The 57671-nt window shown below is 46.5% G+C and carries 57 protein-coding genes and 2 tRNA genes (1 of these 59 cut by a window edge); 33 read left to right on the top strand and 26 right to left on the bottom strand.

The window, feature by feature from the left end; genetic code table 11:
• From DSZ37_RS09085 to DSZ37_RS09060, 6 genes are all read right to left on the bottom strand, one after another.
• Nucleotides 1–229 carry the start of a M15 family metallopeptidase gene (locus DSZ37_RS09085; protein ID WP_109726585.1) on the bottom strand. 830 nt of this gene lie to the left of the window's left edge, so only the first 229 of its 1059 coding nucleotides appear in the window; it begins with the start codon at nt 227–229; its stop codon lies off the left edge, out of view.
• Between the two features lie 279 nt (nt 230–508).
• Complete coding sequence (locus DSZ37_RS09080) at nt 509–1303, bottom strand: helix-turn-helix transcriptional regulator (RefSeq protein WP_109726584.1); 795 nt, start codon at nt 1301–1303, stop codon at nt 509–511.
• A gap of 155 nt (nt 1304–1458) precedes the next feature.
• Nucleotides 1459–2826 carry a thioether cross-link-forming SCIFF peptide maturase gene (gene scfB, locus DSZ37_RS09075; RefSeq protein WP_109726583.1) on the bottom strand — a complete coding sequence of 456 codons (1368 nt, stop codon included), beginning with the start codon at nt 2824–2826 and terminating at the stop codon, nt 1459–1461.
• Between the two features lie 75 nt (nt 2827–2901).
• Entirely contained in the window at nt 2902–3039 is a 138-nt protein-coding gene (gene scfA / locus DSZ37_RS09070) for a six-cysteine ranthipeptide SCIFF (protein WP_019679123.1), read from the bottom strand.
• A gap of 112 nt (nt 3040–3151) precedes the next feature.
• The gene (locus DSZ37_RS09065; protein WP_109726582.1) at nt 3152–4099 is read right to left on the bottom strand and encodes a dockerin type I domain-containing protein; all 948 of its coding nucleotides are present in this window, start codon (nt 4097–4099) and stop codon (nt 3152–3154) included.
• Nucleotides 4100–4112: 13 nt separating this feature from the next.
• On the bottom strand, nt 4113–6038 hold the full coding sequence (locus tag DSZ37_RS09060) for an ABC-F family ATP-binding cassette domain-containing protein (RefSeq protein WP_109726581.1): 1926 nt from the start codon (nt 6036–6038) through the stop codon (nt 4113–4115).
• 622 nt (nt 6039–6660) lie between these two features.
• On the opposite strand from DSZ37_RS09060, the gene DSZ37_RS09055 reads away from it, so the two are divergent.
• From DSZ37_RS09055 to DSZ37_RS08985, 15 genes are all read left to right on the top strand, one after another.
• Nucleotides 6661–8895: a substrate-binding domain-containing protein gene (locus tag DSZ37_RS09055; RefSeq protein ID WP_109726580.1), complete on the top strand. Its 2235-nt coding sequence runs from the start codon at nt 6661–6663 to the stop codon at nt 8893–8895.
• On the top strand, nt 8885–9232 hold the full coding sequence (locus tag DSZ37_RS09050) for a TerY-C metal binding domain-containing protein (RefSeq protein WP_109726579.1): 348 nt from the start codon (nt 8885–8887) through the stop codon (nt 9230–9232). Before DSZ37_RS09055 ends, DSZ37_RS09050 begins: the two co-directional genes overlap by 11 nt.
• Nucleotides 9210–9899: an SIMPL domain-containing protein gene (locus DSZ37_RS09045; protein ID WP_109726578.1), complete on the top strand. Its 690-nt coding sequence runs from the start codon at nt 9210–9212 to the stop codon at nt 9897–9899. Before DSZ37_RS09050 ends, DSZ37_RS09045 begins: the two co-directional genes overlap by 23 nt.
• A gap of 16 nt (nt 9900–9915) precedes the next feature.
• A complete protein-coding gene (locus tag DSZ37_RS09040; RefSeq protein ID WP_109726577.1) occupies nt 9916–11022 on the top strand; it encodes a cation diffusion facilitator family transporter in 1107 nt (368 codons plus the stop codon).
• Nucleotides 11023–11283: 261 nt separating this feature from the next.
• Complete coding sequence (locus tag DSZ37_RS09035) at nt 11284–11967, top strand: hypothetical protein (protein ID WP_109726576.1); 684 nt, start codon at nt 11284–11286, stop codon at nt 11965–11967.
• A 212-nt stretch (nt 11968–12179) separates the two neighbouring features.
• Entirely contained in the window at nt 12180–12554 is a 375-nt protein-coding gene (locus tag DSZ37_RS09030) for a type IIL restriction-modification enzyme MmeI (RefSeq protein WP_109726575.1), read from the top strand.
• An 18-nt stretch (nt 12555–12572) separates the two neighbouring features.
• Nucleotides 12573–13076: a type IIL restriction-modification enzyme MmeI gene (locus tag DSZ37_RS09025; RefSeq protein WP_109726574.1), complete on the top strand. Its 504-nt coding sequence runs from the start codon at nt 12573–12575 to the stop codon at nt 13074–13076.
• Nucleotides 13077–13118: 42 nt separating this feature from the next.
• A complete protein-coding gene (locus DSZ37_RS09020) occupies nt 13119–13829 on the top strand; it encodes a DNA methyltransferase (protein ID WP_109726573.1) in 711 nt (236 codons plus the stop codon).
• A 327-nt stretch (nt 13830–14156) separates the two neighbouring features.
• The gene (locus DSZ37_RS09015; RefSeq protein ID WP_278298506.1) at nt 14157–14966 is read left to right on the top strand and encodes a phosphate ABC transporter substrate-binding protein; all 810 of its coding nucleotides are present in this window, start codon (nt 14157–14159) and stop codon (nt 14964–14966) included.
• A gap of 9 nt (nt 14967–14975) precedes the next feature.
• Nucleotides 14976–15839 carry a phosphate ABC transporter permease subunit PstC gene (gene pstC, locus DSZ37_RS09010; protein WP_109726571.1) on the top strand — a complete coding sequence of 288 codons (864 nt, stop codon included), beginning with the start codon at nt 14976–14978 and terminating at the stop codon, nt 15837–15839.
• Nucleotides 15840–15843: 4 nt separating this feature from the next.
• Nucleotides 15844–16710, top strand: coding sequence for a phosphate ABC transporter permease PstA (gene pstA / locus DSZ37_RS09005; protein ID WP_109726570.1), 867 nt, complete (start codon nt 15844–15846; stop codon nt 16708–16710).
• Entirely contained in the window at nt 16707–17468 is a 762-nt protein-coding gene (gene pstB / locus DSZ37_RS09000) for a phosphate ABC transporter ATP-binding protein PstB (RefSeq protein WP_109726569.1), read from the top strand. Before pstA ends, pstB begins: the two co-directional genes overlap by 4 nt.
• 1 nt (nt 17469) lies before the next feature.
• Entirely contained in the window at nt 17470–18114 is a 645-nt protein-coding gene (gene phoU, locus DSZ37_RS08995; RefSeq protein ID WP_109726568.1) for a phosphate signaling complex protein PhoU, read from the top strand.
• A complete protein-coding gene (locus DSZ37_RS08990; RefSeq protein ID WP_109726567.1) occupies nt 18101–18799 on the top strand; it encodes a response regulator transcription factor in 699 nt (232 codons plus the stop codon). Before phoU ends, DSZ37_RS08990 begins: the two co-directional genes overlap by 14 nt.
• The gene (locus DSZ37_RS08985; RefSeq protein WP_242978604.1) at nt 18796–20460 is read left to right on the top strand and encodes a sensor histidine kinase; all 1665 of its coding nucleotides are present in this window, start codon (nt 18796–18798) and stop codon (nt 20458–20460) included. The genes DSZ37_RS08990 and DSZ37_RS08985 overlap by 4 nt, the downstream gene beginning before the upstream one ends.
• Before the next feature lie 44 nt (nt 20461–20504).
• Here the strand turns inward: DSZ37_RS08985 and DSZ37_RS08980 are convergent, their stop codons facing one another.
• From DSZ37_RS08980 to DSZ37_RS08965, 4 genes are all read right to left on the bottom strand, one after another.
• Nucleotides 20505–22259 (bottom strand): Na/Pi cotransporter family protein, encoded by a 1755-nt coding sequence (locus DSZ37_RS08980; protein ID WP_109726565.1) that lies wholly within the window; start codon nt 22257–22259, stop codon nt 20505–20507.
• Between the two features lie 9 nt (nt 22260–22268).
• Nucleotides 22269–23573: a sensor histidine kinase gene (locus DSZ37_RS08975; protein WP_109726564.1), complete on the bottom strand. Its 1305-nt coding sequence runs from the start codon at nt 23571–23573 to the stop codon at nt 22269–22271.
• A 1-nt stretch (nt 23574) separates the two neighbouring features.
• Entirely contained in the window at nt 23575–24240 is a 666-nt protein-coding gene (locus tag DSZ37_RS08970; RefSeq protein ID WP_181380285.1) for a response regulator transcription factor, read from the bottom strand.
• 122 nt (nt 24241–24362) lie between these two features.
• Nucleotides 24363–24575 carry a hypothetical protein gene (locus tag DSZ37_RS08965; protein WP_109726563.1) on the bottom strand — a complete coding sequence of 71 codons (213 nt, stop codon included), beginning with the start codon at nt 24573–24575 and terminating at the stop codon, nt 24363–24365.
• A gap of 255 nt (nt 24576–24830) precedes the next feature.
• Here DSZ37_RS08965 and DSZ37_RS08960 point away from each other — a divergent pair, with 255 nt between their 5' ends.
• The 11 genes from DSZ37_RS08960 to DSZ37_RS08910 all read left to right on the top strand — a co-directional run bounded on the left by DSZ37_RS08960 (nt 24831) and on the right by DSZ37_RS08910 (nt 35242).
• Entirely contained in the window at nt 24831–26456 is a 1626-nt protein-coding gene (locus tag DSZ37_RS08960; RefSeq protein ID WP_242978603.1) for an alkaline phosphatase, read from the top strand.
• Between the two features lie 80 nt (nt 26457–26536).
• Complete coding sequence (locus DSZ37_RS08955) at nt 26537–27694, top strand: YibE/F family protein (protein ID WP_109726562.1); 1158 nt, start codon at nt 26537–26539, stop codon at nt 27692–27694.
• Nucleotides 27678–28001 carry a phosphate signaling complex PhoU family protein gene (locus tag DSZ37_RS08950; protein ID WP_109726561.1) on the top strand — a complete coding sequence of 108 codons (324 nt, stop codon included), beginning with the start codon at nt 27678–27680 and terminating at the stop codon, nt 27999–28001. The genes DSZ37_RS08955 and DSZ37_RS08950 overlap by 17 nt, the downstream gene beginning before the upstream one ends.
• Complete coding sequence (locus tag DSZ37_RS08945) at nt 27995–28480, top strand: AbiH family protein (RefSeq protein ID WP_109726560.1); 486 nt, start codon at nt 27995–27997, stop codon at nt 28478–28480. Before DSZ37_RS08950 ends, DSZ37_RS08945 begins: the two co-directional genes overlap by 7 nt.
• A 179-nt stretch (nt 28481–28659) precedes the next feature.
• Nucleotides 28660–29325: a sigma factor-like helix-turn-helix DNA-binding protein gene (locus DSZ37_RS08940; protein WP_109726559.1), complete on the top strand. Its 666-nt coding sequence runs from the start codon at nt 28660–28662 to the stop codon at nt 29323–29325.
• A gap of 364 nt (nt 29326–29689) precedes the next feature.
• Nucleotides 29690–30733, top strand: a complete 1044-nt coding sequence (locus DSZ37_RS08935; RefSeq protein WP_109726558.1) for an AAA family ATPase — start codon at nt 29690–29692, stop codon at nt 30731–30733.
• A gap of 403 nt (nt 30734–31136) precedes the next feature.
• Nucleotides 31137–31448, top strand: coding sequence for a plasmid mobilization protein (locus tag DSZ37_RS08925; protein ID WP_109726556.1), 312 nt, complete (start codon nt 31137–31139; stop codon nt 31446–31448).
• On the top strand, nt 31445–32782 hold the full coding sequence (locus DSZ37_RS08920; RefSeq protein WP_242978602.1) for a relaxase/mobilization nuclease domain-containing protein: 1338 nt from the start codon (nt 31445–31447) through the stop codon (nt 32780–32782). Before DSZ37_RS08925 ends, DSZ37_RS08920 begins: the two co-directional genes overlap by 4 nt.
• A gap of 106 nt (nt 32783–32888) precedes the next feature.
• Nucleotides 32889–33167 carry a DUF6809 family protein gene (locus DSZ37_RS08915; RefSeq protein ID WP_109726554.1) on the top strand — a complete coding sequence of 93 codons (279 nt, stop codon included), beginning with the start codon at nt 32889–32891 and terminating at the stop codon, nt 33165–33167.
• Between the two features lie 130 nt (nt 33168–33297).
• Nucleotides 33298–33474, top strand: coding sequence for a hypothetical protein (locus tag DSZ37_RS17705; RefSeq protein ID WP_181380284.1), 177 nt, complete (start codon nt 33298–33300; stop codon nt 33472–33474).
• Nucleotides 33475–33580: 106 nt separating this feature from the next.
• A complete protein-coding gene (locus DSZ37_RS08910; protein WP_109726553.1) occupies nt 33581–35242 on the top strand; it encodes a recombinase family protein in 1662 nt (553 codons plus the stop codon).
• Nucleotides 35243–35342: 100 nt separating this feature from the next.
• Here the strand turns inward: DSZ37_RS08910 and DSZ37_RS08905 are convergent, their stop codons facing one another.
• Nucleotides 35343–37706 (bottom strand): glycoside hydrolase family 9 protein, encoded by a 2364-nt coding sequence (locus DSZ37_RS08905; RefSeq protein ID WP_109726552.1) that lies wholly within the window; start codon nt 37704–37706, stop codon nt 35343–35345.
• 173 nt (nt 37707–37879) lie between these two features.
• Between DSZ37_RS08905 and DSZ37_RS08900 the strand changes: the two genes are divergently transcribed.
• The gene (locus DSZ37_RS08900) at nt 37880–39340 is read left to right on the top strand and encodes a sugar transferase (RefSeq protein ID WP_109726551.1); all 1461 of its coding nucleotides are present in this window, start codon (nt 37880–37882) and stop codon (nt 39338–39340) included.
• Nucleotides 39341–39625: 285 nt separating this feature from the next.
• A complete protein-coding gene (locus DSZ37_RS08895; RefSeq protein WP_109726550.1) occupies nt 39626–40330 on the top strand; it encodes a hypothetical protein in 705 nt (234 codons plus the stop codon).
• A 141-nt stretch (nt 40331–40471) separates the two neighbouring features.
• On the opposite strand, the gene DSZ37_RS08890 is transcribed toward DSZ37_RS08895, so the two are convergent.
• From DSZ37_RS08890 to DSZ37_RS08860, 9 genes are all read right to left on the bottom strand, one after another.
• Nucleotides 40472–43813 (bottom strand): glycoside hydrolase family 97 catalytic domain-containing protein, encoded by a 3342-nt coding sequence (locus DSZ37_RS08890; protein ID WP_109726549.1) that lies wholly within the window; start codon nt 43811–43813, stop codon nt 40472–40474.
• An 852-nt stretch (nt 43814–44665) separates the two neighbouring features.
• Complete coding sequence (locus DSZ37_RS08885) at nt 44666–45301, bottom strand: hypothetical protein (protein ID WP_109726548.1); 636 nt, start codon at nt 45299–45301, stop codon at nt 44666–44668.
• 6 nt (nt 45302–45307) lie between these two features.
• Nucleotides 45308–45631, bottom strand: a complete 324-nt coding sequence (locus DSZ37_RS08880) for a hypothetical protein (protein WP_109726547.1) — start codon at nt 45629–45631, stop codon at nt 45308–45310.
• Complete coding sequence (locus tag DSZ37_RS08875; RefSeq protein ID WP_109726546.1) at nt 45618–45980, bottom strand: hypothetical protein; 363 nt, start codon at nt 45978–45980, stop codon at nt 45618–45620. The genes DSZ37_RS08880 and DSZ37_RS08875 overlap by 14 nt, the downstream gene beginning before the upstream one ends.
• Nucleotides 45977–46162, bottom strand: a complete 186-nt coding sequence (locus DSZ37_RS17500; RefSeq protein ID WP_146198173.1) for a hypothetical protein — start codon at nt 46160–46162, stop codon at nt 45977–45979. The genes DSZ37_RS08875 and DSZ37_RS17500 overlap by 4 nt, the downstream gene beginning before the upstream one ends.
• 184 nt (nt 46163–46346) lie before the next feature.
• Nucleotides 46347–46697 carry a DUF6291 domain-containing protein gene (locus tag DSZ37_RS08870; protein ID WP_109726545.1) on the bottom strand — a complete coding sequence of 117 codons (351 nt, stop codon included), beginning with the start codon at nt 46695–46697 and terminating at the stop codon, nt 46347–46349.
• On the bottom strand, nt 46697–46990 hold the full coding sequence (locus tag DSZ37_RS08865; protein WP_109726544.1) for a hypothetical protein: 294 nt from the start codon (nt 46988–46990) through the stop codon (nt 46697–46699). The genes DSZ37_RS08870 and DSZ37_RS08865 overlap by 1 nt, the downstream gene beginning before the upstream one ends.
• A 12-nt stretch (nt 46991–47002) precedes the next feature.
• Nucleotides 47003–47239: a hypothetical protein gene (locus DSZ37_RS17495; protein WP_146198172.1), complete on the bottom strand. Its 237-nt coding sequence runs from the start codon at nt 47237–47239 to the stop codon at nt 47003–47005.
• Nucleotides 47240–47362: 123 nt separating this feature from the next.
• Nucleotides 47363–47548, bottom strand: a complete 186-nt coding sequence (locus DSZ37_RS08860; RefSeq protein WP_109726543.1) for a hypothetical protein — start codon at nt 47546–47548, stop codon at nt 47363–47365.
• Between the two features lie 189 nt (nt 47549–47737).
• Between DSZ37_RS08860 and DSZ37_RS08855 the strand changes: the two genes are divergently transcribed.
• Nucleotides 47738–48430, top strand: coding sequence for a helix-turn-helix domain-containing protein (locus DSZ37_RS08855; RefSeq protein WP_109726542.1), 693 nt, complete (start codon nt 47738–47740; stop codon nt 48428–48430).
• Nucleotides 48423–49682 carry a tyrosine-type recombinase/integrase gene (locus tag DSZ37_RS08850; RefSeq protein ID WP_181380283.1) on the top strand — a complete coding sequence of 420 codons (1260 nt, stop codon included), beginning with the start codon at nt 48423–48425 and terminating at the stop codon, nt 49680–49682. Before DSZ37_RS08855 ends, DSZ37_RS08850 begins: the two co-directional genes overlap by 8 nt.
• Before the next feature lie 137 nt (nt 49683–49819).
• On the opposite strand, the gene DSZ37_RS08845 is transcribed toward DSZ37_RS08850, so the two are convergent.
• Nucleotides 49820–49895 (bottom strand) — tRNA-Thr (locus DSZ37_RS08845).
• A 152-nt stretch (nt 49896–50047) separates the two neighbouring features.
• Between DSZ37_RS08845 and DSZ37_RS08840 the strand changes: the two genes are divergently transcribed.
• A tRNA-Leu gene (locus DSZ37_RS08840) sits at nt 50048–50132 on the top strand.
• A gap of 164 nt (nt 50133–50296) precedes the next feature.
• A complete protein-coding gene (locus tag DSZ37_RS08835) occupies nt 50297–52213 on the top strand; it encodes a fructose-1,6-bisphosphatase (RefSeq protein WP_109726540.1) in 1917 nt (638 codons plus the stop codon).
• 161 nt (nt 52214–52374) lie between these two features.
• Here the strand turns inward: DSZ37_RS08835 and DSZ37_RS08830 are convergent, their stop codons facing one another.
• The 4 genes from DSZ37_RS08830 to DSZ37_RS08815 all read right to left on the bottom strand — a co-directional run bounded on the left by DSZ37_RS08830 (nt 52375) and on the right by DSZ37_RS08815 (nt 54595).
• Nucleotides 52375–52677 (bottom strand): DUF1292 domain-containing protein, encoded by a 303-nt coding sequence (locus tag DSZ37_RS08830; protein ID WP_109726539.1) that lies wholly within the window; start codon nt 52675–52677, stop codon nt 52375–52377.
• 63 nt (nt 52678–52740) lie between these two features.
• Nucleotides 52741–54075, bottom strand: a complete 1335-nt coding sequence (locus tag DSZ37_RS08825) for an aminotransferase class V-fold PLP-dependent enzyme (protein ID WP_109726538.1) — start codon at nt 54073–54075, stop codon at nt 52741–52743.
• 9 nt (nt 54076–54084) lie between these two features.
• Complete coding sequence (locus tag DSZ37_RS08820) at nt 54085–54435, bottom strand: sigma-70 family RNA polymerase sigma factor (RefSeq protein WP_242978601.1); 351 nt, start codon at nt 54433–54435, stop codon at nt 54085–54087.
• The gene (locus DSZ37_RS08815) at nt 54383–54595 is read right to left on the bottom strand and encodes a hypothetical protein (protein WP_109726536.1); all 213 of its coding nucleotides are present in this window, start codon (nt 54593–54595) and stop codon (nt 54383–54385) included. The genes DSZ37_RS08820 and DSZ37_RS08815 overlap by 53 nt, the downstream gene beginning before the upstream one ends.
• A gap of 311 nt (nt 54596–54906) precedes the next feature.
• Between DSZ37_RS08815 and DSZ37_RS08810 the strand changes: the two genes are divergently transcribed.
• Nucleotides 54907–55689 carry a hypothetical protein gene (locus tag DSZ37_RS08810; protein WP_109726535.1) on the top strand — a complete coding sequence of 261 codons (783 nt, stop codon included), beginning with the start codon at nt 54907–54909 and terminating at the stop codon, nt 55687–55689.
• A gap of 212 nt (nt 55690–55901) precedes the next feature.
• Here the strand turns inward: DSZ37_RS08810 and DSZ37_RS08805 are convergent, their stop codons facing one another.
• The gene (locus DSZ37_RS08805) at nt 55902–57440 is read right to left on the bottom strand and encodes a sodium/proline symporter (RefSeq protein ID WP_109726534.1); all 1539 of its coding nucleotides are present in this window, start codon (nt 57438–57440) and stop codon (nt 55902–55904) included.
• Between the last annotated feature and the right edge of the window lie 231 nt (nt 57441–57671).

The raw sequence follows: 57671 nt of genomic DNA, 5'->3' as shown, positions 1-57671 counted from the left end.
GGTTATCCACGATAGAGGACTGCTGCGTATTGTCAGTAATGGTTGTCTGTGCCTGTTTAGCGGAGGTTTTTTCATTGCCCTTCTTGGAACAGCTCTTACAGCAAGAGCCAAGCACAACGATGAGGACAACAAGGACCAGTACCACCGCAACGAGTCTGTCGTATCTGACCTTATAGCGTTTTGATACACGTTCTCTCTTGCGGTTTCTGCGTTTATCTCCGTTAGCCATAAAACGAAATCGCTCCTTAAAGAATATTCGGTTAAATCGTAACAGTCAGCTGTTGAGAAAGAGGGTCAACAGCGGACCGTCTGCATATACACGCCGCGAAAAGCCGCGGGATCTCTCCAAAAATTGCTCCCCAAGCGTATCCATATATCATAAATTGCTCATACACTGTATTATATCACAAATTTTTGGACTTGTAAAGAGTTTTTTTGATTTTTTGCACTAATAATTTCATATTATTTGCGCATAGTGTACTAAGGAAATCCAAATGTCCACAAAAAACTACTTATCTTCCGTGGACAAAGCACGTCTTCTGAACTCCGACGGAGTGCAGTTTTTATGCTTTTTGAACTGTCTCATGAAGTAGGACTCGCTGTCGTAGCCGCACTCCACTGCTATCTCATACACGGACTTGTCCGTATTTTTCAGCAGCTCAGCCGCTCTGAGGAGCCTGCTCTCGATGACGTCCTGAAGACAGGTAACGCCGAAAGCTGCGGTCCATAGCCTGTGGAAGTATGTCCTGCTTATACGCATCTCCTCGCACATCTCGTCGATGGACCAGCTGTTCATGGGGGCGTCATAAATAGCCTGTCTCAGCTTCCGAAGCTCCACATAACGGGGTATCTTCTCCACGGGCGAGGCAGGTGCGTTATCGTAGGTCTCGCTGAGGGCGATGAAGATGATACGCATGGAAAGCTCCATGAATTCGCTGATATGCTTGCCCCTGTGCATGGACTGGGACTGCATTGAACGCAGGGCGCCCGAAATGACGAGGTCGTCCGCCAGCTCTATGGGAGTATCCTGAGGAAAGTTCATAGAGGAGATATACTGCCTGTCGGCGGCAGATGTCCTGAAGCTGACCATATCGTAGCGAATGGGCTTGCCCTTCACAGGTCGGAAGCTCTGCTTGTAGCCGCTTGTCAGCAGTGCAGCGGAAACACCATCTGTGCGGAGCTGCTGCCCGTTCTCCTCATACATTATGGGAGTCCTGAGCAGCAGGAACACGGGGTCCGCGCCCAGCTCTCCGCCGAAAGCGGTATCACGGCGGCAATTCAGCTGTATACGGTTGATCTTCACAAGCGCTCCCCCTTCCTGTTACAGTAACTATATGTACTATTGTAACATAAACTGAACAAAAATGCAAGCCTTGTAGGGAACGCTGCCTCGCCATAATTATGCATTATGCATTATGAATTATGCATTAAAAAAGGGGCATTGCCCCTTTTTCAGTCTTATTCGGCAGTTTCAGCCATTTTAACAGCCTTCATCATGATAGCGCACTCAAGGCGCTTCTTTTCCAGCTGACATGAGATCTTGTGAGCAGTTCTGATATCGCCCATATACTGGTAGTTATTGGCGTTGCAGCCGCCGCTGCAATAGAACTTTGCCCAGCACTCGCGGCAGTCGGGCTTTGAGTAAACGTGAGCCCTTGCGAAGTCTGCCTTCATCTCCTGATCGAAGGTGCCCTCGTCGATGTTGCCCATCTTGTACTCGTCTATGCCTACGAACTGGTGACATGGGAAGATGTCTCCGTCGGGAGTAATGGCTACATAGTCATTTCCGCAGCCGCAGCCCCTGAGGCGCTTGATAGCGCAGGGACCCTGATCCAGATCAAGCATGAAGTGGAAGAAGTTGAACTTCTTGCCCTTCTTCTCGTTTTCAAGAAGCTGGAGCGCCAGTTTCTCATACTCTGCAAATACCGCAGGCAGGTCCTTCTCGGTAAGTGCGTAAACATCGTCATCACCCACAACGGGCTCAACGGATATCTGGTCGAAGCCTGCTTCATTGAGTGCAAAAACATCCTTTGAGAAGTCAAGGTTCTTGTTGGTGAATGTACCTCTTACATAGTACTCCTTGTCACCTCTGCCCTCCACCAGCTTCTTATACTTGGGAAGGATGATATCATAGCAGCCCTGACCGTTGGGAAGCACACGGAAGTAATCGTTTACCTCCTTGCGTCCGTCAATGGAGAGAACAACGTTTGACATCTCGCGGTTGATGAAGTCAATCTTCTCGTCGTCAAGGAGCAGACCGTTTGTGGTGATAGTGAAGCGGAACTTCTTGTTGTATTCCTTTTCGCGGCTCCTTGCGTACTCAACTACCTTCTTTACCACACCGAAGTTCATAAGGGGCTCGCCGCCGAAGAAATCAAGCTCCAGATTGGGACGATCGCCCGAATTTTCCAGCAGGAAGTCGATAGCGTGCTTGCCTGTCTCAAATGACATGAGCTTTCTGCCCTTGCCGAAGTCGCCTGTGGACGCAAAGCAGTACTTGCATCTGAGCTGGCAGTCATGGGCGATATTAAGGCACATAGCCTTTACAGGGGAGGCTACGGAATACTTTGCATACTTCTCGTAATCGTCCTCTGAGAAGAGTATCTTATCGTTATACAGCTCCACTATCTCGGCATAGCAGTCGCGGATATCCTCCTCGGGATAAGCCTTGGAGAGCTTGTCCACCACATTCTGAGGACATTCAGCCTCAAAAGGCGGCTCCACATTGTCGAGAAGGTCGTATGTGAGCTCGTCCACGATATGAACGCCGCCGCTGTTCACATCGAGAACTATGTTCAGTCCGTTAAGCTTGTACTTATGTATCATTATTCATACCCTCAATTCAAAAAATATGAGGCAGCATTTTCATACTGCCTCCACCGTTTTTTCAGTGTTAAGAGCTTATCTCTCGCACTTCTGGTTAGCAACTGTGCAAGAGGTCTTGCAAGCAGACTGACATGAAGCCTGGCACTTGCCGCAGCCGCCCTTCTGAGCAGATTCCTTGAGATTAGCCTTATTGATAGTCTTGATATGTTTCATTTTTTTACCCTCCATAGGAATGTACGGCACTCTGCCGCATAGTACTTTCTGATATTATATCATATTTTCAGCTTCAATGCAATAGTTATTTCAAATAATTCAGATTTTTACCTTATTCAGCATGAAGGCTGTCAAATACAAAGTTGTAGATATCGACGTAGGTACCGTCCGTGTAGTGGAGACCGTCAAAGGTCGAGAAGCCGTTCCACATGAGGAACGTGTACGAGTCGAGGAAGGTTATCCTGCTGTCGAGACCTGCGCTCAGGTCGCTGTTGAACTGCTCTATCCTGCTGTTGAGGTACTGATAGTTGCCGTCGCAGGGATTAACTGCCATGACGATGACCTTGTTGTTATCAAGGAACTCGTCGGGCATACTGTTATAGAGGTTGAGGTAAGCCCTGCTGTCAAGGTCGTTTACGCCGAGGTTAATGATGACCGTCTTATCGCGTATCTGATAGATAGACTCGGCATTGCTCCTGAAGAAGCTTATGGTAGCTCCCACCTTGCCGATATAGTCTATATCTATTCCTCTTGCCATACCAACGGTACGGGAGTCGCCCACCCAGAACCACTCGGCATACTCGCTGTCGATACGGGGGATAGTGTACTCAAAGTTTCCGAATTCAAGGGGAGGTATCTCCTCGGTGCTGCCCGAAGTCTCTCCGCCGTTCTGTTCGTTTGTTCTCTCAGCCTTCTCCTCCTCGGTCTCACGCTGCTTGAAGCCGTTCTTCTCGAGGAAGTCGGTCATTATACCGCCGTCATCGGCTGATGAAGCCCATGCATAATACGAAAGTATCAGGGAAGCGTCCACAGCGTCAACGTTGTTGTCGCCGTTAAGGTCGGCTGCCGAAGTCTGATACGAATAGAGGGGCGAATCCTGCCCCGCAGAGGTACACGCATATGCAGCAAGCACGGCAGAGGCGTCCGCGGCGTCCACCACACCGTCACCGTCTATGTCGCCTATCATGAACAGCGAAGCCTCACCGTAAGCGGTGAAAGCTGCTGAGGACATGGCGACAGCCGCAGCTGCGGCAAAGCTCATAAGCGTTTTCATCTTCATAAATTACTCCTTTTCACTGGTCAAGCTCAATAAGAAGCTCGAAATCCTCATCGATCCTCTGTTTAAGCTCTTCGATCTCGGCGCATTTGCTGTTCATCAGCTCATAGTCGCTGTAGACCTCCTCCCTGCCGATCTCCTCGGTAAGAGAGTCTATCTGCGCCTGCAGGTCGTCGATTTCCTTTTCAAGGCGTCTCATTTCGTTTTTTCTTGCAGCATCAGCACTTCTCTGCTGCTTGCTGCGATAATTCTTAGCAGATTTTTCCTTGGCAGCTTCCGCAGCCTTCTGCTGTTTTTCGGCTTCTATCGTCCTTCTCTCGGCAGCCTGCTCCTCGCGGAGGACGTCGAGATATTTTTCAAAGCCGTAATTATGGAGTCTGTAGGTTCCGTCAGTGAGCTCTATAAGCCTGTCGGCTATTTTACTGAGCAGATAGCGGTCATGGCTCACAAAAATGACCGTACCCGTATATTCAGCCAGAGCCTCCTCGATAGCCTCCTTAGAGCTGAGGTCGAGGTGGTTGGTAGGCTCGTCAAGAATGAGGACGTTGCCGTGCTCCTGCATCATGATGGCGAAGCAGAGCTTGGCACGCTCGCCGCCGCTGATGACTCCCGTCTCCTTAAAGACGTTCTCGCCGATGAGGCGCACCTGCGCCAGAAGATTTCGCACCTCCAGATCGGACATTGAGGGATAGCGGCTGTGGAGCTCCTCCATAACGGTAAGCTCCTTGTTGAGGTTGGTGCTCTCCTGCTCGAAGTAGGAGATCTTGATATTGCTGTTCCAGCGGACCAGTCCCTTATGAGGGAGCTGTTCCTGTATGATACGCAGCAGGGTGGATTTGCCGATGCCGTTGTCACCGATGACGCCTATCTTCTCACCTCTGCGGACCTCGAAGTCAATGTTGTCCACAAGGGTCTTTCTGGCGCTGCCCTCACCCACGGAGATGTCCACGCCCTTGACTTTGAGGACGTCGATAGGGGGCTCGACTGCGTATGTGAAGCGTATCTTCGCATTTTTTGTCTCATGGACGGGGCGCTCTATGCGCTCCATTTTCTCGAGCTGCTTTCTGCGGCTCTGAGCCATTTTTGTAGTGGAAGCACGGACGAGGTTCTTTGCCACATAGTCCTCAAGCTGGGCTATCTGCTTCTGCTGGAGCTCATACTCCTTCTCGCGCCGCGCGTCGTTTTCCTCTCTCTGGCGGACGAAGGCGGTGTAGTTGCCCTTGTACCGTGTCAGCACTCCCCTCTCTATCTCGCAGATAGATGTGCAGAGCCTGTCGAGGAAGTATCTGTCATGTGAGACTATGAGGACGGCGCCCCTGTAGGAGCGGAGGTAGTCCTCAAGCCACATGATGGTCTTGAAGTCAAGGTGGTTGGTAGGCTCGTCCAGAATGAGGAGATTTGGCTCCTCAAGGAGCAGCCTTGCAATGGAAAGGCGTGTCTTTTCGCCGCCGCTGAATCCCGAGACAGTGCGTTCCAGCTCCTCACCCGAGAAGCCCATACCGTTGAGCACCATTCTTATCTTAACGTCGGTATTGTAGCCGTCGTTGGCTTCTATCCATGAGGACAGCTGCTGGTACTCGTCTGCGGAGGAATCATCGCCGCTCTCTATCTCCAGCTCTATTTCTCTGAGGCGTTCTATCGCCCTGTGAACGGGCTCAAAGACGCTTCGCATCTCCTCGATGACGGTATTTTCGGTATTGAGTCCGCCCATCTGTTCAAGGTAGCCCACGGTAGTCTTTGCAGCCATGGAGATGACGCCGTCCTTTTCGGTGAAGCGGTCGGGCTCCACGGAGCCTGTGAGTATCTTCAGCAGCGTAGACTTTCCGCAGCCGTTCCTGCCGACAAGACCTATTTTGTCGTTCTCGTCGATGGACAGCGAAACATTGCATAGCACCTGATTGCCGTTATAGAATTTATTTACATTAGTTAAGCTTGCAAGCATATCGAATTTCCTTTGTCTGCCACTATGCACAAAAAGAAGAATGATTATTTGTGCAGGCTGCAGTTATATAACTTTATCATACCATGTTACGAGAAAAAAGTCAACTGTCACGGTAAATATAAATGAAAGTCGGTTTTTGTCCGATTTTATACATAATATATCAAGAAAAGGCTGTTTTTCGCAGTTTTTACAAGAAAAATGAAAAAAACCTCCCGCTGGGGAGGTCTTTTCCGAGGGATAATGAATAAAAAATAAGAGAGAGAACTGAATATGCTGTCCTGCACTATATTGGGCTCCGTGAGCCGCGGCCGTAACGACAAGGTGAGCGCCTATTCTCACATTGTCCGAGGGCAGCCGATCCCCTGAAAGGCATAATCGGATGGGGTACGGACAGCTGCTCATGCCGTCCGAAAGGTTTCGCTTACGCCTTACGATATATATTATACACCTTTGATGAACAAAAACAATGAAAAATACTATCTTTTTGAGGAGACTTTTTGAAATTATCACAACAAATATATAAAATCATCTTGCAATCCCATTATATATATGATACAATAGTACATAGATAGGGCGGCAGAACCCATCTGCCGTACAAGCTGATACAGAAAGGAGAGATAAAATGAGCCGCAGGATACTTATGGGTGTTATAGTCGCCGACTGCCATATAGATTTCCAGTGTGAGATCCTCAGAGGCATAATCACACAGGCTTACAAGGGCAACTGCGACGTTGCAGTTATCTCGCCGCTGCATAACTTCTCCATCAATTCCGTCCACAAGGACGCGGAAAAGACCATATTCGACCTGATATTCTCCGAGAATATCGACGGTATCATATACGACAGAAACTCCTTCCACAACGAGGAGGTCTGCAAATATATAGACGGGCTCTGCAAGCGCTCGGAAAAGCCCGTAATGCTGCTGGACCACAATGACCACAAGAGCTTCGAGACCACCTCGGTTGACGATCTGGAAGCCTTCGAGACCATAACCGACCACCTGATAAATGTTCACGGCTACCGAAAGATATACTGTCTGACGGGACCGAAAAACACATTCAGCGGTGAGGAAAGGCTTCAGGGCTACAGGAACTCAATGAAGCGCCACGGCATAGATATAGGTAAGGACTGGTGCGAGTACGGCGACTTCTGGACAGAGGCTCCCAAAAAATTCGCTAAGCGCATACTCAGCGGTGAGCTCAGCCGTCCCGAAGCCATAGTCTGCGGAAACGACGTCATGGCTATCACCCTTTCAAAAATATTCATCGACGCAGGGCTGCGGGTCCCCGAGGATATAGCCATAACGGGCTATGACGCCTCCATAGAGGGCTATCAGTCCAGCCCCTCCATAACCAGCTACAGCCGCCCCAACTTCCAGCTGGGCGCAGAGGCTGTACGCAGGCTCTACCGCATAATCACGGGAAAGATATGCAGCAAGGTGCCCAACGAGAACGGCGAGCTCCGTCTCGGAGAGAGCTGCGGCTGCGACGAGAACCCGAGCCTGCGAAGGAGCATACTGCGAAATCTCAGCATAAACAGCCGTTTCGAGTCACAGCTCCTCTACGGCGATATGCTTTTCGACATCACCAATGCCGACAATATCCACACCTTTGCCGACAGGCTCGACAACTACACCTACCTGCTCCACAAGATGAGAAGGCTGAGGATATGCCTTACGCGGAGCTACATAGACGCTACTGTGGACAAGAACGCCGAGGAGCTCAGCTTCCGCGAGGGCGACGAGATGAAGGTCATTCTTGCAAAGTCCGCCATCTGGCGCGAGGCTGAGACCCACGACTACTTCTCCTCGTCAAAGCTGCTCCCCGATTACAGTGAGGAGCGCAGCTACCCCTCCGCATTCTTCATCTCTCCCCTTCATTATAATAACAACTTCTTCGGATACTGCGCCGTCTCATTCGGAAAGGAGCCCCGCTCCTTCAGCTCGCTGTATCTGAAGTGGATAAACTACGTCAATGTTGCCCTTGAACAGGTCCGTATAAAGGCTATAATGAACCGCACCATCCTCAACACCAGCAAGGCTCTCCTCTACGACCACATAACGGGTCTTATCAACAGAAGCGGTATCGAGCAGGAGTTTGCGGCGAAATTCAGAGGAAAAACAGGCAGCGTGGAGTGCGTTACCTTCGAGCTCCACGGTCTGAAAAAAGCCTATTACCAGAGCGGCGAGGAAAAATCCAACAGCATCATGGCTGCCTTTGCCAAGAAGCTCCGCTCCTGCATAAGCAGCAGCGAGATATGCGGCGCATGGGCTTCACAGACCCTTTGCGTCATAACTCCCGGGGAGGGACGGGCAGAGACCATATGCAGTGACCTCTGCGGCAGGATAAAGGAGACTCAGTTCAGCAGCGGCGAGGAGAACTGCAACATCGACTTCTCCGCAGGCAAATGCAGTCTTGTACTGAGCCCTGCGGCAGACCTGTCAGATGCAATGTACAAAGCCACCATGAACAAGGTGTTCTCGTATACCATTTCCGAGCCCACATCAAATCCTCAGTTCGAGAAGCTCTGCCTGCTCCGCAACAGGATAATGAAGAACCCCGAGCTCCCGTGGAATATCAGCGAGATAGCCGAGAGCCTGTATCTGAGCAAGAGCTACCTCCAGAAGATATACAAGTCATACTTTGGAAAGAGCATAATCGAGGAAATGATAGAGTTCCGCATAGGCAACGCCAAGACCCTGCTGTCCCAGACGGATATGACCGTCACAGAGATATCAAGGGAGTGCGGATACTCCTCATACAACTATTTCGTGCGCCAGTTCCGCACCAGCGAGGGCTGCTCGCCGTCGGAATACCGCGATGAACAGAAAAGGAAGGCTGAAAACGATGAAAGCTGAAGTTATACTTATGAAATGCCCCGAGGTCAACCGCATATACGGTGTCAGAGTCGAGGAGCGCTATGACGACTGGTTCAGGACATGGGCATTCCCCATCGACGAGCGCCGCGCCTCACACGAGGGCTTCGACAGGAACGAGATAAAGGGAAACCTTGACTATACCGACGATTACAACGGCTGTCCCTACTGCAAGTCCAAGAGGATAGTGCAGTGCGGACGCTGCGGCAGACTGAGCTGCTGGAACAACGAGGAGCGCATCACCTGCGGCTGGTGCGGTCTTTCGGGCGATGTCACCACCACCGAGGACAAGCTAAATGTCAGAGGCGGAGAATACTGATAACAAGGAGTTTTGCACCATGGCTGCTGTCACCGTAACAGGCAAAGGAAACATATCGGTAAAGCCCGACCTTATCGACCTCGGGCTCAATATCCTGACAAAGGACAAGGACTGCGGAAACGCAATGGATAAGGCAGGCTCCGCCCTTGAGGAGCTGCGCTCCATACTTGTGAGCTGCGGCTTTGAAGGGGACGACCTGAAGACCTCGGACTTCAGTGTAAGGACCGAGTACGAGACAGTTCCCGACGAAAACGGCAATTACCGCAATGTGTTCAAGGGCTACTGCTGTACTCATGCCCTCCATGTCAGCTTTCCGATGGACACTCAGCGCCTTGCAGATGTGCTGGGACGCATATCCTCATCGGAGGCTGCTCCCGAAATATCCGTGAGATTTACCGTCAGCGACCCCGAGTCCGCCCGTGAGGAGCTCATAAACCTTTCCGCCGCAGATGCGCGAAAGAAGGCGGAGCTGCTCTGCAAAGCCTCGGGAGCTTCCCTCGGAAAGCTTCTGCGGATAAGCTATGACAGACACGATGTTAACACATACTCCCAGACAGGCTACGGCATGGACGTAAACTGTCTCCGCGCCTCGGCAAAAGCCGTGAGCATAGCCCCCGACGACATAAAGCTCACGGACAGCGCGGAATTTGAATGGGAAATAAACTGAAAGGAATCATATTTCATTGAACAGAGACAAGGTCATAATCAGGACCAGCATCATCGGTATACTGGCAAATATATTCCTCGCGTCATTCAAGGCTGTGGTGGGGATACTCAGCTCCTCAATCGCCATCGTACTTGACGCAGTAAACAACCTGAGCGACGCACTGTCGTCGGTCATAACCATTATCGGCACCAAGCTTGCGGGCAAACGCCCCGACAAGAACCACCCCTACGGCTACGGCAGGATAGAGAACCTCAGCGCCACTCTCATCGCGGTCATTGTTCTCTACGCAGGTGTCACCTCCCTTGTGGAGTCCATAAAGAAGATGATCCACCCGTCAGTCCCCGATTATTCCGCGGCAGCTATTGTCATAGTGGCAACGGCTGTCCTTGTGAAGATACTGCTGGGACTCTTTGTAAAAAAGAAGGGCGAGAGCGTAAACTCCGACTCGCTTATCTCCTCGGGCAAGGACGCCCTGCTGGACTCGGTCATCTCTGCCTCTACCCTTGTGGCGGCGGCAGTCTACCTTATATTCAACATCAGAACAGAGGCATGGCTGGGTGCTGTCATCTCGCTGGTCATCATAAAATCAGGACTTGAGATGCTGGGCGACTCACTGTCCAACATCATCGGCAAGCGCATAAGCAGCGAGCTCTCCAAAGAGATAAAGCAGACCGTCACCTCGTTTCCCGAGGTGCAGGGCGCATATGACCTGCTGCTCCACAGCTACGGTCCCGACCTTATGATAGGCTCAGTTCATATAGAGGTCCCCGACACCATGCCCGTTGCGGAGCTCGACAAGCTGGAGCACCGCATCACCGAAAAGGTCCTCGCCGAGCACAGCGTTATCCTTACGGGAATAAGCGTCTATGCAGTCAACACTCAGAGCGACCGCGCCGCGCAGATTTACGGCGATATCCGCAGGAACGTCATGTCTCACGAGTATCTGCTCCAGATACACGGCTTCTATCTCGATGAGGAGCACAAGACCATACACTTCGATATCATCATCGACTTTGCAGCTCCCGACGCAAATGAGCTTTATAGGCACATCCTTACGGAAACTCAGGAGGCTTACCCCGATTACACCGTAAGCATAACCCTTGACACAGATGTCAGCGACTGAACACAGCTCCCTTCGGGGAGCTTTTTCCTTGCCTCAGCTATGGTAAAATCATATACTATCATATTGTTTTTATATACCTCAGGTATACAAAACGAATATTGATATCCACAATCAACAAAGGGTACAATAAAATGAGCGGCAACTTCTACACTGCCGCCCGTTTATCACACATAATAATCACATAATTTTCACATAGCGGTATATAATAATTATATAGAGCGGTCGACTTCTCTAAAATACTTTACAAAGGATATATTAACAATGAAAAAGACATTCAAAAAGATCGCAGCAACCCTTTCAGCAGCAGTTATGTGCGCTATTCCTATGGCAAGCGCTCTTTCTGCAAACGCAGCAGCAGGCCCCAACGCACGTTGCACAATGAGAAAAATATACTGGATAGACAGCACAGCTTACGTTAAGAAGATCAATGTTGGCTTCACAAACGTAAGAGAAGGCTGCTCACCCGCAACCATCACTGCTATCGCTGCAGGCACACCCAGCTTCGGCGGCAGCGCAGGCGACGTTTACTACAACTGCGGCGGCACACTCACCGCAAACGGCAGCAACTATATTAAGGGCGCCGCTGTATCATTCTCCGTATTATGCAACAGCCCCTCTTGCTATGAGGAGGGCAGAAACGTATACTGCTATGCATACAAGGCAGGCGGAGTACAGTCATACAACTCTGTACACACTGTTCCCGCTTTCCTCGTTGGTGATATAAACAAGGACGGATATGTAAACGGTTCAGATTCAGGAATTCTCAACACAGGTCTTTGCCAGAACGCATTTACCAATGTAAGTTACGACGGCGTAGTAACTATCAATTCTAATAACTACTATTACTACACCTTCGACATCGACGATAACGGCGTTGTTAACGCAAACGACCTTACTATGCTCAGAAAGTACGAGAGCAGCTCAACATACAAGTTTGAGAGATAACTCCCGAAGCAGAATATTTTTTATAACATCGACTAAAAAGGCTCCCCGATGTGCGCTGCTCTTAGCGGAACAAATGACAAACCAAACTGAATAGGACACAAGCTGATACTTACAATAATGTAGGTATCAGCTTATTTTTATATAAATCCGTTGATTTATTCATCCGAATATGGTGAAATGTACTTAAAGAATCGAGCATTGGAGGTACCAACATGACCGATAAGGAACAGAAAAAGGCTGCAAAAGAGTTCGCAGCGTATTGGAAAGACAAAGGTTCGGAGAAAAGTGATACTCAGACTTATTGGAATCAGCTCTTGACTGACGTGTTCGGTGCTGAGAAACTCACTGGTCTTGTGAAATATGAAAAAACTGTCACTGTGGACGGCAATCAACAGTACATTGATGCATATATCCGTCACGATAATGTTACTATAATCGTTGAGCAGAAATCCCTTGGGAAAGATTATACAGAAAAGCTGCACCAGTCAGGTGATATAATGCTAACTCCATATGAGCAGGCTAAGCGTTATGATGATAATCTCAACAAAAAAGAGCAGGCTGATTACATTATCACCTGTAATTTTTAAGAGTTTAATATATACGATATGAACGACAAGAACGCAGCACCTGTTCAAATCATGCTAAGCGATCTACCGAAAGAGTTTCACCTCATGAAGTTCCTTGTCGGCAGTAAGTCTGAGCGTATAAAGAAAGAGGAACAGTTGTCTTATGATGCTGGTCAGATTGTCGGTAAAATGCGTGATGCATTGAAGAAACAGTACGTTGACGACGAGGGAGATGTTAACCTTAACAAATTATGCGTCCGCCTTGTATTCTGTTTCTATGCTGAAGACGCAGAGGTTTTCAAACGCAGACAGTTCCGTGACTATCTAAAAGATATTCCTGTGAATAAGTGGCATAGGGAGTTAAAAGACCTGTTCCGTGTGCTGAATACCTCTCCTGACGAACGCAATCCGTATGATGACGCAAAGCTGAACGACTTTCCATATGTAAACGGAGGACTGTTTGGCGGTAATGATATTATTATTCCGAATTTCACTGAAGAGATCGCTGACATTATTCTCAACTCTGCTTGCGAGTTCGATTGAAGCGAAATAAGCCCGACTATTTTCGGAGCTGTGTTCGAGTCAATGATGAATCCTGAAACAAGACGTGCAGGAGGTTTGCATTATACATCGATAGAGAACATTCACAAGGTCATAGATCCGCTTTTCCTTGATGAACTAACAAATGAGCTAAACGATATTTTAAAGACAGCATATAAGAAAACAAGAAACGAAAAGCTGTTTGCATTTAAGGCTAAACTTGCTTCGTTCAAGTTCCTTGATCCCGCGTGTGGAAGCGGAAATTTCCTTACGGAGTCATATTGTGCTCTCCGTGATCTTGAAAACAGAGCCATATCCAATCTCGTAGAGGAGGGACAGTCCTTCCTTGGGGATATGATAGATGTCAGCCTTGACCAGTTCTACGAGATCGAGATAAATGACTTCGCCGTTGCTGTTGCCAAAACTGCTCTGTGGATAGCTGAAATACAGAAGAAGAAGGAGACAGAAGAGATAATAGGAAAACCTCTGAAGACTCTTCCTCTCAATGATTATGAGCACATTCGTGAAGGAAATGCTCTGCGTGTTGACTGGGAGAGCATTGTGCCGAAGGATACGCTGTCTTATATCATGGGCAACCCTCCATTTATTGGTAGTGCAAGGTTATCTGATGAGCAGAAAGATGATAGAGATTTCATTTTTGAAGGTAAAGGTGGAGAGCTTGACTATGTTGCTTGTTGGTATAAGAAAGCCGTTGACTTTATAGGCTGTCGAGATATAATGTCAAAGAGCCACTAAGTAACCCCACGCAATAGGCAGAATCAAATTCGATTACAACATATCAATTCATTAAAGAGAGCAGCGTTTTATTCAGGAACGTTGCTCTTTTTGAATTATTTGCAAATTTGAATATTTTACTTGGAATTAACATAGAGGTGATTGCAGATTTAATATGAGCATCATTATAATATAATGTTACTGTTTCAGGCTTAAACTGCACATTTACACTCCTTCCGAAAAAAATGCTTGCTTTACCTACAATTAACATAGAAAAGGTATCGGAATTTACATTGAAAATGTTATACTTATATCACCGAAAGGAAATATTCAACAGGAGTGATTATTGTGAGTAAGAAAAAGGTTTTAGCAAGTGTATTGGTGTTGCTGATGGCAATGAATGCAACCGGATGCGGAAAGAAAAAAGATCAGACAGTCTCGACAGACGGCTCAACATCAATGGAAAAGGTCATTGGTTATCTAAGTGAAGCTTATATGGAAGAAAACAGCGACACAAAGGTAACTTACAATCCGACAGGTTCTGGTGCCGGCATCAAAGCAGTACAGGAAGGACGCTGTGATATCGGACTTTCCAGCCGTGATCTGAAAGATGATGAAACGGCAGAACTGAATGCGGAAGTTGTAGCGATAGACGGTATCGCAGTTATCGTCAACAACTCGAATCCCGTAGAAGACCTTGATGTTGCTGAGATTGCAAAGATCTATACCGGCGAGTTTACAAACTGGAATGAGCTTGGTGGTTCCGATTCTCCTATTATCTGCATCGGACGAGAAGCGGCTTCAGGAACAAGAGACGGTTTTGAATCCGTTACCGGTACTGCCGATAACTGCAAATATGCACAAGAGCTGACATCTACGGGTGATGTGATCCAGACGGTATCTTCTAACCCGAATGCTATCGGCTATGCTTCTCTCGCATCTGTCGGTGATTCGGTCAAAACCGTTTCCGTAGACGGAGTATTACCTACTGAGGATACCGTTCTCAATGGCAGTTATAGCATTCAGCGTAATTTCGTTCTTGTAACTAAAAAGGATAAGGAACTTTCTGAATCAGCAAAGGATTTCTATGATTTTTGTATGAGTGATAAAGCTGCTGATTATATCCGTAAAGCAGGAGCAGTTCCTGCAAAGAAATGAGAGAGCGGCATGAAAAAAAATAAGATAGTGGACATTGCAATGAGATGGCTGTTTACAGTCTGCGGATTTCTTTCGATCATATTTGTAATAGTTATCACTGCATTTCTTGTAAGTTCAGGAGTGCCTGCCATCGGAGAGATCGGTATTAGGGAATTTCTGTTCGGTACAACATGGGCATCGACCGCTAAAAATCCCGAATACGGTATCCTGCCATTTATATTATCATCGGTATACGGAACATTCGGGGCAATACTGATCGGCGTTCCCTTTGGCGTATTGTGTGCAGTGTTCCTTGCAAAATCGTCAAGCAGAAAAGCTTCGTCTGTATTTTCTTCGGTCATTGAGCTGATGTCGGGTATACCTTCGGTCGTTTACGGACTTGTAGGAATGATCGTGATCGTACCTAACGTAAGAGAATTATTTGGTCTTCCGGACGGCGCAAATCTTTTTTCAGCGATCATCGTGCTTGCGATCATGATACTGCCCTCGGTCATCTCCATATCGCAGACGGCGATACAAGCAGTTCCGCATGAATATGAAGAAGCATCTCTTGCACTTGGTGCTACAAAGATCGAAACGATCTTCAAAGTGACGCTGCCAGCAGCAAAAAGCGGTATCCTCGCATCTATTGTACTTGGCATCGGCAGAGCATTGGGTGAAGCAATGGCGGTCATGATGGTTGCAGGAAATGTTGCGAATATGCCGTCGCTGTTCAAAAGCGTGCGTTTCCTTACAACAGCAGTCGCAAGTGAAATGTCGTATTCTTCGGGGTTACAGCGTCAGGCACTGTTCTCAATCGCACTTGTTCTGTTCATATTCATTCTGCTGATAAATATCATACTGAACTATGTGGTCAAGAGGGAAAGGAAGTGAGGTCATGCGTGAAAAAATATCTGCAAAGCGAAGGATCATAAATGCTATCCTGAATTCGCTTGTATTTTCTGCTGCTCTCATCATTTTCGTTCTCGTTATCCTTATGGCGGGCTACATACTGTTTAGAGGGCTTCCTCATATCACAGGAGAATTTCTCACAACAAAGCCAAATATGATAAGAGAAACAGTCGGCATATTGCCAAATATCCTTAATACGATTTATATCATCATCATAACAATTATGATCGTTCTTCCGCTTGGTGTAGGCGGCGCTGTCTATTTACAGGAATACGCTTCCAACAAGAAAGCTGTGAAAGTCATTGAGCTTGCAACAGAAACGCTTGCAGGCATACCGTCTATCATCTACGGACTCGTAGGTATGCTGATCTTTGTGCAGTTCTTCACATTGGGTACGAGCCTGATCGCAGGTGCGCTGACGCTTGTTATCATGACATTACCGACCGTGATACGCACAACACAGGAAAGTCTGAAAACCGTACCTCAGAGCTACAGAGAAGGTGCATTTGCTCTCGGTGCGGGAAAATGGTATACGATACGTACCGTTGTCCTTCCTTCGGCGGTTGACGGTATCATAACAGGCTGTATACTTGCGATCGGAAGGATCACAGGCGAAAGCGCAGCATTGCTGTTCACGGCAGGAATGGCAAATGAATTGCTGTCACCGCTCGATGCGGTACAGTCCGATAACGCAGGCTCAACGCTTACGGTTTCATTGTATATGTATGCAAAGGAACGAGGAGATTTTGAAACAGCTTTTGCTGTTGCGGCAGTCCTGCTGTTTATTTCCGTAATCATAAATGTATCCGTAAAAATAGCAAAGAATAAATTTAAGAGAGGAGAGGAAAAATGAGCAATGACGGAATAAAACTTGAAGCTCATGACCTGAACCTTTGGTATGGTGAAAACCATGCGCTGAAAGGTATCAATATATCCCTGCCCGATAAGATGATTACCGCATTGATTGGACCTTCAGGGTGCGGTAAATCCACATTTCTTCGTTCCCTCAACCGAATGAACGATCTTGTGGAAGGCTGCCGTATCGAAGGTGTGATAACGCTGGGCGGTACGGATATTTACAAGGATATGGACGTTAGTATCCTTCGCAAGCGGGTGGGAATGGTTTTTCAGAAGCCCAATCCTTTTCCGATGAGTATTTATGATAATATCGCTTACGGTCCGAGGATACACGGAATAAAGTCCAGAGTCAGGCTTGATGAGATAGTAGAAGATTCACTGAAAAAAGCTGCTCTTTGGGAGGAATGTAAGGACAGGCTCAAAAAATCGGCGCTTGGTATGAGTGGCGGGCAGCAGCAGAGACTTTGTATTGCGAGAGCCCTTGCAGTTGAACCGGATATCCTTCTTATGGACGAACCCACATCGGCACTTGACCCCATTTCCACATCAAGGATAGAAGATCTTGCGGTCGAACTCAGAAAAAAATACACGATCATCATGGTCACACATAATATGCAGCAAGCAGCAAGAATATCCGATAAGACAGCCTTTTTCCTTATGGGTGAGATTGTGGAATTCAATGAGACCGATAGAGTGTTTTCAAGTCCCGATGATAAAAGGACAGAGGATTACATTTCAGGAAGGTTTGGTTAATATGCGTGAAAAATTTGAAACAGAGCTTGTAAAGCTGAATAATGCTCTTGTAGAAATGGGCGCTTTATGTGAAGATGCCATAAGCTGTGCTGTCAAGTATCTTCTGGACAGAGATGAACAGATGAAAGAAAACTCGGTCATGGCAGAGAAGCTGATAGACAATAAGGAACGTGAAATTGAATCCATGTGTATGAGATTGCTCATTCATCAGCAGCCTGTCGCTACGGATTTCCGTATGGTAACATCAGCGCTGAAAATGATAACCGATTTGGAGCGTATCGGAGATCAGGCATCTGATATTGTTGAGATCGCCGATTATGTAACAGCAGATATGACATTCAGGACAGATATAAAAGAAATGGCAGAGAATACGGTAAGAATGGTGACAAACAGCATTGATTCATTTGTGAAGAAGGATATTTCAATTGCAGATTCGGTCATCAGGATGGACGACACCGTTGACGCTCTTTTCGATAAAGTGAAATCTGAGATCATGAGTATCGTCAGTGCCGAAAGCAATAACGCCGAATGTCTTCTCGATCTTCTCATGATCGCAAAGTATTTTGAAAGGATAGGCGATCATTCCGAGAATATAGCCAAATGGGTGATCTTTGCGGTAACAGGAAAGCATAATGAACGATACTGATGAGGCTAAAAAGATGGATAAAATATATATAGTAGAAGATGATGACAATATAAGAAAGCTTGTCTGCTATGCCCTAAAAAAAGAAGGCTACTCTGTTAAGGATTTCTCACGTCCGAGTGAATTCCGCAAGGCTTTACCAACTGAACAGCCCGATCTTATTCTTTTAGACATCATGCTGCCCGAGGAAGACGGTCTGTCAATTCTGAAAAGTTTGCGGAAAACAAATGAAATGCTCCCCATAATCATGCTGACTGCGAAAGACAGTGAGTATGACAAAGTCACTGGACTTGATATGGGAGCAGATGATTACATTTCAAAACCGTTCGGTATGACTGAACTTATATCAAGAATTAAAGCTGTACTGAGAAGAACCCGACAAATGAATTCTCAAGACAAAGAAGAATTCAATATAGGCTGTTTATCGGTCAACATAAAAAAACATACTGTTTTTGTTGACGGCAGTGAGGTCACGCTTTCCTTCAAGGAGTTTTCCATACTTTCCATTCTGTTAAGTGCCAATGGAAATGTAGTCAGCCGTGAAGAATTATTTGCAAAGGTATGGCAGGATTACTACGGTGAATCCAGAACTCTTGATGTGCATATCCGAAATCTCAGGGCAAAGCTCGGAGAGGCGGGACAGTATATCCAGACCGTAAAAAATGTTGGATATAAAATTGGGGGGTGACAATATTGGTTAAAAAGATATTTCGCTCAAATATTCTAACTGCCATGATAGTATTACTGACCTGTCTTATTATTATATTAGGGATATTACAGGAAGTGTTTACCGCACAGCTTGAGAAACAATTGAAGATGGAGGCATCTTTTGTTGCTGCTGCGGTAGAAAAAGAAGGAATAGGTTATTTTGAAAAACTAACAAAGGACAACGATCGTGTTTCATTGATATCAGCCGACGGAACAGTACTTGCAGATACTCAGGCTGACATAAATGAACTTGAAAATCATGCTGACAGAGAGGAAATAAAAGAAGCAGCCGAATCAGGAACCGGACACAGCGTAAGATATTCTGCTACCATGACCGAAAAAACCGTTTATTACGCTCAGAAGCTTGAAAACGGTGATATTATCAGAGTGTCAACCGAACAATATACGCTTTTAACCATACTGCTGTTAATGAGTCAACCGATAGCTATATTGATAATTGTTACAGTAGTCCTGTCATTAGTGCTGGCGTTAAGAGTTTCAAAAAGAATTGTTGATCCGATAAACAAACTTGATCTTGATAATCCACAGGACAACGATACCTACGAAGAATTGACTCCACTTCTGAGGAGAATATCATATCAGAAAAAAACTATCGAGCAACAGTTGAAAGAAACTCAGCAGAAACAGGAAGAGTTCAGAATCATTACAGATAATATGAGCGAAGGCTTTATAGTTATCAACGAGCAGCTAAAAATACTGACATATAATCAGTCTGCACTCAAACTTCTCGGTGCTGAAGTTGAAACACCCGATAATATATTGAAATTAAGCCGAAGCGAAGTCTTTCGGGAAGCAATCCACAAATCTCTTGAAGGTGAACATTCTCAGGCTGAAATGGCATCCGGAGATCGTTGTTACAGTATTATTTCAAATCCTGTATATGATGCTGACGGCAATATTATTGGTGCAATAATCATCATAATTGATATTACTGAAATCAGCAAACGTGAGCAGTTAAGGCGTGAATTCACATCAAATGTCTCACATGAGCTAAAGACTCCATTGACATCTATTTCGGGATTTGCAGAGATTATGAGATCAGGCGGAACGGACGAAGCAACTGTTATAGATTTCAGTAATTCTATATATGATGAAGCACAGAGACTTATCACGCTTGTTTCTGATATTATAAAAATATCGGAACTTGATGAAGGTACGATATCATATGAAAAAGAAGAAGTTGATCTGTATACATTATCTCTTGAGATAGCAGCAAGGCTGTCCGCACAGGCACATGAGAAGAAGGTGCATTTTGCTGTAAACGGGGAAAAAGCTGAAATAATGGGCGTAAGAAAGATCCTTGATGAGATCATATTTAATCTCTGTGACAATGCAATCAAGTATAATAAGGAAAACGGAGAGGTCACTGTTTCAGTTATAAACAATGAAAAAAGCGTGATCGTTTCTGTTACGGATACGGGTATAGGAATACCGGCTCAGCAGCAGGACAGAGTATTTGAAAGGTTCTACCGTGTAGATAAGGCAAGGTCAAAATCTATTGGCGGAACGGGACTTGGATTATCCATCGTAAAGCACGGTGCTATGTATCATAAAGCACAGATCACACTTGAAAGCAAAGAAAACATCGGAACTAAGATTACGGTATGTTTCCCAAAATAAAGAAAACTCCGCAGTTTTTCATATACTGCGGAGTTTTTGCTTATTTACTTTTCTGCCAGCCTGTATTTCTGCCCATAAGCCGTATAGCTTTCAATAAACTGCGGTGTTCTTTCAGCTTTTAGAGCGGTCATATACTCATGGCTGAGGAGCTTTGCCTGTCCGAGCTCGATAATGGCGACAGCAATATTCGAGCAGTGGTCTGATACTCTCTCGCAGTTGATGAGCAGATCGGAGAGGTACACACCCAGCTCAGGACTGCATTCGCCTGTACGAAGTCTGGAGATATGCTTGTCACGTATCGTAGCTGTCAGGTCGTCGATGACTTCCTCCAACGGTTCAACGGTCATAGCGATACCGGTATCCTGCTCGGAAAAAGCCTTGACGGTGATCTCGGATATTTCGGTCAGAGCAGCAAATAGTGTGGCGAAATCGGCTCTCGCACTATCGGAGAAGCTCTGATTGTTCTGATTCATCTCAGCACCGATCTCTATCATATTGATAGCGTGGTCGCTGATGCGCTCAAAATCGCTGATACTATGAAGCAGTTCTGTGACAGTACGGCTGTCCTCGTCTGTCAGGCTGTGCGAAGAAAGTTCCAGAAGGAAGTCGGAAAGCTGATCTTCCATGACATCGAGTTTTTGCTCTTTCTCTTCTACGCTCAGAACGCCTTTCTGCGTATATGTAAACATCGCCGACAATGCTTCATGCAGTGCTTCCTTTGCGATAACTGCCATTTCCTTGGTTCGCTCTCTGCACTGAGAAGCCGCAAGCGGCGGGTTGGCAAGCAGACGCTTGTCGAGAAGCACTTCTGCTTCTTTTTCTTTGGAGTCAGGTATCAGCTTTCGGGCGAGCTTTACAAGCTGATTTGAGAACGGCAGGAGCATCACTGTCGTCAAAATATTGAATATGGAGTGTACCGCTGCGATCTCCACAGCGCCTATTGGCTTATCCACGAAGCTGAAATGGAACAGTCCATTCGCACCATAAAATAATGTCAGGCAAACGATGGTACCGATAATATTGAAGGACATATGTACTGCGGTCACTCTTTTGGCGTTCTTATTTACTCCGATCGAGGAGAGCAGTGCAGTCACACAGGTTCCGATATTCTGTCCCATAATGATCGGGATAGCCATACGGTAGGATATCGCACCTGTCATAGCGAGTGCCTGTAAAATACCGACTGATGCCGCAGATGACTGGATGATTCCTGTGAACAATGCTCCGAACAGGACGCTGAGTATCGGGTTCTTGAATGCGATCAGCATATCGGAGAAGCCTTCGGTCTCAGCAAGCGGAGAAACCGCTTCTTTCATAAGCTGCATTCCATACATCAGCACTGCAAATCCGACCATGATCGTGCCTATGTCCTGTCTTTTCTTTTTCTTGCTCATCATCAGCATTGCGATACCGATCAAAGCAACGATAGGCGCAAAGTTTTCGGGCTTCAGCATTGAAATGGCGACGTTATCACTTTTAATTCCTGCGGTACTGAGCAGCCATGCTGTCAGCGTAGTGCCGATATTTGAACCCATGATAACGCCGACTGTCTGTTCAAGCTGCATAATGCCCGAGTTGACAAGTCCCACAAGCATTACCGTCAGAGCAGATGATGACTGTACGGCGATGGTGATGCCTGCACCGAGTGCCAGACTCTTAACAGGATTTGAAGTCATCTTTTTCAGAGTGCTTTCAAGTTTGCCGCCTGCGACTTTTTCAAGGCTTTTTGACATAATGTGCATTCCGAAAAGAAAGAACGCAAGTCCTCCGCACAAAGTACATATTGAAAAAATATCCATAATTCTCTCCTATCTGAAATTTATACTTATCGTTGTTCCCACATTAACTGAGCTTTTCACATCTATCTGTGCCCCGTGGCGGTCTGCGATGTGCTTTACGATTGACAGTCCAAGCCCTGTTCCCCCTTTTGCTCGACTGCGGCTCTTGTCAACACGGTAGAAACGCTCGAAAATACGGGGAATACTTTCTTTCGGCATACCTATCCCCGTATCGGCTATGATAAACCTGTTATCCTCTATCGTAATGTCGATATTGCCGTTTTCACGATTGTACTTGATCGCATTGTCAATGAGATTATAGATCAGCTCGGTCAGCTCTGTGTGATTGCCCTTTATTGGTTTGGAAGTCCCGTGTATAGAGATACGAACGTCTTTCTTTTCAGCCTGCCCTGTGAGCCTTTCTTTGCATTCCTTAGCAACAGCGGCTATATCCACAACATCATCAAGGAAAGCCGAAGCAATCGTATCGAGCTCTGACAAGCGCAGTATATCACCGATCAGTGTTTGCAGTCTTGCAGTTTCTGTTCTGATATTTCCTGCAAACTTCCTGCAATCCTCCCCCTGAGCCAAACCTGTTTCGATTAGTTCTGCATAGCCCGAAATAGAGGTCAGCGGTGTTTTTAACTCATGAGATACATTTGCCGTGAATTCCTGCCGCATAAGCTCCTGTGAACTTCGCACGGTTTTTATCTCCTCTGCAAGAGGAATGATCTCGCTGTAGATCCCCATTTCTTCGGGCGACTTATTCTTTTCAAGCATTTCGGGTATGCGTTTGAGCGGTGCGATCAGCTTGTCCGTCAGCTTTACGGAAACGAACATAGAAACAGCTATGATGCAGACCGTTACAATGAGTATGATAAGTATAGAGCGTTCAAACAGCCTGAATATCGAACCGGAACGAATAGATACACGCAAGATATTGCCGTCATCAAGCTTTTCAGCATAGTAATAATCCTCTGTACCGATCGTGTCCGAATAGCGTGTATCACTGCCCGTTCCGTTTTCTATCGCTTGAACTATCTCAGGACGATCAAGATGATTGCTCATATTTTCCGCATCGGCATCACTTTCGTACAAGACTGTACCGTCTTTTTTAATAAGCGTGATGCGGAAGTCCTCCTGAGCGAAGCGTTCAAGCTCATCGGGAGAGCTTATCTTATCATAGCACTGAGCCACGATATTGCATTCATGTGTCAGATTATCTTTGACCTCTCTATGAAAGAAGCCGTAGCAAACAAAAGTAGTTATCACGATACCTATAATAGCTGTGATTATCCCCATATAAAACAAGCTGAATTGTATTTTTCTTTCCATATCACTCGTCCTTATCCAGCTTATAGCCAACATTGCGCACTGTCACGATATATCGGCCGCATTCACCAAGCTTTGCCCTGAGAGTACGGATATGCACATCAAGGGTGCGTCCGGTGCTGTCCCGCCCCCATATTTTATCAAGAATGATATCTCGTTTAAGAACGATTTTAGGATTATACATAAATAATTTCAGCAGTTCAAATTCTTTATAGGTCAATTCTATTTGTTCTCCGTTTACAGTAACTTCTCTTGTTTTTTCAGAGATAGTTATTCCCATATATTTAAGATGATCTTTCTGCTCAAATACTCCTCGCAGCCTCGCCTTGACACGGCTGACCATTTCCATGACTCCGAAAGGCTTGCACATATAGTCGTCAGCCCCGAGGTCAAGTCCTTTCACTCGATCAAGCTCGGTATCTTTAGCGGAAATGATGATAACAGGTATATTTTTATGTTCAGCATTATCTCGCAGTTTTTTTAATATGGTGAGCCCGTCATCACCGGGCAGCATTATATCCAACAGTATCAGGTCGGGTAGACTGATTTCCAGAGCCTTGTAGAACTCCACTGAATTTTCAAAACTCATCACTTCAAAATCATTCTTCTCGAGGGCATAGCTTTCAAGCTCCCTGATGCTTTCTTCGTCTTCAACTATATATATCAGCATTTGATCACACTCCTACAAAATAAGTATATCATGGATATGTAAATTTGAATAGTATCAGTATGTAAAATTCAGGTAAAATAATAAAAGCAAGTTACCGTCACTGATAACTTGCTTTGTAGTGATTATTCTTTCTCGTCGCTGCACTCGTTAAGTCCGTGCAATAGCTGAATGTAAACGCACTCTGCACGTTCATGCTCCTCGCCTTCCGTGGACATCATAAGTTCAAGGAAATACGCCTTAGCTTCCTCATAGTCCGTCCAGACCTCACGTTTGCCGTTGCAGACGGTCGTGACCTTGCGTGTTCTCAGCATCGCCGGTTCAGGGATTTTCAACATAACAGCACCTCCGAAAATGTATTGTAGCTATATTATACTCCGCTACATTTCCAGAGTCCAGCATATTGGGATAATTGTAATCATTCCACATAGATGGACTCTGAAATAATTCATATTTAAAAAGGCTAAAGCGTTAATATTAAAAATGCAGAAAATTAACATACAATTTATGTACAAGTGATTTCAGACTTAACATAAAAAGCGTTATACTTAATATGCTGAAAGGCAAAGAAAGATGAAAGGAAAATGTTAAAAATGAAAACACCCAAAATTGTATGTACTGCGATTCTCACAGCAACTGTGGCTATGGGAATCATGACAGGCTGTTCTGAAAAGGAAGTTGATAGCAGAATGTCAAGCAATGAAGTTTCCGCACAAAGCACAAACGCTCCGGCAACTAATGCGCCGACTCCGACATCCGGTTTAGATGCTACCGATCCACTGTCAAATGAAGTTAAGACACCAAAGTATGTGTTTCTTTTTATTGGAGACGGTATGAGTTATCCACAGTTTCAGGCAGCTTCTGACTATCTGGGGGCGTGTGCCGACTCTGATTATGAACAGGCAGAGCCAAGCGTTGACTATGATAAACGAAACGGCGCGGTTCTTGACGGTCCTAAAAAGCTGAACTTCATGAATTTTGAAACAGAGGGTTCTGCGATTACGTTTGACTCATGTAGTTTTGCTCCGGATTCAGCTTCAACTGCCACATCCATTGCAACCGGTAATAAAACGTATTCCGGTATGATAAATGTTGATATAAGCGGTACAGAAAAGTTTGAAACGATTGCTGAAAAACTGCATAATCAGAAGAACTGGAAAATCGGAATTATTTCCTCCGTTAATCTTAATCACGCAACTCCTGCTGCTTTCTATGCACATCAGGCAAGCAGAAATAATTACTATGAGATCGGACAGGAACTTGTAAATTCCGGCTTTGAATATTTTGCCGGAGGCGGATTGAAAAAAACAAACGGTTCTGACAATGATAAGGAGAATCTATATGACCTTGCAGAAAAGGCAGGCTACAAGGTGACATATACACAGGCAGACGCTCAGAAAATCACTGCTGCTGATGAAAAGGTTATTTTAATCGACGAACATCTTGCGGATTCCGAGGCTATGGGTTATGAGATTGACCGTTCCCCAAGCGAGTGGGGGCTTTCAGATTATGTGTCAAAGGGAATTGACGTTCTGAACAATGACGAAGGATTCTTTATGATGTGCGAGGGTGGAAAAATTGACTGGGCGTGTCATGCAAATGATGCTGGTTCATCTGTAAATGATACTCTTGCGTTTGCAGATGCCGTTCAGGTAGCAATTGATTTTGCCTCAGAACATCCTGATGAAACACTAATCCTTGTCACTGGCGACCACGAAACAGGCGGTCTTTCAATCGGATTTGCAGGAACGGATTATAATACATATCTTACAAATTTAAGCAGTCAGAAAATATCATTCACGCAGTTTGACGAGCAGTACATTGCTAAATATAAGGAGAATAACACTTCCTTTGAGGACGCTATGAAAGACGTTGAAGAACTTTTCGGGCTGAAACTTTCCGGCGATGAAAACGACAGATTAACTCTTACAGACTATGAAGTAAAACGTCTGAAGGACGCATATGAACTCTCCATGACAGAATATGATTCAGAAAAATATTCTCAGGAACAGTATGTGCTTTACGGAACGTACAATCCGTTCAGTGTGACAATTACACATATTCTGAACAATAAATCCGGCATTGACTTTACAAGCTACTCGCACACGGGGCTGCCTGTAGGTGTTTTTGCAGATGGTGTTGGTTCAGAAAATTTTGACGGCTACTATGACAACACAGACATTTATCATAAAATGGCGGATTTGCTTGACGTAAAATAAAATTTTTAATGTTCATTGGTTTCCTTAAATATGTATGAAACGGAGAGCTTCTGGCTCTCCGTTTCAATTGGAGTGTAGATATGAAAAAAATAAATTTTTCGTGGAAGAATAATGCGCCTGTCGTTTTTTCTGTATTGCTGATTATCGTACTTATGTTGATTCCCACAGGATATGAGGGAAAGCTCACCTATCAGAATGCGGACAGAGTTAAGGCAGAAGTCATTTCTGCTGACAACAGCGATATTACAGATAACGGTTTGATAAGAACAGGCGAACAGCGGTGCGAAGTAAAAATTCTTGAAGGAAAATTCAAGGGTGAAATTGCATCCGCTGTCAACAGGCTGAATGGTTCATTGGCACAGGATAAAATTTTTTCGCAGGGAGATACAGCGTTCATTGTTATAAGCTACAGTAATGACAAGATCACGGCAGTTACTATGACAGATCACTACAGACTTGATAAGGAAGCAGTTCTTGCCGGAATGTTTCTTCTGCTTCTCATACTGTTTGCAGGAAAAACAGGACTTCGTGCTATAATCTCTTTTATTGCAACGGTACTGCTTATGTGGAAAGTTCTTGTACCATGTATGCTGAAAGGCTGGAATCCGATATGGCTGTCAATAGGAATAGTATTGCTTATGACAACGATCATACTCAGTCTGATATATGGGTTTAACAAACGCTGCCTTGCTTCTGTATCGGGAGCTTTTCTCGGTATTGCAGTTACCGCTGTGCTTGGAATTGTTTTTACAGATATGTTCAAGATTCACGGCGCTGTTATGGAGTCCAGTGAAAGCTTATTGTATGCAGGCTATCAGCATCTTGATCTGACAAGTATTTTTATGGCGTCTATTTTCTTAGGTTCATCGGGTGCAGTTATGGATCTATCTGTTGATATTTGTTCCGCTGTGTATGAAATCGTGCAGAAGAAACCTGAAATTTCAGCGTGGGAGGCTATCCGTTCAGGATTCTCTGTCGGACGTGCTGCCTGTGGTTCGACAACGACAACGCTCCTGCTTGCTTATTCCGGAAGCTATATCGCACTGCTTATGGTATTCATGGCGCAGGGTACGCCTATAGAATTTATACTGAATTACAAATATGTAGCTGCGGAGATCGTTCATACAATTGTAGGTTCGTTCGGACTTGTTACTGTCGCGCCATTGACAGCGATCACCAGCGGATTTCTTTTGACAAGGAAAGATAAATGGACTTATAAGAATGGGAGCATTATGTGAGGAAGCGATTGCTTATGAAGTGAAATATCTTGTAGAGCATGATCCCGAAATGAAAGAAAATGCCATTGACGCTGAAAAACAAATCGACCGCAATGAACGTGATATTGAATCTCACTGCATGAAACTGCTGATACATCAGCAGCCTGTGGCAACGGATTTTCGTGTCATCACTTCCGCACTGAAAATGATTTCTGATATGGAGCGTATCGGCGATCAAGCGAAGGATATTGCAGAAATTGCGGAATATGTGCATCTTTCAGATTCAAGTGCAAGAGTACATATTACAAACATGGCAGAAATATGGTAAACAACAGTATTGATTCATATGTGAAGAAGGATATTAAAGCGGATATAGCCAACGACGTAAATAGCTGCAATCTAGTGTTGAGAATTGACGAGTATTTGTCAGGAGAAGCAAAAGACAAGGACAATGAGTTCATACAATTCAAAAAGTTCTTCCAAAGAATTTATAAAGGAACAGGTTGCCTATATACCGATTGGGTTAGTTTAATAAATGATAACAATAAAAGATTTGCCAAAGCAAGTCCAACTATCAATAATGTATACATTTACGGTCATTCGTTGGATGTAACTGACGCTGATATATTTAGAAGACTTATATTATTAGACAACACAATAACTACGATTTTCTATCATAGTAAAGAATCAATAGGTAGTCAGATTGCCAATTTAGTAAAGGTAATCGGAGAAGATGAATTGATTAAACGTACTGATGGAAGTAACCGCAGTATCATATTTAAGCAATCTTCATCAGAAAAATTATAAACACAATAGTGAACGATGCCTTTAGTTATATCTGGAGGCATCTTTTTTATTTTTGATAAAAGAACAAATTTTCGATTTTCTATTGACAATCGAACAAACGTGTGCTAAAATAGCATTAACCAAACAAGAACGTTCATTCTATACATACGTAGTAAGCCTTCCGCCAGAAAGGAAAACGCATGAAGAGAGTGAATGGACATCATAGGCAAAACGATACGAGCGTTCTTGAGTTGGATACGCCGATACAGAACTATAAGGAGGCATATGGTCAGGAAGCATACGAACAGGCGACATCGTTTTATGAGTCTGAGGAATGGAAGAAGGTCGAGCGAGACCAGCTGAATTCTGACAGGCGATATTATGAGAACAGAAAGGCTTGCAGTCTTGAAGAATACAACGAGTGGGAAAGTGCGGAAGCGAGAAAGCAACGTTTTCAGGACACACCTTCTGTTGTACTCAGCGCTGAAAAGAAAGTCACAAACGGATTTGATGATCTATTTGATGATCCGGTTCTCAGGGAAGCGATGGAAGTTCTAACAGAGAAGCAGTACAGCGCTCTCTACTGCTCCTTCAAGAGTAGACTTGATACATATGAGATCGCAGAAAGAATGGGTACAACTGTGAGAGCAGTGCAGGATCTGCGCCGACGAGCATTGGACAAGCTTCGTGATGAATATATCTCGCTCTATGAAGAAGCTAAAGCCTTCGGTTATCCGGGATTAGTCAGCTACAACTATAAACGGATATTGGCATTGTTTGAAAAGTGTAAGATCATCTTTATGCAAAAAGAATCGCCTGAGACCGCTATCCCCAATGGTTCTTCCAATAAAGATCCGGCGGCGTAAACATTTCCCCACAGTGTTGCTGTGGGGATTTTTCTTTACTGGTAAAAATTACTAATCGAATATATGTTTTTTATTTTGTCGCTTGTGCATCTATACAAAGATTTGCTTCCCAATCGTTACAATCTTCGTTTTTTTCGTTTCCCATCGGTATATATATGGAGGCAATTTTCATCAACGCTCTGCTGAGACATTCGGCAGGGCGTTTTTTTAGTGCAAATATGTATGCTGCTATTAGGCAGGCAGCAAACAACAGGAGGTGACGAATCGCCCGACACAGCCCACACAAATAGTTCGCACGAGCAGTTGCCCGTAACGAAAAAAGCTGTTGGCTGTGTCGGGGATCTTATGAGAAAGGAGGAATGCTATGAGTAATGTGTTACAAACGAAAACCGCAGAAGAAATACTGTCAACGGTGTTCAAGCCGAAGGAGTTCATCATTGACGGACTTCTTACGCAGGGACTGTACGTCCTTGCAGGTGCACAGAAGGTAGGCAAGTCATGGCTGGCAATGGATATCTGCCTCAGCATTGCAACAGGAGTTCCTATATTCGGACGTGATACTATTCAGGGAACTGCTTTGTATCTTTGTCTCGAGGATAACTATCAGCGACTACAGCGCAGATTGTTTAAGATGAATGCCGAACCGATTGAAAATCTTCACTTCGCAGTTGCCGCTGATAAAATCGGTGCAGGTCTTGAAGAACAGATAGAAAACTTCAAGAAGGAACATGATGACTTGAAAATAGTTGTTGTCGATGTAATGCAAATGGTGCGCAGCAATGTTGAGTCAAGTTATGGTGCTGACTACGCAGAACTGATCGCGCTCAAACAGCTTGCATATCACTTGAACATCTGCATACTGCTGATACATCATATGCGAAAAGCTAAGGACGATAATCCGTTCAATATGATGACAGGCAGTACAGGTATCGGCGGTGCAACTGACGGCAACTTTGCGCTCAAGGAAACAAAGTGCGGCTCAGGAAAAGCGATCATGTATTGTCAGGGGCGTGACATTGAATACACTGAACTGCGAATGCATTTCGACACCGATGTCATGCGCTGGATAGTTGAGAACGAACCTGCGGCGCAAAAGAGTCGCGACAATATTGTTCTCTCTGCTGTTTATCTTTTCATCAAGGAGCGAATTCACTTTGAAGGTACTGCAACTGAGTTAGTTGCTGAACTCAAATCAGTTACCGATGAAGTCATTTATCCGAACAGAGTTACAAGAGACTTAGTCCAGAATGGATACGAGCTCAGCAAGTACGGAATTGATTTCAAGTACGAAAGAGTTCACAAAGGTCGCGTTATTATTCTTCACTACAACGGCAAGCGTGACAGTAGTGACGGTAGAAATGTTACTGTCACGCCGGCACTGCCTGACAGCTCACAAACGTCTATATAGCTTCATCTGCGGGGCGTGTCAGTAGGTTTCCGTGTCGGTAGTTTTACTGTCACGGTAGCGTTACTGTCACGCACAAAAATGCCCATTTTTGCCGCAGCAGTCCAAATCGGGTAGTTATCCCACCCGTACCCACAAAAGCGATTGTTGCGCAACGTGGAGCGAGTGTGGCGGAATTGGTATAAGGAGAAAACTACCGCTGACGGAGCAGTACAGGCAACGGAAGTATGAAATGCCAGCATCGCATTCGGCAGTCCGCCGAACGCTTGCTGGTCGGGGAGAACCCCGAACCCCCTGCGGCGAGGTGCCGCGCCCAATGGCGCCTCCGCATAGTCCCAACGGACTGGAAGTCACCGTATCGGCGCGACAAAACAAAACACAAAACGGAAGCAAAGGAGGTCTAAATATGCGAAAGAGAAACAGAACTATCACAATCCGCTGTACCGACGACGAGTATGAGCGGATACACAGTAAGGCTCAGCGGCACAAGCTGTCTCTCAGTGACTTCGTTCTCAGGTCGGCACTTGACAAAAAAATAGTAGTAGCTGACGGACTTGATGAAGTGGCTCGACAGCAGAAGTCCATAGGTCGGAACCTCAATCAAATAGCAATGCTGGGGCACGAAGGACGGCTGCACTCAGTCCGACTGGACGAGCTTATTGAACAGCACGAGGCTGTCACTCAAGCCGTTTGCGACATTGCCAAGGAGGTGAAATGATGCCGATTATCCATTTCATAAACAACAAAACACAGACCGCTGGCGGCATGAAGAACGTCCTCAACTACGTCAGCAGAAAGGAAAAAACTGTCTCAGAGGACAAGCGTTATGTGACAGGAGTCAACTGCTCACCCGAGACTGCTCTCGATGAAATGACCGCGACTAAGAACCTGTTCCACAAAAACGACGGACGGCTCTACTATCATCTGGTGCAGAGCTTCCCCAGCGGATATGAAATTGAACCCGAGCTTGCACACCAAATTGCAGTGGAGCTCGCGGAGAAAGCGTTCAACAAATACGAAGTTGTTGTGGCAACTCATATTGACAGAGAGCATATCCACTCACACTTCGTGTTCAACTCGGTCAGCTTCGAGGACGGAAAGAAGTATCATTCCAACAAGGAGAGCATTGAGCAGCTGATGAAACTCAGCGATGAGATTTGTCAGCACTACGGAGTTCATGTACTCGACACTCCCAAGAAGAAAATGAACAGGGACTACCTCTCCGATAGCGAGTACAGATTAGCCAAGCGCGGCGAGAGCTTCAAGTGGGAGCTGATGAACGTCATTAATCAGGTGATGAAACAAGCCAAAACCAAGAAGCAGTTCTGCTACTTAATGAAGCAGCAGGGCTATGGTGTACGGTGGGAGGACAACCGCAAATACATCACCTACACTTGTCCGAACAAGAGAAAGTGCCGTGATAATAAGCTTCACGGTGAGAAGTATAGGAAGGAGAACATGGAGTATGAATTCGAAACAAGAAGAATTGCAGCAGATGTACGACAAGGAGTTGTCAGCAGCGGAGGAAACTCAGCCAGCAGTCTTAGTGCTCGATGCCAATTGGAGAGCGCTGATAAAATTGAACAAGCTAATGGCACAGGAGCAGTTAGAGATACTGCAAACACTATCGGTGCTGTCAACGAAAGCAGAGACAGAACAGGTGCTGAAAACAGTACGCTCCGAGCAGAGAGCAACAATAGAATCCTGTCGGGAACTGCTGAATCAAACGTCGGAAACCGCGACTTTAGCAGTCGAGCAGTTGAAGAAAGCAACATCAGACCTGTCCTCACAGGCTGGGAAGCTGAACGAGGAATATGGCTCGAAGCTGAAAGAGCTCGACGAATACAAGCACAGGCTCAGATCAAAAGTTGCCAAGTGGATAGTGATCTCACAGTCGGTATTGATAGCATTGTCGGCGGCGTTGCAGCTGTGGCTACGTTGATAGAGGACGAGCCTGCCGACGATACCGAGTACGCTCGGGAACACATTGACAGCAAAGCTCTCGCCGAGGAACGAGAGCGTAAAGAAGCACTTGGAATACACATGGGATAGTCCTGTGAGGTGTGCTTTGTTTCAACAGTCGGTTTTCGTCAGGTCTGATGAATGGATTTCGTCTGAGTGCTGTGGTATGATTGTTGGTCAGGAGGTGACCGCGGCGATGAAGTTGCAGGATCTGTATTACGGAAACGTCATACCATGTCAGCACGATGTGAAAAGGGACTCCGACTACGCAAAGCGAAGTCTGGAGCTGCTTGAAATGTACGATAGGCTTGAGAAAAGGCTGTCGGCTGACGACAAGAAACTACTGAACGACATAACGGATATGCAGGGAATGCTGTCCGAGACAATGGCAGCGGAAAGCTACATACAAGGATTCCGTGACTGCGCTGAACTGATAATTGATGTGCTGTTCGGCAGGAGCGAGAACCTGAAATAACATAATAATTAAACGGAATGGGTACGGTAAAACACCGTACCCATTTTCGTATCAAAAAGGAGAATGTTAAAATGAGCAATTCAAATCACATAGGAAACATGAACGAGACAATGAGAAGGAGTATGATTGAATGGATGAAAAGAACACAAAAGCTGAAACAAACAAGTATGCGGAACTGCGCCGAACACAGTATGAGATAGATGAGGTCACGGTTGACGGAAAGACTTTTACCGTAATCAATGCATTCCCTACTGACACAGATGTGACCGTAGAGGACAGACTCCGCTATCTTGTGAAAGTAAGTTAACAAAATTTTTACTGGACTTTCGAGCCGAGTAGGAGTATACTGTTGGTGTACCGAGAGGTACGCCAACAGAGTCCTATTCGGTTTGGTTTCCAGAGAAGGAGGATTTATGAAACCAAACAATGAGTTAATAACAGCTTTGTATTGCCGACTTTCACAGGAAGATGCTCGTGAGGGCGAGTCGCTGTCCATAGAAAATCAAAAGAAGATGCTCAGTGAGTACGCAGGGCGTAATGGCTTCCGCAACTGTCAGTATTATGTGGACGACGGCTTCAGCGGAGTCAATAAGAACAGACCTGAGTACGTTCGTATGCTGAAAGATGTCGAGGATGGACTTGTAGGAACGGTCATTGTGAAAGACCAGTCGAGACTTGGACGTGACCACTTGGAGACTGACAAGCTTATGGAGATCGTGTTCCCTGCTTATGATGTCCGCTTCATTGCGGTGACGGACGGCGTTGACAGTGCGAACGGCTTTAACGAAATGTCAGGCATAAAGAACTATTTCAATGACTTTTACGCCAGAGATACGTCGAAGAAGATACGTGCTGTATTCAAGGCAAAGGGAGAACGCGGTGAGCGTGTCGGGACTTCGATTCCATATGGCTACATGAAGAATCCCGACAATACGAAACAGCTTATCCCTGATCCTATCGCCGCGCCAGTCGTAAGGACAATCTACGAACTATGTGCAGACGGCAAGGGAACGAGAGCGATATGCAGATACCTGGAAGAGCACGAAATTGAGAGCCCCGGTGTTTATGAGTTTCACACCAAAGGAACGAAAAGTAAGCACCCTGACCTTGAACATCCATATCTCTGGACTCAGAGTACGGTCAGAGATATGCTGTCCAATCGGATTTATTGCGGCGATACTGTGAACTTTCAGACATACAGCAAGTCCAATAAGCTGAAGAAGCGTATCAAGAACACCCCCGAAAACATTCTCATATTTGAGAATACGCATGAAGCGATAATAAGTCGAGAGCTGTTCGACCTAGTTCAGAAACACTATGAGGGAAGAAAGCGTCCCGACCGTCAGGGTGATACTGACAAGTACGTTGGATATATCTACTGTGCTGACTGCGGTTCGAAAATGTATCTTCATCGAGGAAAGAGCATAAAGCCTGAGAACAACTATTATCAGTGCGGCGGTTATCAGACTAAGGGAGGAAGCTATTGCTCCGTTCATCACATAAAAGCGATGGAACTGGATGCGGTAGTTCTCGCGGAACTCAAAAAAATAACGTTACTTGCACGTGAGCATCCACAGCAGTTCTATGAAATGGCAATGCAGAACGGTGAAAAGGAAGCTCAGAAACTCCGAAAAGAGTCAGAGCAGAAGAAATCAAAGCTGGAAAAACGTAACAAGGAACTCGACAACATCATTCGATGCCTTTACGAGGATAGAGTATCGGGAAGATTGTCTCCAGAGCGTTACGACAGCCTCGCGGCAGGCTACGAAAAGGAGCAGTCAGAACTGAAAACTGAACTTGCAGAGCTCTCTGATCAGCTTGACACTGTAAGTTTACAGGAGAAGTACGTGCTTGACTTCATTGAAAAGGCGAAGGCTAACATCGAACTGAAAGAGGTTACTCCCGAACTTCTCAGGGCTTTCATATCTCGCATTGAAGTCTATGAGAAGCCTGAAAAATATTCGCGGACTTGCGGTAACACCATACTGATACGCTACACCTTCCAGACAACTCATGAACCTGTGCCGATTCTAAAGCCGTCCGAAAACAAGTCGTTTGCACAGATAGCTTGCTAAAATGAAGAAACCCGAGGACATTATGCCCTCGGGTTACATATGAATTTAATAAAGTTCCGTTAAGGATAGCACGCAGAGGGGAGCCTTTCTTAATTACTGTTTACTTTGACTGCGATACCAGAAGCTTTCTCAGCTCCACCTCGTCGAAAACGTCAACATTTCCGTCGCTGTTGAAGTCGAACTGCACAGCGACCTCCTCAGAGGCGAAGGGGTCAAGTCCGAGAAGCATCCTCCTCAGTCTCACCAGCTGAGACACCTTGTAGACCTTTTCGGGCTTTGTGCCGTCGGGCTCAGTGCCGCCGATGAGCTTTCCGTCAGCGTATACGCACACGTTCTCGCAGCGCTGTGCGAACTCAACGCCGCTGACGATATTGTCATAGTCCTCACCCTGCTCGGTAAGGTCTATCATGCCCTTTTTGCTCCAGTCGTTGGAGGAGTCCCAGTTCTCACCGTAGTAGTTTCCGATGATGAGCTGATACTTCTTGTTGGAGTTGGCAATGGCGTATTCGGGCCACGCTATCTCGATATAATAGATGTCGTCCTTGTACTGCTTGGGCTGTGAGAGCACCGCCGCCTTGCCTGTGACCTCGGTCTCCACCTGATCGTAGGTCTTCTGGAGCACGAAGCTTCCCGGTATCTCCTTTTTGTCGAACTCCTCAATGCTGAAGTAATAGCGTATGGAGATATCCTCATGAGGCTCAAGGGAGTCGGTCTTGACGAAGAATGTCAGCTTTGTAACACCTGCACCTGTCTTTTCGGGAGCGTCGGAGCAGTAGCCTGCAACATAGAAATCATCGCCCGAGAAAAGCTGTGTGTCGTCAGCCTTCTCCGCAGGGGGAAAGTCCTCCTCGGGCTTCATGGTGCCGTCGTTCTTATAAAGGTACATACCTGCGGCAGCGCCTACGACTGCGGCGTTGTAGTCGATAGTCACCTCGTTGTATATCCAGTCCTTGGTCAGGTCAACGTGCTCGTCCTTGGCGTCGGGACCGCCTGCAAGAGCGCCGTAGAGAACGTGCTTCTGGGGAGCCGGGTCCTCAGCCATGGTAAGTCCCGAAGCTGCACGGTGATGAGGATATTTTACGGAGTTTTCGCCGTAGCCCACGATATAGCTCCTGCCCAGAGGGTTGTCGCCGATGATGTACTCCATCTGACCGATAGCCCAGTCCGTAAAGGTGTAGTCAGGATTTTTCGCGTTGTACTTGTCCTTGCCCTTGTTGTACTTATCGTATACCAGAGCCGTGAACTGCACGGCGGTGTTGTATCTTGCGCTTCCCCACTTGTCAAGGTAGAGGTAGCCTCCGGGAGATATCTCGCCCTTCTTGCCTGATGTTACCTCATTGAGAGCCTTTGCCTGCATCTTCCAGAAGTCCAGCACTTCGTACTGATTATAGCCTCTTGCGTCACGGGTCTCGGCGCAGACCTCGGGGTAGATGTCCTGTATCCTGCCGAATACCAGTCCGACGCCGTTCCACATATCGTTCCAGCAGAGGACATATCCGGGCGGAGCGTAGTAGTCGATGTATTTCTCGCAGGCTTCAAGGTAGTCGTGGTCCTTGGTTATAAGGTAGAGCCAGCCTGCGGCGAAGCAGAAGTCGTCCTCCCACTTGCTGGAGGTGTAGAAGCTGGCAGGTCCGTCGCCGCCTGCTCCCACCTTTTTCTCGTTCTTGTTTGCGAAGTCAAAGAGCGCCTTGGAATAGTCGAGGCACTTCTCGGCGTACTCGGGGTCGGTCTCCTTGAAGTTGAGGTAGTTTATCGCCAGAGCTGCCGCACTTTCCGAAACATCATCGGTGGTGGGGAGGGATGATGTGGCGAAGAATGCAGGACGTCCCATTGCGTCTATCTCGGGAGACTGCCAGTACTGATGGTCAACGGCACCGTCGCCCACCTGATAGCAGAACGCTATGACGTCGCCCTTTTCATCGCGGAAGGTGCTCCGCATGAAGTAGTCGCAGAAATGGCGGCAGATAGTCTCAACGTGGGTATCCTGTCCCGTTTCCTCATAAGCCTGTCTGAACTCATAATAGCCCCATGACACAACGGAAGCGGCGTAAGCCTCGGGGAGTCCGAACTTCACATGGTCGCCTGCGTCGTGAAATCCGCCTGAAACATCGATAAATCCGTCACCGTCGGGGTCGAGGATATCCTTGTACTTCTCCATGAAGCTCTCCGACATATTCACACCCGTATGGTTATCGTCGATGGGGTGCATGGGAACCTTTGAATCGTAAACATGGCAGTTGCCCCTCCAGCTGAACCTGCTCTTGCCTGTGACATCGGTTCCGCACATATTGGCGTCGTAGAAGTGGAGAGTGTACTGGAGCACCTTTGCCCAGTTGTTGTCGGTCTCCTCATAATCCGCCTTATAGGGAGTTGCCGCAGCGTCCGCTGTGAAAGCACAGGGCACCGCCGAAACAGCCGTGACCGCAGCAGCTGCCAGTGCCGATAATTTTTTCGCTATTCTCATTATATCATTCCTTTCTCAGGATAATTTCCGTAATTCTATTGTACTCCATAAGCACCGCTATGTCAACGCAATACTTGCGGAGTTTTCGGCTCACAGCGCCCTGCCGAGGCTTGACAGTCAGCAGCATATAGTTTATAATTAATGTATACTCATAAAAAACACGGAGGTGCTTCGTGGAAAACAAAAGTCTGAAGGAAGGGCTCAAACACGCCGATTTCATCATAATCGACCTGCTTTGTCTCCAGCTGTGCTTCATAGTGAGCTACTGGCTGCACCTGCCCTTTGAAAATCCGTACGGTACCGAAGCCTTTCAGTATCAGGCGGTCATACTCACCACCAGTCAGCTTCTGGTCATAGTCTTCACCAATAATTACAGGGGCATACTGCGGCGGGGACGGCTTGACGAGCTGTGGGCGGTAATAAAGTACATAGCCGAGGTCATGATACTCGCCCTCATCTACCTTTTCGCAGTAAAGCACTCCACCACGGCTTCACGACTCCAGCTGGGTCTTACGTCCGTCACCTATACGGCTGCGGACTATGTTTTCAGACAGCTGGGCAAGCTGAGAGTGTTCAACTCAAGCAAATACAAACAGAACCGCCGCTCGGTGGTGCTGATAACCTCGGGTGGCATTGCCGAACAGACCCTTTCCGCTCTCATGAGCGACCCACGTCACAGCAGCTTTTTCATCTCGGGCGTCATTATCACAGACAGACATTGCGAAAGCGGCGAAAAGCTGGGAGAGGTCCCCGTTTACGCCCTCGACAGCGAGACCATCTACCGACTCAGTCACGGCTGGGTGGACGAGGTGTTCCTGCTCCAGTCCGAGGATATGACATTCCCGTCAGAGCTGATGAACAGCCTTTTCAGAATGGGAATTACCGTGAATTACTCCATTACGCCCATAACCGACGGCAGATGGAACATCACGGAGATGCGGAGCCTCGGACCCTTCCGCGTACTTTCAAGCAGCGTATCGGCTGCCCCCGCAGGAAAGCTTGCCGTAAAGCGCCTTGCGGACATAGCAGGCGGACTTGTGGGCTGTGTCCTGACCCTGATAGTATTCCTGTTCCTTGCTCCCATAATATATGTAAAGTCGCCGGGTCCGATTTTTTTCAAGCAGAAGCGCGTGGGACAGAACGGCAAGCCCTTTGTCATGTATAAGTTCCGCAGTATGTATATGGACGCGGAAAAGCGCAAGCAGGAGCTCATGGAGAAAAACAGGATTGGCAGCGGCATGATGTTCAAGATGGACGACGACCCCCGTATCATCGGAAGCGAGAAAAAAGACAAAAACGGCAGACCCAAGGGCATCGGCAACTTCATACGCCGCCACTCAATAGATGAGCTTCCACAGTTCTTCAATGTGCTCATCGGCAATATGAGCCTTGTGGGCACAAGGCCGCCCACTCCCGACGAATGGGAGAAATACGGTCTCGGCCACAGGATAAGGATGAGCATAAAGCCCGGACTTACGGGGCTATGGCAGGTCAGCGGCAGGAGCCGCATAACCGACTTCGAGGAGGTCGTAAGGCTGGACCGCGAATATATCGAGAACTGGAGCCTGCTCCTTGACGCAAAAATAATACTCAAGACCGTAGCCGTTGTCCTCAGAGCCAGCGGCGCAGAATAAAGACTGCGGCAATCTGTAATACAGAGCTTTCGGGAGACCCTTCTGCGGAGGGGACTCCCCTTTTTGCGCGTTAGTCCCGATACATATTTTATATTTTGGAATATCACTGCCAATAAATACCATTTGTAATATTATTGTGTGGAACTCAAATAAAGCTTTTCAACATAAATGTATCAACTGCCGTTTTTTGTTTCCGTTTCGTATATTACCGCAAAATGACTTGACCCCGTCTCCGCGGATGTGCTATAATACCCTATAATATTTTTTACCATAGGAGGAACTATAATGAATATCAAAAGATCCGTATCCGTCATTCTTGCAGCATTCTGTCTCACCGCAGGAGCAAATATCTTTACCGCAAATGCAGCGACTGTATCTCCAGAGGGCATTGCCGCTTCCGAAAATGTCGGTGCCTCAAAAGACGATCAGATAAAGGACCTAAAGGCTCAGTTAGCTGATTTGGAAAACCGTTATTATTACTTACAGAAGGAGATGGCGGATATGGAAACAAATTATCAGCACAGGCTCAGTATGATGGAAGGAGATTTGATGGCTGCAGAGAATAAATATTCGGCAGCTCGCGCCGAGGCTGACGAAATGGAAACGAATCTCAACAAGCATATCAAATCTCTTCAGGAGGAAAACACAGCACTGAGCTCTGCCAATTCTTCTCTCTCAAAGGAAAACTCCACACTGAAGACAAACAACACCAACCTTACCAAGGAGAACTCCACTCTGAAGACAAATAATACCAGCCTTACCACACAGGTTGACAATCTCAAAAAGACAGTTTCGGAATATAAGGCACAGTCAGAGGCTGCAAACTATAAATATGAAGCTTTTCTGAATGATATACAGCGCCTTGATGCAAACGGCGACAATAAGATCGATGCCACAGACGCTTCTATGCTGCTCAGCATCTACGCTTACAACAGCACAAACAAGACACCCGTGACTACTATCAGCGACTATTACAAAAAGACTTCATGAGTCACAGCGATCACGCCAAAAACTTCTCTTACATATAAGTATACAGGGAGACTGCACAGACGGTCTCCCTTCTGCTTTTTGCAGAAAAGCACGAAGCTCCGCTGAGTAACGGAGCTTCGTACTGCCTTGGGGCATAGGATATTAAGAAGTCAGAAGATGTCGGTATCTGATAAGGTCGAATACATCCGCTGTGCCGTCGCCGTTAAGGTCGGCAGTTCTGAACTGCTCTGCGGAAAATCCGATCATCCCGCGGATGTATCTGCTTGTGAGTATCAGGTCTGCGACCTGCAAACGCCCGTTGAAGTCTACATCGCCGACTACCTTTTCCTCGGGTATGGCAACTGCGATACGGTCAAGAGAGGGAGCGTTTCCCCTGTCATTGTAGAGCCTGATGGTATTCTTTCCCTCTCTTAGGTCGGCTTCAAGGTTTACTGCCCGTATTCCCGACCAGTCATTCTTATTGGCGTAGAGATTATCAAGTGTAGTTACATAGCTTCCGTTGATATCCACTTTCAGGCTTCTCGGCTCACCCGAGACATAATATATCCTGACAGTGTATCTGCCCGCCTTGTCAACTGTCACATCGCTGAAGGTAACGGCTCCCTGACCGCTTCCGCCCACATATCCCACATAGGCATCGTTTGAGCAGTATTTGCCCTGCTTGCCTGCGGTGACGGAAGCCCTGCCCGAAAGGACTGCATTTTCCGCTTCATAGCTTCTGTATCGCGAGTACGGAGTGGTGAGCTTCATGACGCCCTTGGTGAGCTTTATGACAAATCCGCCGTTTTCCAGCAGGTCCCGTGAGATAGTGTCCGCAGAGGTAAGCCCCTCCAGCACTGTCACCTCAAGGTCGCTTCCGTCGGAATTGTCGGCAAAGATATATGCATTGTATACGCCGCTGTCAATAAGGTCGGAAAGGTGTATATCCACCTTTCTTGCCGCTAACGTGGAAGCTCCTATGTACCAGTCGCTTCCGCTGCGTCTTGCAGTCACGTTGAACTGCATGGGATAACCGTCCAGCACCTTCATGTCGTCCCATACCACGGGAACATCATTGAGGAATGGCAGAGCCGAGGAGCCCTCATAGGTGTAGACCGACTGAGCAAAATGCTGTATGCCCGACTCTATGGTGACCACATCGGCAAGGGCAAAGCCTGCGGTGGCTTTTATGCCGTATACGGGTATTCCCGTGGGAGTAAAGTCCGCGGAGCCTGCCACGCATCTTGTAAAGGTATAGGACACGCGGTTTGCAAGTGAGGGGCTCTCGAACCATTTGTAGTATTCTGTGCCGTTGACAGCCTCAAAGGAAATGACATTGGGATAGGTCCTGCTCTCTCCTCTCGGCAGTGTGCAGCCGTGGAACAGCACCATAAGGCGGTTCTCCGCAGCTATCTTCGCACACATATTCATCTGCTTCATGGTCTGCTGAGTGTCGCTTTCGTAGTAGTCCACCTTGACGCCCTTGACTCCAAGGCCGCTTATACGCCTGAATTCACGGGAGATGGTCTCCTCGTCCAGCAGAGAGTAATACGGATAGGCAGGATTGCCTGCGCTGTCCTTATAGTCCGCATGACCCGTATTGTTTACGCCGTACCAGAGATAGATGCCTATCCCCTTTTCTGCACCGTAGTCGCAGAGCTCCTTGACCTTTTCCTCGCTCTTGTCCCACAGCGCCCAGCCGAAGTCGAGACACACGAAGTCCCAGCCGTTTTCGGCGGCAAAGTCGATATAGTCCTTCTGGGTGTGGTATTCTATGGGAGAGTCACCGCCGCTGCTCCACCATGACCATGCAGTCTTGCCGGGCTTTATCCAGCTCGTATCCTCAATGACAGAGGGCGGATTGAGGTTGAGTATCAGGTCACTGGAAGACATCCTGTCAAGTGAGTCGCCTATGACGACTGCTCTCCACGGAGTATGGAAAGCCTGCTTCATGCTTATGGAGCTTACCTTGACTCCGCCCTTGAATTTAAGGCTGTGGCAATTGCCAACGAATTGCAGAGCGCCTGCACAGTAAGGCTCGTCCTCGTTGAATACTCCTGCCTCTGTGACCGTCACCCAGTACTTGTCATCGATGACACCCGTATATGGGCAGGAGTAGGTGGAGGCGGTCTCGTTTGGTCTTTCCTTGGGAAGCTCAACCATATCCCATTCATAGGTATGATTTGGCCAGTTGCCCCAGAATTTGCTGTTTTCCGGGAATATGACCTGACTTGCTTCCTCCTTTATGTCTGCACCGCTGCCGTAGCCGTAACGGAAGCCGATACCGTCGTCGTAGATACGGAACATAACGTCAAGCCTGTCATTATCCTTCATGAGAGGGAATGTCAGCTCCGTGCAGTGGTCGCGGAGATAGCTGTGCTTGCCGTAGGGCATGGTGTAGCTGTCGTCTGTCTCCGTGCGGACTGCCGCCGAGGGCTGCACAGTAACTCCGCCCGTAAAGTTCACGGTCGAAAGTGAAAGTCCAAGCGCAGAGGGCTTGATTATAGTTGCTCCGGAGCGGCTTTCCACAGAGTAATAATAGGTGCTGCCGTCAGTCCAGAACTTGACAACGAGGTCTCCGCCCGGTGAAGCGGTCTGAAGCTCGGGCACGCTGTTAAGCTTTGCTCCGTTTACTGCAAAGGCAGTCTCGGGTACGGGGACCGCTTCCCCCTCCTCGAGAGTGTCGCTCTCGAAGGTGTATAGATATTCCGCGTCCTCAGGGAGAGCGGTTATCTCCGAGTCGCTGAGAGGACGGGTGTAGAACGCCACATCGTCATAACAGGCGGCAATATCATCATCGGTATAAAGTGAGCGTCCCAGCGAGTTGTACACATAGGAGCTGAGCACATTCTCCGAAAACAGGCTGTTTACAGCAGCTCCCACCGTGTCGGAGTCATAGGTCAGTTTCTGCCCGTCTATATAGTAGTCGGCGCCATCGGGAGAGCACACCATGACGAGGTCATGCCACTTTCCCGTATCGGGCTTTGCAGAAAGGTCAAATATGGAGCGGTGTTTTCCGTCATTCACGGTATCAAAGCCGCTTCCCACAAAAATGCTTGCCCTAAGTGCGGACCTGTCCTTCAGGTCAACGGAGATGTCGGGGGAGGTATATGAACCCGACTTTCCCGAGGCAAATGGCACGGGCGAGAACTGGAAAAGCCGCGAGAACTTGGCGCTTTCGTCCGTAAGTCTGTACTTCATTGACAGCGTGAAGCCGTCACTGCAGCCACTCTCAAATATCGGCGGCAGCTGCAGCCAGCCTCCGCCGTTGCGGCTTCCGCGGAGACACAGCACATCCGAGCCGAGACTGCTGTCGGGGATTATTACGGCATCGGTGCCCTTTAGTATAGCGTGTGCGGAGTTCTTTCCCTTGCTGACCGCATGGAGCTCCGTATATTCGGCAGTTTCTGCTGCCTGTGAAGCAGGAGGAATGCTGCTGCCCATACCTGTCAGCATTGCCGACAAGCAAACAGCGGTGAGTTTCTTCAGACGTGGGGATTTCATAGTATGCTACCTTCTTTCTGTTCCGAAGCATGAGAGGAGTCTTCGGTTTATTCATTATCCCATATACTTCAATTATAAGCCCTTCTATTGTAAAAAACAACTCAAAATACGACTTGTAAGTGGATTTTTTAAGGATATTTTTGCCAAGTTTTTAGTGTGAGAATAGGAGCAACGGAACCCATAGTAGTTATTTTTATGTTTCGCCTGTCTGAAAGTCATGATATTGTTACGCGATGTATATACTCAAAAAAGCGGAACGCGGACTGTAATATTTTTGATACCGTTTCTTGCGCAAAAAAAATTCGCGCCCCAGCTATACTGAGACGCGAATATGCCAGCGGGGGCTCCATATGCGAAAAAAATTCGCGTTCCACTAAAAGTGAAACGCGAACTGGAGCTGATGATCGGACTTGAACCGACGACCTACGCCTTACCAAAGGCACTTTTGGCTTTTTCAGACTTTTTCACGCTTATTGTATTTATCGAAATATAGGCAAAAACTTATTGTTACTTATTCAAGCTTAATTTTGTTTGTAGTGCCCTTAGTGCCCTCGTAGTGCCCTCGATTTTTTATTTTTTCGGCTGTCGTTTTCGTGTATTATAAAGCCGCTTTTGCCGCCTTTATCCGTAGGGGTATAGTTATACTACCTATGTCCTCAGAACGCCGTTATCGTTCCGCTATGTATCCAGAATAAAGAGGCAGAGCCGCAGCCCTGCCTCTTGTTTATAATCGGTCAATTACAAAGATGAATACAGCCAGTATCAGAGACAGACACAGCTCAAAGTGCAGTCTTTTTATATGCCGCTCTGCCCTTGCAAGTTCACCCTCATAAACAATATACGGTACATCTTTCATATCTCAGTGAAGTTATCCGTAATGCCGTAAGCATTCAGACGGCGTACAAGCTCCCCCTCTGCCGTTATCGCAGCCGCAGTGTATCCGAAAGGATTTTCACAGCCATGAACACAGTCCTCAAAGAACCTTATGGAAAACTCTGTTATAGTATTACCTGAGTCAATCCCTGCGAACCCTTCCCAGTTCTCTATACTTGCATATCTGCTTATAAGTCGGCGAAAAGCTGCACTGTTACGGTGTTTCTCATAGATGATTGCAAGCTCCTGAGGCGATACTATAAGCCTGTTTGTGAGTAGTGCATAATCTCCCTTGCTATCCTCTGCCTCAAAATCCTCACCATGCGGAAGGATAACATTATCAAATGCAGTTCCAAACTCTGCCGCTGCTGCCTTGACCTTATCAATGGCAGCCTCAGAAGCAGCCTTGCGTTCAAGGTCAAATTCTTCAATCTCTTTCTTTCGTCTTTCTACCGCTGCCGTTCCGTCCCTCACTGGTTCGACCTCTGGCAGCGCTCTCACTCTTGTATCAATTTCGCCCCATACAGCACGGCATTCATTAACCGCATTTACTGCCTTCTTGAAAGGGATACTCGAAAAATTAAAGTTAATAATATCTGTGTATGTGCTTTCCATGATTAATTACTCCTTTTCCTTATAAGCTCCCGTTGAAGGAATGAACCTTTTCAATTCCTCTGGAAGCTCAAATTCTGTTTTTTCAAATGGTAATGGGTATTTATCCATACTCTCACCATTGAGAAAAGCCTGCTTTCTTAACTCTCCTATTCTTTGTATTTCTGCATACTCCGCAGCTCGTTCCCGTTGTGCCTGCTCCGAATTATATTCCTCTGTCATAGCTTCAACAAGCCGCTCCACTTTTTTCACTCGTTCAGTGAACGCTGCATTATCCTTCTCGATACGCTTTGTATCTTCCAAAGCTTTGAGCCTTTTATTATAGTTCTTCACGTTGTCCACCTTCTTCCAAAGCTCGGAGACGTTTCTCAAAGTTTGCCGCCTCATAGTAACGCAGAGTGTGCCGCAGAATGCTGTCCGCAGCTTGTACTCTGATAGTCGCAGGCAGCTCTGTATTCGATATTGTATCCGACAATGTACTCACTGCAAGTTCAGAGGCAGCATTTAGTTCATCACTGATATTTCCGAACAGTCGCAGCCGTTCTTCTTCATAGCGCTTCCCTAAATCGCCCTTAAGCCTTTTGGTTATAGCCTGCGGAGATATACAAAGGACTTTCGCAGCTTTCCTTACAGAACCGCCTGCAAGTAAAGCTATTATTAATTCATCGTCTGAAATCTTCATGTTCTCCCCCTGTTTCGTACAACCTTCTTTGCCTTTATCAGCTCATGCCTTATCTGGTCTGCTCTCTGAGCTGCTTTAGTGCTGCTGTCGTATCGTTCTATTACCTCAACTTTTCCTTTCCATTCATCGGGGTAATACCTCATAACAATACGCCCATAACGATTTTTGTGTATCGTATACACTGCTATCACTCCTTTCTAAAATGGTTCTCCCCCTATACCCCCGTTCCAATATCACTTTCGTTTCAGTATCAATAACACTGTCGTTTCAATATCATATCAATAACAGTATCGTATCAGTATCAATATCAGTATCGGGTTTTTTGGGTTTTAAAAATAACCATTCGGTTATTAATAAACCGTTTGGTTATTTAAAGTCTTTTCCGTATGCAGGTATAGGGATATGATTATAACTGTTATTATCTTCTGTTTCCGTTTCATCTGAATTCTGAATTTTGGGTGGTCTACCGCCTTTTTTTCCGTTTTCAGTGTTTTTTTCGCAGCGCTCCCTATACTTTTCTTTATCAATATCAAGTTGAACCTTGATAAAAGAGAAGCATAATGACAATAAATCATCATTAAAATTCGGTATTTCTCCCCGTATCTCATAAGCAAATACAGCTCGAAGCAGCCGCCCTAACTGCTCATCACTGAGCAGTTGGACGTGCTGTTCAAGGTCATAATATAAGACAAAGCTCTTTTTCTCAGAACGTGCCATTATGAAAAACCGCCTTTTTTCAAGAATTTCTTTGCGCTCCTTGTAGCTTCCTTAGTGGAGTTTATACGATGTTCAGCGAACATAATAAAGCGCCTTACTTCATCATTATTCTTCGGAAGAAAGTAACCGCCTTTTGCGCTGTCTGGACTTGAACATATAACAGCACCTTTACACCGTGCTTCATAAATAAGCGCTCTGGCTTCTCGCTTACTGCAATTGAGTATAATTGCAAGCTCTGTCATAGTAATAGCGTTTTCTTCACCTACCGGAAGAAAATCAACGATATTAAACACGATAACGCCCCCTTATGTGAGTTTTGCGGATATAGGTTTTACAGCCTGCTCCGTATCGGTGTATAGTGATGTACAATTGAGGTATTCATCAAGACTATCATTGTTTACATAGATTTTATTACCTGCTCTTATTGCTTTTATAGTGCCGTCTAACGACCATTTGCGGATAATATATGCAGATAGTCCCGAACGCTCCGCTGTTGCATTAATAGGCAGCATAAGCGGTCTATAATCGTTTGTAGGTTTCATTTTTCCTCACTTTCTGTTGCACCTACTCCATAAAAGTGATATAATAGGAGCAGGCAGATATTTTGTTTGTGGTGAATAGGGTATTTGCTTTAACCTCTGACAGTTACAGCTGTTAGAGGTTTTTTATTTTGCCTGACTTGCAAGCTCGTTGATGATACGGCGAAAAGTCGCTTTTTCATCGTCTGGAAGCTCAAAACGTAATCTGCGAAATACTGTGTTTTCATGCACACCCATAACGGCAGCAACAGCATAAACAGGTATCTGCTTTTCTTTGAGCATTGCCCTTATCTCGGTATTAGCTTTCGGCATTGTTACACCTCCTTAAAAATATTTTGTGGTGGTAGTTGACAAATCATAACATATATGTTATGATTATTACACAACATAACACCACAACCACTATTTGCATAATAACACAGCTTTGGGTAAAAATCAAGAGTTTATGTTATGTAGTTGAAATAACATAACAAATATGTTAATTATTGGAGATGATACTAAATGAAGAATAACAAAAAACTTATAGGCACTCGTATAAATGCAGCTTTAGCAGATAGAAAAGTCTCTCAAAAGGAGCTGGCTGATTATCTGAAAGTTAAACCGAATGTGATTTCGTACTTTTGTAGCGGAGAGAGAACACCAAATACAGAGCAAATAATAATGATATCCGAATTTCTCGATGTTCCAACCGATTTTCTGCTTGGACGTACAAAAAGCTACAATAAAGATGAAAAATTCCGGGTTGCTGTTGATGTAACGGGATTGTCCGATGAGGCTGTAAAAACTATTGCAAGATTAAAGGAAGAAAACAAAGCAACTTGGACAGAAGACTTATTGAATAGTATTCTTATAAATGATAATTTTATAATGATCCTTTACTATTTGAACGAACTTTCAACTAAAGTCGATCTGAATAATCAGAATAAAGAGCCACCTTATTACGTTACTACAAAGGAAATAATCGAAACAGCACTTAATAAATACTTTGTTAAATTAGTTGACTCAATTATTGAAGAATACAAAGGCTGTGAAGAAAGAGATTTCAGAATAGCATATGAATTAGCGCTGAGTTTATATCGAAAAGGTAAATTGACAGATGAACAGTATCAACAAGTTCTAAGTGAATATGATAAAGGGAATTTTGAATTTGTTCCCGATGATTTCAATCTTCATGGAGGTGCAGATAATGGCTAACGTATCAGAGCGCAAAGACAAAAACGGTAATATCATAAGTTACCGCATACGAGTATCACGAGGCTATGACGGACAGGGAAACAAGCTCAAACCTTATGAAACAACATATAAGCCTGCTCCGAATATGACTAAAAAGCAGATAGAAAAGGAATTGTTAAGACAGGTCACACTCTTTGAGGAAGAATGTCGAAATGGAACGATCGGCACAGCTGCAAACATGAAACTCCGTGACTTCATTCCTCAGTATCTGGAAATAAAGAAAGGCTCACTCTCTCCCCGTATACACTTTGAGTATGAGCGAACCCTAAATGATGTTATTATCCCTGCTCTCGGTCACATCAAGCTCACAGAACTTCGCCCTGCACACGTTCAGGCTTTTGTCAATCAGCTTCAAGGCGATGTAAGGCGAAAGAAAAACGGCGAAATCGACGAAAATAACCCGAAATTATCCCCTGCGACTATACGCCGTAAATTGACGGTATTACAGAGCGTACTCACTCAGGCTGTGAAACTCGGTCTGATCTCACAGAACCCTGCTGACAGTAAACGCCTCACGCTGCCAAAGGTCACAACTCCCAAAATAGAGATATTCAGCAAGCAGGCAGCTGCAAGAATGCTTGAATGTCTTCAAGATGAGCCTTTACAGTTTCAAGTGCTTGTACAGCTTGCTATTATGAGCGGCTGCCGCTGCGGTGAATTATGTGCATTGAAGTTCTCTGATTTTGATTATGAGACCTGCAAAATGACCGTTGAACGTTCCGCATATAAGCTCAAAGGGCAGCCCATTGCCATAAAGCCGCCGAAAGATTATGAAGTCCGTACAATCACGTTAAATCCCCACTGTATAGAGCTTGTAAAACTCTTACAGGCAGAGAAGCGCCGCGAAGCTCAAAGACTCGGTACAGCTTGGAAAGGCTCGGACTGGGTATTCACACAGGCAAACGGCGAAATAATCAATCCACAGACTCCGACAGTACAATTCAGTAAATTCCTTGCACGTCACGGTCTGGAACATAAGAAGTTCCACGCACTGCGCCACAGCTCCGCCACACTCCTGTTATATGGCGGTGCAAACATCAAGACAGTACAACAAAGGCTCGGTCATGCTGACATAGTCACGACAAACAAGTATCTCCACGCTGTACAGGAAGCAGACGAACAGGCGGCGAACATCTTACAGGATATGTTCATCACTCAGAAAAAACACTCTGCGGAGCAGGCAGAACCGTCTATAATGCAGAAAATAGGATAACAGAAAAGGGACTCTCCAAAAATGGAAAGTCCCTGCTTTTTTATGCAATAGTGCCCTCGTAGTGCCCTATTCGTCTTTAGTAAAATAAATAAGCGTTCTCCCTTGTCAGGAAAACGCCTATTTATCGGTATTTGTTTTGGAGCTGATGATCGGACTTGAACCGACGACCTACGCCTTACCAAGGCGTTGCGCTACCGACTGTGCCACATCAGCAACCGACAAATAATATTATACAGCAATGGGAAGCAAAAGTCAATAGGGCGGCACATTATTTTTTATGTTAACTAAAAAAATCTGAAATTTTTTTCAAAAAAAGCTTGACAAGCGCTTCGATATCTGATATAATGTTAAAGCAGTCACGAAATGCGAGTGTGCTGGAATAGGCAGACAGGCACGTTTGAGGGGCGTGTGTCGAGAGACGTATGGGTTCAAGTCCCATTACTCGCACCAAGGAGCGGTTTAGGAAACTAAACCGCTTTTTTGTTTTTATATACCGGTTCCGAGGACGTTTGCCATATGGCAGACGCCTTTTTATTATGTGTGAAGATTGCTTTTCTCCCCCGTCTGTGGTATAATTTACAGTGAACGTACATTTACCCGAACGGAGTGATAAAATGGACATGAAGTACCTTAGGCTCCTTGCCAAGGAGTACCCTACAATAGAGAGCGCTGCCAGCGAGATAATCAATCTCTCGGCAATACGAAGTCTTCCCAAGGGAACGGAATACTTTTTCAGCGATATGCACGGTGAATACGAAGCCTTTCTGCATATGCTGAGAAGCGCATCGGGCATGATAAAAATAAAGATAGACCTTGTTCTCGGCAAGACCGTATCGGCTGCCGACCGTGAAAAGCTGGCGGAGCTCATATACTACCCCGAAAAGGAGATAAGCCGCCTGACCGTCAGCGGCGAGCTTTCCGACGAATGGAAGCGGCTGAGTATTTATCGTCTGATACTGGTATGCGAGACCGTATCGGCAAAGTACACACGCTCCCGTATCAGAAAGCGCATCCCCGAGGACATGGTATACATACTGGACGAGCTTCTCAACGTCACCGACGACGTTAACAAGGACTACTACTATGACGAGATAATCAGTGCAATAATCGACACAGGCATTGCCGAGACCTTTATAATCTCGCTGTGCAAGCTTATACAGTCGGTATGTATCGACAGGCTCCACATTATCGGTGACATCTTTGACAGAGGTCCCCGTGCGGACATCATTCTGGACGAGCTGATGAAGATGCACGACGTTGACATACAGTGGGGCAATCACGATATCTCATGGATGGGAGCTGCTGCGGGTAATCCCGTGCTCATCGCCAATGTCATACGCATAGCCATGAGGTACAACAATTTCGACGTACTTGAGGACGGGTACGGACTCAATCTCCGCGCACTGGCTGTATTTGCGGCAGAGACCTATGAAAACGACGACTGTGCGCTTTATATGCCCAACGCCCTCGATGATAACATCTACGACCCTGTTGACCTGAAGCTGGCAGCGAAAATGCACAAGGCGATAACCGTTATACAGATGAAGCTGGAGGGACAGCTCATTGCCAAGCATCCCGAATGGGAGATGTCCGACCGTGACCTTTTCGGCAGGACGGATTTTGTAAACGGCACTGTCATGGTAAACGGCAAGGAACACAGGCTTCTTGACAGAAGCTTTCCCACAGTCGACCCCAAGTCCCCCCTGTCCCTCACCGAGGGCGAGGCTGAGCTCATGAAGGTGCTGAAGGCATCGTTCCGACACAGCGAGAAGCTTCAGCGGCACATCCGCTTCATATACGCAAAAGGCGCCATGTACAAGACCTGCAACAACAATCTTCTGTTCCACGGCTGTATACCCATGGACGAAAACGGCGGGCTCCAAAGCGTGAGAATAAAGGGCGAAAGGTACTCGGGAAAGGCTCTGCTTGACAAGCTGGGCGAGCTGGTAAATCAGGCATATTTCAGCAGCGGCGAGGATAAGGAGTACGCAGGAGATTTCATGTGGTATCTGTGGTGCGGCGCAAGGTCCCCCCTTTACGGCAAGGACAAGATGGCGTTTTTTGAGAGAGGTCTCCTTGAGGACAAGTCTCTCCACACCGAAAACTACAACGCCTACTACACCTTCTCGGAAAAGGCTGAGGTCTGTATGTCACTGCTGGAGCACTTCGGACTTGACCCCGAAAAGGGACACATCATCAACGGTCACGTTCCCGTAAAGATAAAGAACGGCGAGAGTCCCATAAAGGCTGACGGAAAGCTCTTTGTCATTGACGGCGGCATTTCCAAGGCATATCAGTCCACCACAGGCATTGCAGGCTACACGCTCATTTATGACTCTCACAGTCTCAATCTTGCGGAGCACAAGCCCTTTGTGGCAGGCGAGAGCGGCAATACCCCCACTATCCGTCTTGTGGAGAAGCTGGACCGCCGTGCAAACATCTCCGACACCGACAAGGGCGAGGAGATACTGGACAAGATAAACGACCTGCGTATGCTTCTGGAAGCCTACAAGGCAGGCACTATAAAGTAAAAATCATGCCCCTGAGTGTTACAGATCGCTCAGGGGCATTTTATTATAATATAGAGAATAGTGATCAGTGAATAGTTATTGTGTTCAACTCTCAACTTTCAACTAAATCAGAAATACTATGGCTAAAGCTTCTGTATCTGTGACACGCCTGTGCGCGCCTTTTACTCGAACTCGTATTCGCCGTCGTAGTTCTTCTTGAACTCCTCAAAGACCTCGTTGAGAAGTACGTCATCGTCAACAGAAACAAAGTCGTCCTCGTCGGGAGTCTCACCGGGGATTATCTCCAGAATGACAACCTCGTCGTCTTCATCGTCCCACGGCAGAAGCACACCGTAAAGGTGTTCCTTATACTCGACAGTGCCGATTATCTCAAATGAGACCTCGTTGCCGTCATCATCCGTAAGGGTGATGTAGTTCTCTATCTCCTCTTCGTTTTCAAGCTCCTTATCGTTGATATCGCTCATAACAGCACCTCCGCTATAATAATATATCTCATTGTACCACATAAGCACTGAAATTGCAATACCCTATCGCTCCCTTAGCACAAGCACGGTCTTTATGCCGTATTGGCGGAATATCTCTATACAATCCCTGTCAATCATCTCTCCGCTGACCGCTATGGGCACCGCAGGCGGACAGGGCACCTTCACCGAGGCGCATATTCTCCCCTCTGCCGCTTCCACCGCTATCTCCTCCGCAGGCGCAAAGGCGGCTTCGCGGATGGCGCAAGCCATCCTCGGGAGCTTCACACTTATATCACGGTGTCCTTTTTCTCTCACAGAAGCTCCCGACACCGCGCTCTCAAGCGCGGTGCGAAGCCGCCGGAAGTCGCATTCATCGGAAAAAGGAGACATCAGCAGTACAAGCAGTTCATCGTCGGCGTATTCACACTCAACGCCGCTGCTGCGAAGAAGTTCTGCCAGCTCAGTGCCGCAGAAGCCGCTTTCGGCAGCTCTGACCGTAATGTGAAAGGGGTCTCCCTCTGCAAAGATCAGCCTTTCTGCGAAGCTGCTTTTCAGTTCTGCTATCAATGGCAGCGCCGCTGCAATGTCGCCTCGGATGTCCTCGGCGATATATCGGTTGCAAAGATCCAGTGAAGCAATGATAAGGTAGGACGGGCTTGTAGAGCCGAACAGGCTCATTGCCTGCTTCAGCAGCGGAGCATACTCCTCACGGGAGGTATGCAGCACAGCCGCTCCCGTAAGAGCAGGAAGCATTTTATGTGCAGAGTCGCAGCACAGATCGGCTCCCAGAGCTATGGGGTGAATATTCTTTTCAAAAAAGGCAAGATGAGCACCGTGAGCGTTATCCACTATGAGCCTTGCGCCGTAACGGTGACAGAGCTCCGCCAGCGCGGCGGTATCCGCCAGCCTGCCTGTGTAGTCGGGTGATGTGATGTAAAGGCAGGCTGGCTCAGTGGAGGCGGCAAGAGCCGCCTCCACGTCGGGCAGCGCAAGCTCGCCCGACAGGATACCGCCGCTGTAACGAGGGAGCACCCACTGCACATCAAGTCCCAGCAGCGCAGCAGCGTTGAGAAAGGCGCGGTGAACGTTTCTGGCAGCTATGATACGTCTTCCCTCCATCTTGATAATGGCGAGCATAGCCTGTATGCAAAGAGTGGAGCCGCCTGCGGAAAAGGCAGCGGCAGCGCTGCCGTAGAGCGTAGCAGTGTTCCTCTCGCTTTGGGCGATTATGCCGTCAGCCTCAAAGAGACTGTCCGCCCCTGCAATTTCGGTAATATCCAGCCTGAAAAGCTCTGCCAGTCTGTTTTCGGGCGACCTGCCCTTATGTCCCGGCATATGTGCGCGGAGACCGTTTTTCTCCGCATAATCAACAAGAAAGTCATAAACAGGAGTTTCCATAAAACCACCTCAAATATAGTACTGCAAGAATCTGTATAGCTTCAGCCTTGCACGGGACATGACAGCGCAAACCGCCTGAGAAGACACTCCAAGCTTTTTCCCGATAGTCACAGTGTCCATGTCCTTGAAATAGTATAGCATAATTATCTCTTTTTGTCTCGGGGTGAGCTCATTATTAATAATTTTTAACATCACACGGCGTACCCTTGACCCGTCCTCGTCGTCATTGAGACCGAGGATAAGCCTTATGCCCCTGTCGGCTTCGCCTGTGAATGAGTCAGAGTAGGTATCACGTTTTGCCACAGCCTTATCCCCTCCTGTACGAGGTAAGGTGCGAGATGACCTGCTGGAGCTCCCCATGCTCCTCATAAAGCAGACGTATGCGCCTGTCAAGGTCAAGCTCCTGAGCCCTGCGGCTGTCTCCGCATTCGAGAAGCTTCCTGCGGAGCTGTGAGAGCTCGGTGATACGCTGTCTGACCAGCGCGCGGCTGTGAGTGTAGTTGCTGATAAGTTCTGTCATGAAAATTGCCCCCTTAAAAATGAAATAAAGAAGCACGAAGCAGCTAAGGCTGCACCCTTGCGCTTTCACGCCGCAAGCGGAAACGGCGTCAGAAATAACGCAGGCAATGTTAAGATAGCTTTGCGAACTATTGTTCTATTCCTTGTATTTATATTATAGAACATCTGTTCTTGTTTGTCAAGGGGGTATTCACAATTATTTTTTCGTCCGACAATATCCGACAAGTGACAACAGTCACTTTTTTAGTTATATCCGTCATCTTGTCAGCTGCCGCTGTCCTTGATATAATATAGTAAAAAGGAGGGATTTCCATGAAAAGAACATTCTCACTCATCACCGCCGCAGCTCTCACACTCGGACTATTCTCCTGTGGCAGTCCGCACACCGCAAAAAATAGCAAGCCTGTACTCAACGACTGGCAGAAAGAGGTTCTTGCGGCAGAGGGGCTTCCCACGGAAGCCGACCAGCTGACAGACGCTCAGCTTCGCTCAATTCAGCGTATCTACGAGATGATAACCTACCTCAATGATAAGTATGACGAGGAGTTTATCTATGCGGGATACCTTGAGCCTGCGGCAAATCAGACGGAAACGCTGTTTGCTTATCCGCGCTTATTAGGCAATGATTACGGGAGAAACACCGTTACAGTCAAGGCAACAAAGGACGGTTTTACCGACGATTACAGTGACAGGTCGATAGTTGACTATGCTGAGGAAATGGCAAACGACTTTATGAAGGATTATTTTGATTCAGATCAGGTCATTGCATTTTTCAAAGTCAATGCCTGCGATATTAAGAAAAATGAGGTGGTAGATGGAGATTTTCAGTGGAAGCTTGGCGTTTCTGACATTATATTTGTAAATGAAGACATTTGCAATGCAGATCAGGTGGAAGAATTTGCTGTTAATTATGCAAAATGGCTTCATGAGCATGAATTGGATGGAAATCATAGGATAAATATTTTGCAGCATTATGATGTTAATAAAATAACATACGGTGAAATAGCTGACATGTATGATACAGATTATTATAAAGGGTATTTTAATTTTGGATTTGATTCAGATAAAAAAATGTATTACAATTTGAACATTTGAATGGAGAAAGAAACAGAAACGAATTTATAATTGAAGATTTTTTTGATAAAATCAAATAATATATTAAAAGGAGTATTTATATGATATTAAACGGAGAATATGTTGAAAGATTAACTGATGAAGAATTATGTATGCTTGAACAGCTTACATATCTTGATGAAATGGTTGCTGAGAAAGCATAAGAAAAAGGCGGACATTGTCCGCCTTTAGTCTTACTTGTTAAGTCCTGCTGTTACTTCGTCGTACTCCGCTGTTATCTCCTTATCGGGAGCCTTTGTGACGAGAGATACGATGATTATTGCAGCCAGTGCGCATACGAATGCGGGAAGAAGCTCATATATGGCAAGTACGCCGCCCATGGGAGCTATTGCGAACTTCCATACGAATACCATTACCGCACCGACAACGAGTCCTGCAATAGCGCCCCACTTGTTGGAACGCTTCCAGAAAAGGGCTGTCAGCATAACGGGTCCGAAGGTAGCGCCGAATCCTGCCCACGCGAATGAAACTACTCTGAATACGGAGCTGTCAGCGTCCCATGCAAGGGCTACGCCGAGAACTGCGATAACGAGAAGAACTATTCTTGCGGTGAGCATTGACACCTTGTCGCTCATCTTCACATTGAATACGCCCTTGAGTATGTTCTCCGACATCGAGGATGAAGCTGCAAGGAGCTGTGAGTCTGAGGTGGACATGGTGCAGGCGAGGATACCTGCGAATACCAGACCTGCGATGACGGCAAGTCCTGCATGGTGCTCGCTCATGTACTGTGCGATCTTGATTATTACCTTCTCGGAGTTGCTTCCGTCGAGAGCCTCAAGCTTGCCGCTCTTGCTGAGGGCGTTGCCGATAAATCCGATGAAGATAGCGATAGCCATTGAGATGACCACCCATACGGAAGCTATCCTTCTGGAGGTCTTTATCTTGTTCTTGTCCTTGATAGCCATAAAGCGGAGGAGGATATGAGGCATACCGAAGTAGCCGAGTCCCCACGCAAGGAGAGAAGCAATAGTAAGTGCGTTATACTTGTCAGCGCCGCCTGTCTCCACATTGTGGATATGGCTCAGTGAGAAGTAGCCCTTTATGGACTCAGCATTGTCGATGACCTTGTCGAAGCCCCCTGCGGAACTGATACCGAAGACAACTATACTGATAAGTGCCACAGTCATAACGATACTCTGGATAAGGTCAGTGGTACTTGCTGCAAGGAAGCCGCCTGTGCAGGTGTAGGAGATGATGATTATCGCGCTGACAATCATAGCAATGTGGTAGTCCCAGCCGAAAAGCGAGCTGAAAAGCTTTCCGCAGGCTGAGAAGCCCGAAGCGGTATAGGGCACGAAGAAGATGAGGATTATAAGCGCGGAAACTCCCATGAGCACCTTGCTCTTGTCCTTATAGCGCTGAGAGAAGAAATCGGGGATAGTGATAGCGCCGCAGTGCTGGCTGTAAACTCTCAGCCTTTTTGCGACGATGAGCCAGTTGAGGTATGTACCGACGGCAAGACCGATAGCGGTCCAGCCTGCCTCAGCTCCGCCTGTGAGGTAAGCGACTCCGGGGAGACCCATGAGGAGCCAGCTGCTCATATCGGAAGCCTCTGCGCTCATGGCAGTTACCAGCGGTCCCAGCTTACGCCCGCCGAGATAGAAGTCCCCGACGTTTTCGTTTTTTCTTGAAAAGCCGATACCCACCAGTACCATACCCACAAGGTAGGCGATTATCGTTCCAAGAATGATGATGTCTGTTGTGTTCATGACTTACTCCTTTTTGTAGATTTTTGGGGTAATAGCTAACTTTTATTATAGAACAATTTCAGAGCTTAGTCAATAAGGCGGAGCTGTTTTTTTGCTTATTTTCCGTCTTTTCGGAGCCCTCCCATGTCATAACTCACAAAAAGAGCCGTCCCGATTTGTGCACCGTGACAGCTTTTGGAAGTTGAGAGTTCAGAGTTTAGAGTTGACAGTTGAGGTGTCGCCTTCGGCGAC

The sequence above is a fragment of the Ruminococcus flavefaciens genome (assembly GCF_900116855.1).
In the GTDB taxonomy this organism is placed as follows: domain Bacteria; phylum Bacillota; class Clostridia; order Oscillospirales; family Ruminococcaceae; genus Ruminococcus; species Ruminococcus flavefaciens_R.
Note: the sequence above shows the minus strand (reverse complement) of the source record. Positions and strands in the feature narration are given on the sequence as shown.

Bases quoted from the DNA above. Each gene is read 5' to 3' on its own strand.
- scfB (WP_109726583.1), bottom strand. From the start codon at position 2,826: ATGATACATAAGTACAAGCTTAACGGACTGAACATAGTTCTCGATGTG.
- scfA (WP_019679123.1), bottom strand. From the start codon at position 3,039: ATGAAACATATCAAGACTATCAATAAGGCTAATCTCAAGGAATCTGCT.
- DSZ37_RS09065 (WP_109726582.1), bottom strand. From the start codon at position 4,099: ATGAAGATGAAAACGCTTATGAGCTTTGCCGCAGCTGCGGCTGTCGCC.
- DSZ37_RS09060 (WP_109726581.1), bottom strand. From the start codon at position 6,038: ATGCTTGCAAGCTTAACTAATGTAAATAAATTCTATAACGGCAATCAG.
- DSZ37_RS09055 (WP_109726580.1), top strand. From the start codon at position 6,661: ATGAGCCGCAGGATACTTATGGGTGTTATAGTCGCCGACTGCCATATA.
- DSZ37_RS09050 (WP_109726579.1), top strand. From the start codon at position 8,885: ATGAAAGCTGAAGTTATACTTATGAAATGCCCCGAGGTCAACCGCATA.
- DSZ37_RS09045 (WP_109726578.1), top strand. From the start codon at position 9,210: ATGTCAGAGGCGGAGAATACTGATAACAAGGAGTTTTGCACCATGGCT.
- DSZ37_RS09035 (WP_109726576.1), top strand. From the start codon at position 11,284: ATGAAAAAGACATTCAAAAAGATCGCAGCAACCCTTTCAGCAGCAGTT.
- DSZ37_RS09030 (WP_109726575.1), top strand. From the start codon at position 12,180: ATGACCGATAAGGAACAGAAAAAGGCTGCAAAAGAGTTCGCAGCGTAT.
- DSZ37_RS09025 (WP_109726574.1), top strand. From the start codon at position 12,573: ATGAACGACAAGAACGCAGCACCTGTTCAAATCATGCTAAGCGATCTA.
- DSZ37_RS09020 (WP_109726573.1), top strand. From the start codon at position 13,119: ATGATGAATCCTGAAACAAGACGTGCAGGAGGTTTGCATTATACATCG.
- pstC (WP_109726571.1), top strand. From the start codon at position 14,976: ATGAAAAAAAATAAGATAGTGGACATTGCAATGAGATGGCTGTTTACA.
- pstA (WP_109726570.1), top strand. From the start codon at position 15,844: ATGCGTGAAAAAATATCTGCAAAGCGAAGGATCATAAATGCTATCCTG.
- pstB (WP_109726569.1), top strand. From the start codon at position 16,707: ATGAGCAATGACGGAATAAAACTTGAAGCTCATGACCTGAACCTTTGG.
- phoU (WP_109726568.1), top strand. From the start codon at position 17,470: ATGCGTGAAAAATTTGAAACAGAGCTTGTAAAGCTGAATAATGCTCTT.
- DSZ37_RS08990 (WP_109726567.1), top strand. From the start codon at position 18,101: ATGAACGATACTGATGAGGCTAAAAAGATGGATAAAATATATATAGTA.
- DSZ37_RS08980 (WP_109726565.1), bottom strand. From the start codon at position 22,259: ATGGATATTTTTTCAATATGTACTTTGTGCGGAGGACTTGCGTTCTTT.
- DSZ37_RS08975 (WP_109726564.1), bottom strand. From the start codon at position 23,573: ATGGAAAGAAAAATACAATTCAGCTTGTTTTATATGGGGATAATCACA.
- DSZ37_RS08970 (WP_181380285.1), bottom strand. From the start codon at position 24,240: ATGCTGATATATATAGTTGAAGACGAAGAAAGCATCAGGGAGCTTGAA.
- DSZ37_RS08965 (WP_109726563.1), bottom strand. From the start codon at position 24,575: ATGTTGAAAATCCCTGAACCGGCGATGCTGAGAACACGCAAGGTCACG.
- DSZ37_RS08960 (WP_242978603.1), top strand. From the start codon at position 24,831: ATGAAAACACCCAAAATTGTATGTACTGCGATTCTCACAGCAACTGTG.
- DSZ37_RS08955 (WP_109726562.1), top strand. From the start codon at position 26,537: ATGAAAAAAATAAATTTTTCGTGGAAGAATAATGCGCCTGTCGTTTTT.
- DSZ37_RS08950 (WP_109726561.1), top strand. From the start codon at position 27,678: ATGGGAGCATTATGTGAGGAAGCGATTGCTTATGAAGTGAAATATCTT.
- DSZ37_RS08945 (WP_109726560.1), top strand. From the start codon at position 27,995: ATGGTAAACAACAGTATTGATTCATATGTGAAGAAGGATATTAAAGCG.
- DSZ37_RS08940 (WP_109726559.1), top strand. From the start codon at position 28,660: ATGAAGAGAGTGAATGGACATCATAGGCAAAACGATACGAGCGTTCTT.
- DSZ37_RS08935 (WP_109726558.1), top strand. From the start codon at position 29,690: ATGAGTAATGTGTTACAAACGAAAACCGCAGAAGAAATACTGTCAACG.
- DSZ37_RS08925 (WP_109726556.1), top strand. From the start codon at position 31,137: ATGCGAAAGAGAAACAGAACTATCACAATCCGCTGTACCGACGACGAG.
- DSZ37_RS08920 (WP_242978602.1), top strand. From the start codon at position 31,445: ATGATGCCGATTATCCATTTCATAAACAACAAAACACAGACCGCTGGC.
- DSZ37_RS08915 (WP_109726554.1), top strand. From the start codon at position 32,889: ATGAAGTTGCAGGATCTGTATTACGGAAACGTCATACCATGTCAGCAC.
- DSZ37_RS17705 (WP_181380284.1), top strand. From the start codon at position 33,298: ATGGATGAAAAGAACACAAAAGCTGAAACAAACAAGTATGCGGAACTG.
- DSZ37_RS08910 (WP_109726553.1), top strand. From the start codon at position 33,581: ATGAAACCAAACAATGAGTTAATAACAGCTTTGTATTGCCGACTTTCA.
- DSZ37_RS08905 (WP_109726552.1), bottom strand. From the start codon at position 37,706: ATGAGAATAGCGAAAAAATTATCGGCACTGGCAGCTGCTGCGGTCACG.
- DSZ37_RS08895 (WP_109726550.1), top strand. From the start codon at position 39,626: ATGAATATCAAAAGATCCGTATCCGTCATTCTTGCAGCATTCTGTCTC.
- DSZ37_RS08890 (WP_109726549.1), bottom strand. From the start codon at position 43,813: ATGAAATCCCCACGTCTGAAGAAACTCACCGCTGTTTGCTTGTCGGCA.
- DSZ37_RS08885 (WP_109726548.1), bottom strand. From the start codon at position 45,301: ATGGAAAGCACATACACAGATATTATTAACTTTAATTTTTCGAGTATC.
- DSZ37_RS08875 (WP_109726546.1), bottom strand. From the start codon at position 45,980: ATGAAGATTTCAGACGATGAATTAATAATAGCTTTACTTGCAGGCGGT.
- DSZ37_RS08870 (WP_109726545.1), bottom strand. From the start codon at position 46,697: ATGGCACGTTCTGAGAAAAAGAGCTTTGTCTTATATTATGACCTTGAA.
- DSZ37_RS17495 (WP_146198172.1), bottom strand. From the start codon at position 47,239: ATGAAACCTACAAACGATTATAGACCGCTTATGCTGCCTATTAATGCA.
- DSZ37_RS08860 (WP_109726543.1), bottom strand. From the start codon at position 47,548: ATGCCGAAAGCTAATACCGAGATAAGGGCAATGCTCAAAGAAAAGCAG.
- DSZ37_RS08855 (WP_109726542.1), top strand. From the start codon at position 47,738: ATGAAGAATAACAAAAAACTTATAGGCACTCGTATAAATGCAGCTTTA.
- DSZ37_RS08850 (WP_181380283.1), top strand. From the start codon at position 48,423: ATGGCTAACGTATCAGAGCGCAAAGACAAAAACGGTAATATCATAAGT.
- DSZ37_RS08835 (WP_109726540.1), top strand. From the start codon at position 50,297: ATGGACATGAAGTACCTTAGGCTCCTTGCCAAGGAGTACCCTACAATA.
- DSZ37_RS08830 (WP_109726539.1), bottom strand. From the start codon at position 52,677: ATGAGCGATATCAACGATAAGGAGCTTGAAAACGAAGAGGAGATAGAG.
- DSZ37_RS08825 (WP_109726538.1), bottom strand. From the start codon at position 54,075: ATGGAAACTCCTGTTTATGACTTTCTTGTTGATTATGCGGAGAAAAAC.
- DSZ37_RS08820 (WP_242978601.1), bottom strand. From the start codon at position 54,435: ATGGGGAGCTCCAGCAGGTCATCTCGCACCTTACCTCGTACAGGAGGG.
- DSZ37_RS08815 (WP_109726536.1), bottom strand. From the start codon at position 54,595: ATGACAGAACTTATCAGCAACTACACTCACAGCCGCGCGCTGGTCAGA.
- DSZ37_RS08810 (WP_109726535.1), top strand. From the start codon at position 54,907: ATGAAAAGAACATTCTCACTCATCACCGCCGCAGCTCTCACACTCGGA.
- DSZ37_RS08805 (WP_109726534.1), bottom strand. From the start codon at position 57,440: ATGAACACAACAGACATCATCATTCTTGGAACGATAATCGCCTACCTT.